Below are 56,224 nucleotides of genomic sequence, written 5' to 3' on the forward strand. Positions count from 1 at the left end.
ACTACGACTTTTACCTGTGCGGACCGTCGGGCTTCATGCAAGCGGTCTATGACGCGCTCCGCGACCTGAACGTGGCGGACCATCGAATCCACGCGGAGTCGTTCGGCCCTTCCGGGCTCAAGCGTCGAGCCGATTCGGACGCGAGTGCCCCACTGCGTGCGCCGGCGGATACGCCGACACCCGTCGCGTTCGTCAAGTCGGGCAAGGAAGCGCGCTGGCAGCCGGGCAGCGGCTCGCTGCTGGACCTGGCCGAGGCGCGCGGCCTGACGCCGGAATACGGGTGTCGCGGAGGCAGTTGCGGCACCTGCCGCACGCGGATCGTCGAAGGCGCGGTGACGTATCCGGTCGCGCCGGAATTCAAGGTACCGGACGACGAAGCGCTGATCTGCTGCGCGGTGCCCGCGCATCGCGAATCGGGCGGCGGCGATCGTCTGCTGCTCGACGTGTGATTCAGAACCCTCGTCGCACGGTGACGATTCCCGACGAAAGGAGTTTGGCCATGAAAGACGTCAACGTTGCCCGCCCGCCGGTTCCACCGTTCTCGCTGGACACGGCGATCGAGAAAGTGCGGCTTGCGGAAGACGGGTGGAACACGCGCAATCCGGAGCAGGTTTCGCTCGCGTACAGCGTCGACAGCGTGTGGCGCAACCGCGCCGAATTCGTGACGGGCCGTCCGGCGATCGTTGCGCTGCTCACACGCAAATGGCAGCGCGAACTCGACTACCGGCTCATGAAGGAGCTGTGGGCGTACGGCGGCAACCGGATCGCCGTGCGCTTCGCCTACGAGTGGCATGACGACGCGCAGAACGGGTATCGCTCGTCCGGCAACGAGAACTGGGAATTCGGCGACGATGGCCTCATGCACCACCGCCATGCGTGCATCAACGATCTGCCGATCGCCGAGGCCGATCGCAAGTTCTTCTGGCCGCTCGGGCGCAGGCCCGACGATCATCCGGGCCTCAGCGATCTCGGTCTGTAAGGCCTGCTTGCCTACGGCGCGCGATGCTCGCTACGCGTGCCGACTCGCCGGTGCCTGCTAGGCAGACCACATCGGCGCTTGGGCCCTCAGCCTTTCGACGCAGAGATCGATGAACGCGCGCGCTTTCCGGTTCGCGTGCCGGCCCTCCCGATGCACGACGTGAACCGGGAGCGGCGCAAGTTCGTGCTCGGCCAGCAGCACGCACAGCGTGCCTTGCGCGAGTTCGTCGACCACCTGATAGGACAGCAGGCGCACGATGCCGAGGCCGGCCGTTGCCGCTGCGATCGCGGAATCGTTCGTCGTGGTCAGCAGGCGCGGCTGGATGGGGACGGTGAGCGTCTTGTCCCGCGCGCGGAAGCGCCATTCGGGCGCCGGCGTGATGCCCGTCGCCTGAATCGTGACGTGAGCCGCGAGATCGTCCGGACGCTGCGGCGTGCCGTGCGCATCCAGATAAGCGGGAGACGCGCACAGCACGCGGCGTACCTTGCCGACCGAGATCGCCTGCAGCGACGAGTTCGGCAACTCGCCGATGCGCACGGCCACGTCGGCGCCTTCATCGACGAGATTGACGACGCGGTCCAGAAACCAGCAGTTGAGATTGACGGAAGGATGCTGCTGCAGATACTCGAGCGCGATCGGCGTCACGTAGCTCTTGCCGAACAGTACAGGCGCCGTGACGGTGAGCTGGCCGCGTGGCGTATTGCCGGTGCCGGTGGCGGAAAGCTCGGCCGCGTCGATGTCCGCCAGAATGCGCCGGCAGTCCTCGTAAAACGACGCGCCCGCATCGGTGATGCGGACCACGCGCGTCGTCCGCGTCAACAGCCGCACGCCGAGATATTCCTCGAGTTCCGTCATCACGCGGCTGATCACCGACGGCGAGACGTTCAGCTTGCGCGCCGCCGATGCGAACCCTTCCGTCTCGACCACCGTGACGAAGGTGGTCATGGCCTGGAGCCTGTCCATGTATGAAAGATATCCGGGTGAAGTGAACGTGGCCTCACGCGCATCGCGTGTCAGGATGAACGCGTGTCCGGCTCCGCGATGCTCGACGATCGGATGCGCCACTTCGCCGGCGTCATGCCCACCTGCCGTTTGAACACCCGTTGGAACGCGGCCTCGGATCGATAGCCGACCGATTCGCCGATTTCGGCGACGGACATCGTCGTTTGCGCGAGCTTGCGCCCGGCAAGCGCCATGCGGATTTCAGTCAGGACATCGGTTGCCGAGCGGCTGATCGCCTCGTCGAAGTGGCGTGCGAACGTCGCGCGCGACATGTGGCAGCGCTCGGCCAGCTGGGCCAGCGTCCAGGGCTTTTCGGGCTCGTCGAACATCGCTGCGAGCGCCGGCTGCAGCCGATGACGTTGTGCCAGTGCAAGCAGCCCGCGCGGCGCGTGGCCTGCCTCGGACGCACTGCGCAGGGTCAACGCGAACAGCGCGCCGGACAGATGATCCACGACCGCGGTACTGCCGGCGCGTTGCTCCAGCGCTTCCTCGCGCATCAAGTCGATGAGCCGCGCGAGCCGCGTGGCTGCAAACGCGGCGTCGCGCGTCTGTTCGTCGCCCGCGGTTACGCTGCTCACGATCAGACGTCGCGGCAGATGGTCGCGCAGCAACTGCTGCGGGACGGCAGGCAGCACGAAGCGCCCGCACAGCACATCGGTGTTCGCATTGGTGCTGCCGTTCGTCGCAACGGTCAGGCCGTTTCGGTGCCGCTCGCGCGCCGCGCGCGGCGCCTCGCCGCTGCCGTCGTGCAGCCGATGGGCGCTGCCGGACGGAAACACGACGATGTCGCCGGCCTTCATCCGCAGCGTCGGTTCGTCTTCTCCGTCCGTCTCGCATTCGACGACGGCCTCGCCGCGCAACAGGATGTGATAGGGGAGTTCCCACTCGCTCGACTCGGGATGGTCGATGCGCCACGGCGACCCGAAGTGGCACCGCACGTCAAGCCGCCCGGTGACCGGCATCATCGACAGCAATCGGTCGAGCATTTCCATATGAGACGTTTGAGCATGGAGTTGCGGCAGTATGGCATTAAAGAAAACGTCACGCATCCCTACACTGACTCCCATGCCATACGACATGGCTAACCGTTCAACCACGAAGCAAGGAGTCGATCATGTCCCGTCTCACCACCATTCGCCCTGAAGAGGCAACCGGCGCGGCCGCTGAAGTGTTCGCGAAGATCAAGAAGGCCGTCGGCAAGGTGCCCAACGCATACGCCACCATCGGCACGCAAAGCCCCGAAGCGCTCGGCGCGGCGCTGGCGTTCGATGCGGCGGTCGCGGCGAGCACGCTCGGCAAGGCCGATATCGAAGCGATCAAGCTGGCGGTCAGCGAATACGCGGGATGTGATTACTGCGTCGCCGCTCACACGCTGATGGGCAAGCTGGCAGGCCTGACCAGCGATCAGATGAAGCAGGTGCGCGCGGGCGCGGCAACCGGCGACGCCGCGCGGGACGCGCTGGTCGCGTATGTTCGTACGCTCGTCGGCACGCACGGCACGGTCCCCGTTGCGGTCGTCGATGCGGTGCGCGCAGCGGGCTATACGGAACGCCAGCTCATCGAGATCAATCTCGCCATCGCGTCGATCACGTTCACGAACCTCGTCAATCGCGTGAACGATACGACGCTCGATTTTCCGGCCGTGGCGTAACGGCGCGGCAATCGCGGGCAGGAAGCCCGCGTCCGCGCCGATACGCGGACGCACTACCGGCTGTCGGGATCGGCCCGGTACCCGAGCTCGCCGCTGATCAGCGCGGCCTCGTGGCGCAGTGCCGTCGCGACCGGCCCGTCGATCGATGCGTCGAAGCCGCCGGTCGCGCCCAACGCGGTGATCGCCGCACACATATGTCCGTTCGCATCGAATAGCGGCGCCGACACGGCGCTGATGCCCTTCAGGTTCGTGTCGCGGACGGTCGCGAGGCCGGCCGCGCGAATCTCGCGCTGCAATTGACCGACCGGATCGCGTCGATCGAGCTGCGCGCGCAGCTCGGCCGGCGCCGACGCGAGTTCGTCTTCCGCAAGCTGCCGCACACGCGGCTCGTCGAGCAGCGCGAGGAACAGCCGCCCGGTTGCGGACCATAGCAACGACATCACCGAGCCGGCGCGAACATTGACCGTGACCGGCAGGCCGGGCTCTTCGAAGCGCATGATCGTCGGCCCGCGGTTGCCCATGATCGCGACGAAGCACGTCACCTCCAGGCGCTCGCGCACGCGCACGAGCGACGGTTCGGCGAGCCGTATCGGGTCGGCCATCCGGATCGCCGCGAGCCCGATCGAGATGCACTGGGGCCCGAGCACGTATTGCTGGGTCGCGCGCTCCTGCGTGACGAACGCTTCCTCCATCAGGCTCGCCAGATAGCGGTGAACCTTCGCGGGATTCTCGTCGAGCCGCGCGGCGAGCGCGGTCAGCGTGGCGCGGCCGCCGCACGCGGCAAGTTCCTTCAGCACGAGCAGGCCGGTCGACGCGGACTGGACGCGTTGCCTGCGGTCGCGCTCGGGCGGCGCGGTCTTCTTCGTTCTGGCGATCTTTTCCATAAGCCGGATTCTAGCCGGACGGCCGGCGGCGCCCGGCCGCCAAGGTTTACCCCAGTCGTTTGATTACGCATTGCGTATTAGATTTACGCAAAATCATAGCACGGGAGCGAATCATGTCCGTCACGGACCGCCATGCGTCATCGTCGAAATGTCCGTTTCATCCTGCGCCGGCCGCGGCGAGCGCACCGAACGGCTGTCCGGTGAGCGCCGCCGCAGCCGCGTTCGATCCGTTCGACGACGGCTACCAGCAGGACCCGCCCGAGTACGTGCGCTGGGCGCGCGAGCAGGAGCCGGTGTTCTACAGCCCCAAACTCGGCTACTGGGTCGTCACGCGCTACGACGACATCAAGGCGATCTTTCGCGACAACCTCACGTTCAGCCCGTCGATCGCGTTGGAGAAGATCACGCCCACCGGCCCCGAGGCGAACGCGGTGCTCGCGTCGTACGGCTTTGCGCTGAACCGCACGCTCGTCAACGAGGACGAGCCCGCGCACATGCCGCGCCGCCGCGCGCTGCTCGACCCGTTCACGCCCGACGCGCTGAGGCATCACGAACCGATGGTGCGCCGGCTCGCACGCGAATACGTGGACCGCTTCATCGACGACGGTCGAGCGGATCTGGTCGACCAGATGCTGTGGGAAGTGCCGCTCACCGTCGCGCTGCACTTTCTCGGCGTGCCCGAGGAGGACATGGACACGCTGCGCGAATACTCGATCGCGCACACGATCAACACGTGGGGGCGCCCGAAACCGGAGGAGCAGGTCGCGGTCGCGCATGCGGTCGGCAAGTTCTGGCAGTTCGCGGGCAAGGTGCTCGACAAGATGCGCGAGAATCCGTCCGGGCCCGGCTGGATGCAGTACGGGATCCGCAAGCAGAAGGAACTGCCGGACGTGATCACCGATTCGTATCTGCATTCGATGATGATGGCGGGCATCGTCGCGGCGCACGAGACGACCGCGAACGCGACGGCGAACGCGATGAAACTGCTGCTGCAGCATCCGGACGCGTGGCGCGACATCTGCGAGGATCCGTCGCTGATTCCGAACGCGGTCGAGGAGTGCCTGCGCCACAACGGCTCGGTCGCCGCATGGCGACGGCTCGCGACGAAGGACGTGACGATCGGCGGCGTCGACATTCCGGCGGGCTCGAAGCTGCTGATCGTCACGTCGTCCGCGAATCACGACGAAGCGCGCTTCGCGGACGCCGACCTGTTCGACATCCGCCGCGAGAACGCGAACGATCAGCTGACGTTCGGCTATGGATCGCATCAGTGCATGGGCAAGAATCTCGCGCGCATGGAGATGCAGGTCTTCCTCGACGAGTTCACGCGCCGTCTGCCGCACATGAAGCTCGCCGAGCAGCGCTTCACGTATGTGCCGAACACGTCGTTCCGAGGCCCCGAGCATCTGTACGTCGAATGGGATCCTGCGCTGAATCCCGAGCGCCGCGACCCGTCGGTGCTGCGCCCGCGCGCGGCGGTGCGCATCGGCGAGCCGTCGTCGCACGCGGTGAGCCGCGCGGTCACGGTCGAACGCGTGTCGATGTGCGCGGATCGCATCGCCCACATCCGGCTCGTGTCCGCCGACGGCCGCCCGCTGCCGCGCTGGACGCCCGGTGCGCACATCGACGTGATCTGCGGCGATACCGGCATCACGCGCCAGTATTCGCTGTGCGGCGACCCGGACGAGCGCGACGCGTACGAGATCGCGGTACTGCACGAAGCGCAGAGCCGCGGCGGATCGGCGTGGGTGCATGCGAATCTGCGCGCCGGCGATGGGCTGAAGATTCGCGGCGCGCGCAATCACTTCCGCTTCGCAGCCGACGTCGACAAGGCCATCTTCGTCGCGGGCGGCATCGGCATCACGCCGATCAGTGCGATGGCGCGCGAAGCGAAGGCGCGCGGCATCGATTACGAAATCCACTACAGCGGCTCGCGACGCGCGTCGATGGCGATGCTCGATACGCTCGCCGCGCTGCATGGGGAGCGTCTGCACGTGTACGTGTCGGAAGAAGGCTCGCGTAACGACTTTCGCGCGCTGTTCGCGCCGCCGGCCGACGACACGCACATCTACGCGTGCGGCCCCGCGCGGATGCTCGACGCACTCGAAGCGAGCTGCGCGCACTGGCCGCGCGATGCGCTGCGAGTCGAGCATTTCGTGTCGACGAAGGCGGCGCTGGATCCGTCGAAGGAGCGGCCGTTCGAAGTCGAACTGAAGGATTCGGGCATCACGCTGACGGTCTCGGCGAACCAGACCGTGCTCGACGCGTTGCAGCACGCGAACATCGACGTGCAGAGCGACTGCCGCGAAGGGCTGTGCGGCTCGTGCGAAGTCCGCGTGCTGGCCGGTCGAGTCGATCATCGCGACAGCGTGCTCACGCGCGCGGAGCGCGACGCGCACGACCGCATGATGACCTGCTGTTCGCGCGCGTGCGGTGGCGAGCGGCTCGTTCTCGAACTTTGAACGCGCGGTGGCGCCGCGAGCGCCGCTCGCCCCCCATAAACCACAAAAAAGACCGGAGACATGCGCGATGAAAAAGCGTGCCAACCTGATGTTCGCCTGCACCGTCGGCACCACGCTCGAGTGGTACGACTTCTTCGCGTTCGCCGCGTGCGCGGTGCTCGTGTTCGACAAGCAGTTCTTCGTCGTCGGCAATCCGCTCGCGGCCACGCTGCTCGCGCTCGCGACGTTCGCGGTCGGCTTCGTCGCGCGGCCGCTCGGCGGCATCGTGTTCGGGATGATCGGCGACCGCATCGGCCGCCGCAAGACGCTCGTCGTCAGTCTGCTGATGATGGGCATCAGCACGTTCTGCGTCGGCCTGTTGCCGACCTATGCGTCGATTGGCATCGCGGCGCCGCTGCTGCTCGTGCTGCTGCGGATCGTGCAGGGGATCGCGGTCGGCGGCGAAGCGACCGGGGCGATCCTGATGATCGCCGAATCGATGCCCGCCGCACAGCGCGGCTTCTGGACCAGCTTCACGATGTTCGCCGGCCCGCTCGCGAACGTGCTGACCGCGTTCGTGATCGGGCTGGTGCAGCGGTTCTACGGCGATGCCGCATTCGTCGACTGGGCGTGGCGGATTCCGTTCTTCATCTCCGCGCTGCTCGTGATCGTCGGTTTCTGGACGCGCCGGCGCGTCGAGGAATCGGCGGCATTCGCCGAGCTGGCCGCCGCGCATCGGACGGTCGAGCGCGCGTCGCTGCGCGAAACGTGTGCGGGCAACTGGCGGCAGATGGCGCGTGCGTTCTTCGTGAAGGCCGCGGAAAACACGTTCCTGTATCTGTTCTCGACGTTCGCGCTCGGACTCGCGACCGGCTATCTGCACTTCAGCCGGCCGCAGGCGCTGTCCGCGCTGATGTGGGCGTCGGCGATCGAGGTCGTCGTCATCCTGATCGCCGCGCACGTGTCGGACCGGGTCGGACGGCGCCCGGTGCTGATCGCCGGCTTGCTCGGCGCGGCGGTCGCCGGTTGTTCGTTGTTCACGTTGTCGCCGGGCAGCGATTATGCGCATCTGCAACTCGCGTTGATCGCGTGCCTGGCCTGCCACGGCATCATTCTCGGACCGATGGCCGCGTACATGGCCGAACTGTTTCCGACGCGGGTGCGCTTTACCGCACTGTCGACCAGCTATCAGCTCGCATCGGTGCTCGGCGGGTCGATCGCCCCGATCGTCGGCACGCTGCTCGTCAGCTACACGGGCTCGGCGATCTTCGTCGCGGGTTACGCGATGCTGATGGCGCTTCCCGCGTTCGTCGCGGCGATCGCGTCGCGCGAATCGCGCGGTGAGGACATCGATTCACAGTCGATGTTCGCCGGACATGCGATGCGGACGAACGACCGGCCGCGTTCGACGCATGCGTAAAGAACGGCGGCCGCGTCATGCGGGCGAAGAAGCGGGTTGCGCGGCTGCGGGTCCGATCCGTCCGTATTAACCCTGATTAAAAACCCTTATCACGGTGAAAAATTCCGCATCTTATTGAACCGATATCGGCTGGATATAGTGGCTCGCTTTCCCGCACGCGCCACCGGCGTGCGCAGATAAACGCAGGAGCCCCTTGATGACCACCGATACCCGATTCACCGAAGTCGAGGATCTGATGCCCGCCGCCGGCGGGCTTCGCGAGATCCGTCACCACATCCATCACCACCCCGAACTCGCGTACGAAGAGCACGACACGGCCGCGCTCGTCGCCGACAAGCTCGAGCAATGGGGCTGGCAGGTGACGCGCGGGGTCGGCAAGACGGGCGTGGTCGGCACGCTGCGGGTGGGCGACGGCGCGCGCAGCATCGGCATTCGTGCGGACATGGATGCGCTGCCGATCGTCGAGGCAACCGGCCTGCCGTATGCGAGCGGCACGCACGGCAAGATGCACGCATGCGGCCATGACGGCCACACGACGATGCTGCTCGGCGCCGCACAGCATCTCGCGAAAACGCGTCATTTCTCGGGCACCGTGCACCTGTATTTCCAGCCGGCGGAAGAGCACGGCGTCGACAGCGGCGCGAAGAAGATGATCGACGACGGCCTGTTCGAGCGCTTCCCGTGCGATGCGGTGTTCGGCATGCACAACCATCCGGGCGCGGCGCCCGGTGTGTTCCTCACGCGGCGCGGCCCGTTCATGTCGGCGGGCGACAAGGCGATCATCACGATCGAAGGCGTCGGCGGCCACGCGGCGCGGCCGCACCTGACGGTCGATCCGGTCGTCGTCGCCGCGAGCATCGTGATGGCGCTGCAGACGATCGTCGCGCGCAACGTCGACCCGTCGCAGCCGGCGGTCGTCACGGTCGGCTCGATGCACGCCGGCACCGCGAACAACGTGATCCCGAACGGCGCGCGCCTCGAACTCAGCGTGCGTTCGTTCAGCCCCGAAGTCCGCGCGCTGCTCAAGCGCCGCATCACCGAGCTGGCGCAAACGCAGGCCGCGAGCTACGGCGCGAGCGCGAACGTCGAGTACATCGAAGGTTATCCGGTCGTCGTCAATACGGATGCCGAAACGGATTTCGCCGCGCAGGTCGCGCGCGAACTCGTCGGCGATGCGCACGTGGTCGAGCAGACCGACCTGCTGATGGGCAGCGAGGATTTCGCGTTCATGCTGCAGCAGCGGCCGGGCTCGTTCGTGCGGCTCGGCAACGGCGAAGGCGAGGACGGCTGCATGGTGCACAACCCGAAATACGACTTCAACGATCGCAACCTGCCGATCGGCGCGGCGTTCTGGACGCGCCTCGTCGAGCGTTACCTCGGGCAGTGATCGCGGCGGCGGCGCGCGGTCGGCGCTTCCGGCCGCATTGACAGGAGAGGATAGCGATGCAGAAAGACCATCTCGCGCTGCACCCGGCGTCGGCGGGCGTGGCCGAAGCCGACACGCCTGCCGTCACGAAGCGCGGCGCGATCGCAGCGGCCGTGATCGGCAACTGGCTGGAATTCTTCGATTTCACCGTGTACGGCTTCTTCGCGGTGCTGATCGGCAAGCTGTTCTTCCCGTCGAGCGACCCGACCACGTCGCTGCTGCTGTCGGTCGCGACGTTCGCCGCCGGCTTCTTCACGCGGCCGCTCGGCAGCGTCGTGCTCGGCGTGTACGCGGACCGCAAGGGGCGCAAGGCCGCGCTGAACCTGACGATCATGCTGATGGCGCTCGGCACCGGCCTGATCGCGATCGCGCCGACCTATGCGCAGGTCGGCGTGGCCGCGCCGTTGCTCGTCGTGTTCGCGCGGTTGCTGCAGGGCTTCTCGCAGGGCGGCGAATTCGGCGCGGCGACGTCGACGCTGCTCGAACAGGGCGGCACGTCGCGCCGCGGATTCCGCGCGAGCTGGCAGCTCGCGACGCAGGGCGGCGCCGCGCTGATGGGCTCGGGCTTCGCGGCGCTGCTGTCGAACACGATGACGAAGGACGCGCTCGAAGGCTGGGGCTGGCGGCTGCCGTTCCTCGTCGGCGTGCTGATCGCGCCGGTCGGAATGGTTCTGCGTCGCCGGCTCGCGGACGACGCGCCCGGCGACCGCCATCACGGGATCGAGCGCGGCGTGCTGCACGAGCTGTTCTCGAAGCACACGCGCACGGTGGTGCTGCTGATGCTCACGGTGATGGGCGGCACCGTGTCGACCTACATCCTGACGTTCTACATGCCGACCTACGCGATCCATACGCTCGGCCTGCCGATGAAGCTGTCGATGTTCGTCGGCGTCGCGTCGGGCTGCGTGATGCTGGTCACGTGCCCGCTGTTCGGCTGGCTGTCGGACAAACTCGGCAGCCGCCGCCTGCCGATCTTCGTCGGCCGCGGCGTGCTGGTCGCGCTGCTGTTCCCGGCGTTCTGGCTGATGAACCATCATCCGACGCTGTCGGTGATCCTGCCGCTGACCGCGCTGATGCTGCTGTTCTATTCGCTCGGCTCGGCATCGGAAATGGCGTTGATGTGCGAGTCGCTGCCGCGCCACGTGCGCGCGACGGGCATCTCGATCGCGTATGCGCTCGCGGTGACGATCTTCGGCGGCACCGCGCAGTTGATCGCGACCTGGCTCGTGAAGACGACCGGCAGCAAGCTCGCGCCGGCCGGCTACGTGGCCGCATGCGTGGTGCTGTCGCTGATCGCGGTCGCGATGCTGCGCGAGACGGCGCGGGAATCGCTGGACTGACCCGCGAGGCGCGCGACTCACGGCGCGGGCGGCGACGCGGCCGTGTGTGCTTACCGCCCGCGCACCACCCTCAGATACGACGCGAGCATCGTCGCAAGTTCCTGCGCGGCCGGCGTCAGCGGCACGGCCGCGCGTTGCAGCAGGCAGACGTCCTGCGCGTCGGCCCGTTCGCATACGGGTACTTTCGCAAGCGCGCCGGCGAACGGCCCGTGCCGCGTGATCGCCTCGGTTTCGAGCGCGAGGGAATCGGTCTGCGTGACGATCTGCAGCGTCTCGAACATCCCTTCGACGGTCGCGAGAATCCTCGGCGGCGGCTGGCCGTGCGCGTCGAAGTACGCGAGCAGCCGGTTGACGACCGGATCGGCGCTCAGGTTCGGCGAGCGCGTCGACACCCATCCATAGTCGGCCAGCTCGGCGAGCGATTGCGCGTGCATCGCCGGGTGCCCGTTGCGGCACACGACCACCGGCGCCGACGTGCGCAGCGGCGTGACCGCGAGATCGGTCGTGTCGGTCTGCTTCGCGACCAGCGCGATCGCGAAATCGACCGCGCTTTCGCGCAGCCAGCCGATCATCATCCGCGACGTGCCGGTGCGCAGGTGCACGTCCACCTTGTCGAAGCGCGCGCGGAACGCGGTCAGCACGGGCGCGAACGCGTCGATCAGCGGCTCGGTCACGAGGCCGAGCGTGACGGTGCCTTCGTAGGCGCCGCTCAACTGACGGATTTCCCGCTCGACCTGCTCGCATTCGCCGAGGATCGAACCGGAGCGCGCGAGCAGCCGCTGGCCGACGGCCGTCGGCACGATCCCGCGATTGGTCCGCGTGAACAGCGTCGCGCCGAGCGTCTCCTCGAGGCCCTGCAGTTGCTGCGTGACGCCGCTTTGCGCGAGGTCGAGCGCGCGGGCGGCCGCGCGCAGGCTGCCGTGCTCGACGACGGCCTGGAAGATGCGGAGCTGGGACAGCGTGAACGCCATGGGAAGCAGAGAAGCCGGTGATCGGAAATACCGATCATGATAAGTCAGCCGATGGTTCCGGCGTGGGCCCCGCGCTTCTACGATCGCAGGCAGTCCTGCTCATGCCGTTTGCCTCGCTTCCTGCCCATCGTCGACCATGAAACGTTTCCTCGTCCCGCTCGTTTCCCTGTGCCTTGGCCTGGCCGCCACGTCCGCGTACGCGCTCGACGCGCACGTGGTGCGGCTCGGCATCGATCCGACCTATCCGCCGATGGATGCGAAAGCGCCCGACGGCAGCCTGAAGGGCTTCGACGTCGATCTCGGCAACGAAATCTGCCGCCGCGCGCAGTTGCGCTGCCAGTGGGTCGAGCTCGAATTCTCCGGGATGATTCCCGCGCTGCAGGCGCGCAAGATCGACGCGATCCTGTCGTCGATGGCGATCACCGCGAAGCGCGAGAAGCAGATCCTGTTCTCGTCGAAGCTGTTCCGTTTCAAGTCGCGGCTCGTCGCGCGGCCCGGCAGCGGGCTCGACGGCACGGCGGCGTCGCTGGCCGGCAAGCGCGTCGGCGTGCAGTCGGGCACGCAGTTCGAATCGTGGGCGCTCGCGCACTGGGCGCCGGCCGGCGTCGGCGTGATGCCGTACAAGAGCCAGGACGACGTGTTCGCCGATCTCGTCAACGGCCGCCTCGACGCGGCGCTGCTCGGTACCGTGGAAGCCGACTACGGGTTCCTGCGCCAGCCGCGCGGCAAGGGTTTCGCGTTCGTCGGCGCGCCGCTCGACATGGGCGATCGCGGTGTCGGCATCGGCATGCGGCAGTCGGATACCGCGCTGAAGGCGTCGATCGACGGCGCGATCGCGTCGATGCTGAAGGACGGTACGTACGAGCGGATCGCGAAGCAGTATTTCGATTTCAACCCGTACGGCGACTGAACGCCGGGCGACCTCGACGTGTCACCCGCTTCTTCGTTTTCATTTCGTTCGAGACCATCGATGCAGATTCGCACTACGCCGCTCCTGTCGCCGTCGATCGACACGCAGCGCACGCTGACGAGCTTTCATTTCGGGCCCGCCGACAGCGGCCGCAAGATCTATCTGCAGGCCGCGCTGCACGCGGACGAGACGCCCGCGATGCTCGCGGCGTTCGTGCTCAAGCAGCGCCTCGCGCAGCTCGACGCCGAAGGCCGGCTCGCGGCCGAAATCGTGCTCGTGCCGGTATCGAACCCGATCGGCCTCAATCATCATCTGCTCGGGCAGTTCATCGGCCGTTTCGACCTCGCGAGCGGCCGCAACTTCAATCGCGGCTTCCTGCCGCTCGCGGAGATCGCCGCGAGCGCGCGTGACCGGCTCGGCGACGACGGCGCGCACAATCGCGCGATCGTGCGCGAATGCGTCGGGGCGGCGCTCGCGGAAATCGCGCCGCGCACCGAATTCGATGCGCTGCAGCTTGCGCTGCTGAAGCTGTCGCACGACGCCGACGTCGTGATCGACCTGCATTGCTCGCTTGAAGCGGTGATGCACGTGTACACGAGCGATAGCGCGTGGCCGGACGTCGAGCCGCTCGCGCGTTATCTCGGTGCACAGGTGTCGCTGCTCGCCGAGGACTCGGGCGGGCACGCGTTCGACGATGCGCATCACCTGCTGTGGTCGCGGTTGAGCGCGCATTTGCCGAACGGCACGCCGATGGCGGCCGGCACCGTGGCCGTGACGGTCGAGTGCCGCGGCCAGCGCGACGTGACGTACGAATACGCGCAACGCGACGCCGACGCGCTCGTCGACTATCTGGTGTGGCGCGGCGCGGTGCGCGGCGAACCCGCGCCGCTGCCGCCGCTGGCCGCGCCGGCCACGCCGCTCGCGGGCAGCGAGCAGTTCTACGCGCCGGTGAGCGGGATCCTCGTGCACCGTGCGGCGATCGGCGCGACGATCCGTGCGGGCGATCCGCTGTTCGACATCGTCGATCCGCTGACGGATGCGGTCACGACGATCTCGAGCGCGACCGACGGCGTGTTCTACATGCGCCGCGCGATCCGCTTCGTGACGGCCGGCGCGCCGCTCGGCCGCGTGACGGGCACGGTGCCGGTGCGCAAGGGGATGCTGCTGGGCGCGTGAGCGGCGGGACGGGCGCGTGTCCGAGTGGCGCCCCGCAATTTCGTTCTCGTCAAATTGACCGGGCGTGGCCGCATCCCTAAATTGGTTGATGCGGAGCGCGCTCCGTGTTCCGTGAGAAGGACGTTGCAAGCAGAGTCAGAGAGTTGAGCGGGCGGCCCATGCCGCCCGTCTTTTTATCCGCGCGATCCGCGAATGACCGTCGTGCCGGTCCCGCGAGCGAAGTAACCGCTCACCCGCGCCGCGCGACCAGTTCCGACACCGTCTGCGCGGCCTGCTGCAGCGGCCCGAGAAACTCCTTCACCATCTGCTTCGCGGTATGCCGCTGCGCGTTGCCGCTGATGTTCATCGCGGCGATGATCTGCCCGCGCCGGTTGCGGATCGGCGCGGACAGCGACATCAGCCCCACTTCGAGTTCCTGGTCGACCACGGCCCAGCCCTGCTGGCGCGCCTGAGCGATCGCCGCCTTCAGCTCGCCGAGGTCGGTGATCGTGCGCGGCGTGTGCGCGCGGATGCCGCTCTGCGCGAGCGTTTCGTCGAGCGCCGCGTCGTCGAGCGCGGACAGCAGCACGCGGCCCATCGACGTGCAGTACGCGGGCAGCCGGCTGCCGATCGACAGGTTGATCGTCATGATCTTGCGGGTCGGCACGCGCAGCACGTAGACGATCTCGGTGCGATCGAGCACCGCGGCCGAGCAGCTTTCGTGGATCTGCGCGGACAACTGCTCCATTACCGGATCGGCGAGATTCCAGAACGGCATCGACGTGAGATACGCGAAGCCGAGCTCGAGGATCTTCGGCGTGAGCCGGAACAGCCGGCCGTCGGCCTCGACGTAGCCGAGCGTCTGCAGCGTGAGCAGGATCCGGCGTGCGCCCGCGCGCGTGAGGCCGGTGGCCGACGCGACCTCGGTGAGCGTCTGCTCCGGGCGCGTCGCGTCGAACGCGCGGATCACCGCGAGGCCGCGCGCGAACGACTGCACATAGGAGTCGCCGGGTTTCTGGATGTCTTCGGTTGTCATGAACGGTTGGTTTGTCGTGCAGCCGAGAAGATAGCGCATGGGGCCTGACACGCCAACCGCCCGGCGGACCGCGCGCTTGACAGGTCGTCCCCGCACTCCCTATGATGCGTTGAACGTTCGATACACGATCTTATGTTCGTATATAGAACATTTAAGCGCATCCCGGCGGGCAATGCAAGGGGCGCGCCCTGTTCATTTCCCAGCCTTCCGTGGGACCGGAGACACTGATGACCGAAGCTTTTCTGTGTGATGCGATCCGTACGCCGATCGGGCGTTACGGCGGTGCACTGTCCGGCGTGCGCGCCGACGATCTGGGCGCGGTGCCGCTCAAGGCGCTCGTCGAGCGCAACCGCGACGTCGACTGGACGTCGATCGACGACGTGATCTACGGCTGCGCGAACCAGGCCGGCGAGGACAATCGCAACGTCGCGCGCATGTCGGCGCTGCTCGCGGGCTTGCCGGAAGGCGTGCCGGGTTCGACGATCAACCGCCTGTGCGGGTCGGGGATGGATGCGGTCGGCGTGGCCGCGCGCGCGATCAAGTCGGGCGAAGCCGCGCTGATGGTCGCGGGCGGCGTCGAGAGCATGACGCGCGCGCCGTTCGTGATGGGCAAGGCCGCGAGCGCGTTCGCGCGCCAGGCCGACATCTACGACACGACGATCGGCTGGCGCTTCGTCAATCCGCTGATGAAACAGTTGCATGGCGTCGATTCGATGCCGGAGACCGCCGAGAACGTCGCGGTCGACTACAACGTCAGCCGCGCGGATCAGGACCTGTTCGCGCTGCGCAGCCAGCAGAAGGCCGCACGCGCGCAGCAGGACGGCACGCTCGCCGAAGAAATCGTGTCGGTCACGATTGCGCAGAAGAAGGGCGATCCGCTGGTCGTGTCGCGCGACGAGCATCCGCGCGAAACGTCGCTCGAGACGCTCGCGAAGCTGAAGGGCGTCGTGCGCCCGGACGGCTCGGTCACGGCCGGCAACGCGTCGGGCGTGAACGACGGCGCCGCCGCGCTGCTGCTCGCGAACGAGGCAACCGCGAAGCGCTTCGGCCTGACGCCGCGCGCCCGCGTGCTGGGGATCGCGACGGCCGGCGTCGCGCCGCGCGTGATGGGTATCGGCCCCGCGCCGGCCACGCAGAAGCTGCTCGCCCGACTCGGGATGACGATCGACCAGTTCGACGTGATCGAGCTGAACGAGGCATTTGCGTCGCAAGGTCTTGCGGTGCTGCGCATGCTCGGCGTCGCCGACGACGATCCGCGCGTGAACCCGAACGGCGGCGCGATCGCGCTCGGCCACCCGCTCGGCGCATCGGGTGCGCGCCTCGTGACGACCGCGATGTACCAGTTGCATCGTACGAACGGCCGCTTTGCGCTGTGCACGATGTGCATCGGCGTCGGCCAGGGCATCGCGATCGCGATCGAACGCGTGTGAGCGGCGTGATGCGGTGAAGCGGCCGGATACGCGCCGCTTTGCTGCTGCGCTGTTTCCCCTACGAAGGGCGGCACGAGACATCTCGCGCCGCCCTTCGTCGTTAACCACCGGCCCGCGACAGTTGCTTGAAGCGCGCGCCGCCATCCGCGTGCCAGCCGTCAGGCCATCGGCCCTTCCAGATGAATGTCGTCGGGCTCGAGCGCGTAAAGCTCGGGATCGGGCGACGCGCTGACCGTGAAGCCGAGCCGCAGGTAGAAGTCGATCGTGCGCTGCGACGGCGTGGCCGATACGTACAGCCGCTCGGCGCCCATTGCACGCGCCTGCTCGCGGGCCGTGCGGTAGAGCTGTTCGCCGAGCCCGCAGCCGCGCCAGTCGTGGCTCACGTGCAGGAACTTCAGCTGCAGCATGTCGCGTTGCGGGCCGAGCCGCCGGCTGTCGACGACCGCCGCCGCGACCAGCCGCGCGCCGTCGAACCTGCCGAGAAACCAGCCGCCGCGGTCGTGGCAGTCGAGCAGGATCGGCGTGTAGTGATCGGCTTCGCCGTCGGGCCAGCCGGCCACGTCGTAGAACTCGGGCACGAGATGCAGCGTGCCGTCGCGCAGCACGTACAGGTATTCGATGATTTCGCGCCGGTCGATGGTCCATACGAGCGGTACGTCGTCGCGCGCAAGCGGGCGGGCCGACAGCGCGTCGCGTTCGGCGGCGGTGCGGCGCGTCATGCGGCCCTCCGGTGCGCGGCGATCGTACCCGTCGGCGGCAGGCGCGGCATGCGGTCGGGCAGCGCCATCCGATAGCCGTCCGGTTCGCGTTGTCCCGGAAACCGCGTGGCGCCGCCATTCCGGAAAAACGCGGCCTGATCGCGTTGATGGCGCTCATGCGCGGCCGTCGCGGTATTCCAGGACAGCCGATTCAGCTCATGCAATGCCTTTTTCATCGAATTCGAATTCCAGTGGAATGGAGCAGGATAGGCCAATCGTTTCGCTGCACGCAACAGCGGCCGGCATTGCCAATGTCGTTCGGCGCGTCGTGACCGACAGATAAACGTGCGCGGGGATTATCGGCGGATTATTTGATCTGAATCATGGTAATGGCCGGATTGCCCGTTTTATTCGCATCGAAATTAAGGTTTGCCGGTGAATTGCCGACAGTAAGGACGAGAGTGTCGTAAAGCGAACAACCGTTTTTCGGCTACTGAGCGCGATTTCAGCGCGGCGCGGACGACAGATCCGCCTTTCGGAGCCTTGCATGCGCAACAACCAGCCCGTTACCCAACAGGAATTCGATTTTCCCGACGACGTCACGCTGATGTCGACGACCGATGCCGACAGCATCATCACCTACGCCAACACGACGTTCGCGCAAGTGAGCGGCTTCTCGACCGAGGAGCTCGTCGGCCAGCCGCACAACGTGGTCCGTCACCCGGACATGCCGAAGGAGGCGTTCGCCGACATGTGGGCGACGCTGCGGCGCGGCGAGCCGTGGACCGCGCTCGTGAAGAACCGCCGCAAGAACGGCGACCACTACTGGGTGCGCGCGAACGCGATTCCGGTGATGCGCAACGGCGCGCCGCAGGGCTATATGTCGGTGCGCACGAAGGCGCCGCACGACGAGAGCACGGCCGCGGACGCGCTGTATCGCGCGTTTCGCGACGGCAAGGCCGGCCGGCGCCGGTTCCACAAGGGGCTCGTGATCCGCACCGGGCTGCTGCGAGTCGCGTCGCTGCCGCAGACGATGTCGGTGCGTGCGCGCGTTCATGCGGCACTGTGCGTGCTGGCGCCGGCCGTCGTCGGCGCGGGGTGGGCCTGCGGGCTCACCGGCGGCGGGCTCGCGGCGTTTGCCGGCGTGACGGCCGGCGTGGCGGTCGCGGCAGGCTGGTGGCTCGACGCGCAGATCGTGCAACCGCTGAAGCGGCTGCACGAGCAGGCGCTGAACGTCGCGACCGGCGAGAGCCGGCGCGGCGTACGGATGAACCGCGTCGACGAGATCGGCATGACGCTGCGCACGATCAACCAGCTCGGGCTGATGTTCCGCTGGCTCGTCGACGACGTCAGCGAGCAGGTGCACAACGTGCAGCGCGCGAGCAACGAGATCGCGCAAGGCAACAGCGACCTGAGCGCGCGCACCGAACAGGCCGCGTCGAGCGTGCAGCAGACGGCCGCGTCGATGGCCGAGATGACGGCGACCGTATCGAGCAACGCGGAGACGGCGCTGCAGGCGAATCAGCTGTCCGTTTCCGCGAGCGGCGCGGCCGAGCGCGGCGGGCAGGCGGTGAGCGAGGTCGTCGCGACGATGAGCGAGATCACCGACAGCTCGCGCAGGATCGCGGACATCATCGGCGTGATCGACGGCATCGCGTTCCAGACCAACATCCTCGCGCTGAACGCGGCGGTCGAGGCCGCGCGTGCGGGCGAACAGGGGCGCGGTTTCGCGGTGGTGGCCGGCGAAGTGCGCGCGCTCGCGCAGCGCAGCGCGAACGCGGCGAAGGAAATCAAGACGCTGATCGGCGCGAGCGTCGAGCGCGTCGAGTCGGGTGCGCGGATCGTCGACGGCGCGGGCAAGACGATGGAGGACATCGTCACGCAGGTGAAGCGCGTGTCGGACCTCATTGCGGAGATCAGCTCGTCGACGGCCGAGCAGAGCACCGGCGTCGCGCAGGTCGACCAGGCGGTCGTCCACCTGGACAACATCACGCAGCAGAACGCGGCGCTCGTCGAGCAGAGCACGGCGGCGTCGGAAAGCCTGAAGCAGCAGGCGACGCGGCTCGTCGATGCGGTGAACGTGTTCAGGTGAGGGTTGCAAGCGTGCGCGACGTGCGGATTCGATCAATGAATCCGGCATGTCGCGCACGATACATGTTCGGATTGGCGAATTCAATCGAATGACGCCAAACGCGAAATATTCGTATTTGCGACTTTATCGTTACGCGCTAAATCGGGCCGAACGCATTACGTCGAACGATCGGGCGAATGGCCGTCAGGCCGTTGTCCGGCCACGCATTCTGGTTTATCCATAAACAAATCATTCGGCAAAAACACGATCATGCATCTTTAATGCATATTTACCCGAGTACGGCATCATGTTTTGGCGGAATTTGCCGAAAGCGCAGGAGTCGACTCACACGCAGGCGAATCGATCGCCATGCGTGGAGTCTCGAATCAATCGACGAACGGACGCAAGATCCGTCACCCGGAGCTCCACACCATGCGCAACAACCAGCCTGTCACGCAACGCGAATTCGAATTTGCCGATGATGCGACGCTGATGTCGACGACCGACGTCGACAGCCACATCACGTACGCGAACGCGGCGTTCATCCAGGTCAGCGGTTTTTCTCCCGAGGAGATCGAGGGCCAGCCGCACAACGTGGTACGGCATCCGGACATGCCGAAGGAAGCGTTCGCCGACATGTGGGCGACGCTCAAGGGCGGCGAGCCGTGGACCGCGCTCGTGAAGAACCGCCGCAAGAACGGCGATCACTACTGGGTGCGCGCGAACGCGATTCCGGTGATGCGCAACGGGCAGCCGAAGGGCTACATGTCGGTGCGCACGAAGGCGACACGCGATGAGATCGCGGCCGCCGAGGCGCTGTATCGCGATTTCCGCGAAGGCAAGGCCGGCAGCCGCCGGTTCCACAAGGGATTGATCGTGCGCACGGGCGCGATGCGCGTCGCGTCGCTGTTCCAGACGATGTCGGTGCGGGCCCGGCTAGTGTCGACGCTGTGCGTCCTCGCGCCGGCTGTCGTCGGCGCCGGCTGGGCGGCCGGGTTGACCGGCGGCGCGTTCGCGGCGTTTGCCGGTGCGGCGGTCGGCGTGACGGCGGCAGCCGGGCTGTGGCTCGATGCGCAGATCGTGCGGCCGCTGGGGCAACTGCGCGACGAGGCGTTGCGCGTGGCGACCGGCGAGAGCCGCAGCGGCGTGCGGATGAACCGGGTCGACGAGATCGGCATGACGCTGCGCACGATCAACCAGCTCGGGTTGATGTTCCGCTGGCTCGTCGACGACGTCAGCGAACAGGTGTTGAACGTGCAGCGCGCGAGCAACGAGATCGCGCAAGGCAACAACGATCTGAGCGCGCGCACCGAGCAGGCGTCGACGAGCGTGCAGCAGACGGCCGCGTCGATGGCCGAGATGACGGCCACCGTGTCGAGCAATGCGGAGACGGCGCTGCAGGCGAATCAGTTGTCCGTTTCCGCGAGCGAGGCGGCCGGGCGCGGCGGGCAGGCGGTGAACGAAGTCGTCGCGACGATGAACGACATCACCGACAGCTCGCGCAAGATCGCGGACATCATCGGCGTGATCGACGGCATCGCGTTCCAGACCAACATTCTCGCGTTGAACGCGGCCGTCGAGGCGGCGCGCGCGGGCGATCAGGGGCGAGGCTTCGCGGTGGTGGCCGGCGAAGTGCGCGCGCTCGCGCAGCGCAGCGCGAACGCGGCGAAGGAGATCAAGACGCTGATCGGCGCGAGCGTCGAGCGGGTCGAGTCGGGCGCGCGGATCGTCGATGGCGCGGGCAAGACGATGGAGGACATCGTCACGCAGGTGAAGCGCGTGTCGGACCTCATTGCGGAGATCAGCTCGTCGACGGCCGAGCAGAGCACCGGCGTCGCGCAGGTCGACCAGGCGGTCGTCCACCTGGACAACATCACGCAGCAGAACGCGGCGCTCGTCGAGCAGAGCACGGCGGCGTCGGAAAGCCTGAAGCAGCAGGCGACGCGGTTGGTCGAGGCGGTGAACGTGTTCCGCTGATCGCGGGAGGGGAAGGTGACGCGGGCACGGCGGAGAGGGATACCGGCCCGCGTCGGGCCGCCCGGTTCCGGCCGGGCGGCCAGGGCCTGTCGCCGAGGCGGCAGGCCCCGAACCGTCAGACGGCGAGGCAGAGGTACTTGATCACGACGTAGTCGTCGATGCCGTAGTGCGAGCCTTCGCGGCCGAGGCCCGACTGCTTGACGCCGCCGAACGGCGCGACTTCGTTCGAGATCAGGCCCGTGTTCACGCCGACCATCCCGTATTCGAGCGCTTCGGCCACCTTCCACACGCGGCCGATGTCGCGGCTGTAGAAGTACGCGGCCAAGCCGAACTCGGTGTCGTTCGCGAGGCGGATCACCTCGTCGTCGCTGCCGAACTTGAACAGCGGCGCGAGCGGCCCGAACGTCTCTTCCTTCGCGACCTTCATCGCCGGCGTGACGCCCGTCAGCACGGTCGGCTCGAAGAAGCCGTGGCCGAGCGCATGGCGCTTGCCGCCCGTCACGACGGTCGCGCCCTTCGCGAGCGCGTCCTCGATGTGCGCCTCGACCTTCAGCACGGCCGCTTCGTTGATCAGCGGGCCCTGCGTGACGCCCGGCTCCGTGCCGCGGCCGACCTTCAACTGGCCGACGGCCGCCGCGAGCTTCTGCGCGAACTGGTCGTACACGGCTTCATGCACGTAGAAGCGGTTCGTGCACACGCACGTCTGGCCGCTGTTGCGGTACTTCGACGCGATCGCGCCCTGCACGGCCGCATCGAGATCGGCGTCGTCGAACACGATGAACGGCGCGTTGCCGCCGAGTTCCAGCGACACCTTCTTGACCGTCGCCGCGCATTGCGACATCAGCAGGCGGCCGACCGGCGTCGAGCCGGTGAACGACAGCTTGCGCACGATCGGGTTCGACGTCAGTTCGCCGCCGATCGCCTTCGGGTCGCCCGTGACGACGCTGAACACGCCGGCCGGCACGCCCGCGCGCTCGGCCAGCACGGCCATCGCGAGCGCCGAGAACGGCGTCGCTTCGGCCGGCTTCACGACGATCGGGCAGCCTGCGGCGAGCGCCGGGCCGACCTTGCGCGTGATCATCGCCGCCGGGAAATTCCACGGCGTGATCGCCGCGCACACGCCGATCGCTTCCTTCGTCACGACGATGCGCTTGTCGCTCGCCGGCGTCGGGATCGTGTCGCCGTACACGCGCTTGCCTTCTTCCGCGAACCACTCGAGGAACGACGCCGCATAGCCGATCTCGCCCTTCGCTTCGGCGAGCGACTTGCCTTGCTCGGTCGTCAGGATCAGCGCGAGGTCGTCGGCGTTTTCTATCATCAGGTCGTGCCACTTGCGCAGGATCGTCGCGCGCTCCTTCGCGGTCTTCTTGCGCCACGCGGGCCAGGCGGCGTTCGCGGCTTCGATCGCGTGACGCGTCTCGGCCGTGCCCATCGCCGGCACGGTGCCGAGCAGGCCGCCGGTCGCCGGGTTGCGGACCTCGAACGACTCGCCGTTCGTTGCGCCTTGCCATTCGCCGTTGATGTACGCCTGCTGGCGGAACAGCGACGGATCTTTCAGTGCCAGGGTTTCCTGAACAGTGCTCATATGAATCGCCTGCTATGAAAAGGACGGATGAAAACGGCCGCCGCCGTCTTCACGACGGCGGCGGCGCATTCAGTGGAAGCGGACGGGCACTCAGGCCGGCACGCCGACCGTTTCCTTCAGCACTTCCTCGAGGATCACGAGCGCTTCGTCGAACACGGCTTGCGGGATCGTCAGCGGGAACAGGAAGCGCACGACGTTCGAGTACACGCCGCACACGAGCAGCAGCAGGCCGCGCTCGAGCGCACGCGTCTGCACGCGCTTCGTGAATTCGGCATCCGGCTCGCCCGAACCCGGCTTCAGGAATTCGACCGCGATCATCGCGCCCGGGCCGCGCACGTCGGCGATCTGCGGCACGTCGGCCTGCAGCGCGTTCAGCTTCGCCTTCAGCACGTCGCCGAACTGCGTCGCGCGCTCGCACAGCTTCTCTTCGTCGATGATCTCGAGCACCGCGTGCGCCGATGCGACGGCCAGCGGGTTGCCCGCGTAGGTGCCGCCGAGGCCGCCGGGAGCCGCTGCGTCCATCACGTCCGCACGGCCGACGACGCCCGACAGCGGCATGCCGCCCGCGAGGCTCTTCGCCATCGTGATCAGGTCGGCCAGCACGTCGTAGTGCTGCATCGCGAACAGCTTGCCGGTACGCGCGAAGCCCGTCTGCACTTCGTCGGCGATCAGCAGGATGCCGTGTTCGTTACAGATCTTGCGCAGCGCGCGCACGAATTCGGCCGGCGCCGGGTTGAAGCCGCCTTCGCCCTGGACCGGTTCGAAGATGATCGCGGCGACGCGCTTCGGATCGATGTCGGCCTTGAACAGCATCTCGATCGCCTTGATCGAGTCGGCCGTCGTCACGCCGTGCACGGCGTTCGGGTACGGCGCGTGGAACACGTCGCCCGGGAACGGGCCGAAGTTCAGCTTGTACGGCGCGACCTTGCCGGTCAGCGCCATGCCCATCATCGTGCGGCCGTGGAAGCCGCCCGAGAACGCGATCACGCCCGGACGGCCGGTGGCCGCACGCGCGATCTTGATCGCGTTCTCGACGGCTTCGGCGCCGGTCGTGAAGAACGCGGTCTTCTTCGGGAAGTCGCCCGGCGCGCGCTCGTTGATCTTCTCGGCCAGCTCGACGTACGACGCGTACGGGACGATCTGGTAGGCGGTGTGCGTGAAGTGGTTCAGCTGATCGGCGATCGCCTTGACGATCTTCGGGTGGCGGTGGCCCGTGTTCAGCACCGCGATGCCGGCGGCGAAATCGATGAAGCGGCGGCCTTCGACGTCCCACAGCTCCGCGTTCTCGGCGCGGGCTGCGTAGAAATCGCACATCACGCCGACGCCGCGCGGGGTGGCGGCGTTCTTGCGGGCCTGCAGGTCGGCATTCTTCACGGTCATCTCCTTGATGTTCTGTCCGGTGGGTAGGAAATCGGGCGCCTGGGCAGCCCATGGAGGCGACTATAATCACATTTGGCTCTGGCAATCAGAGCCATTTCAATAAATATTCAGGAGCCAATCATGCGCGCAAGCGTGTTGTCGGACTGGCTGGCGCAGCGCCTCGTGCGCGGCGGCGAACAGCCGATCTACCGGCAGCTGCATCGCCTGCTGCAACAGGCGATCCTGTCGCGCGAACTGCCGGCCGGCACGCGCGTGCCGTCGTCGCGGCTGCTGGCCGCCGAGCTCGGGATCGCGCGCAACACGGTCACGCAGGTTTACGAACAGCTTGCGCTTGAAGGCTATGTGAACTCGGCGACGGGCCGCGGCACCTTCGTCGCCGACAGCGCGCCGGACGAGATCGTCGGCGCGCCGTCCGACGCGGCGGCCGGCCCGGCCGTCGCGACGCCGTCCGCGCGGCGGCTGTCCGCGCGCGGCACGCGGCTCGTCGAAGGCGCCGGCGTGTCGAAGCGCCAGGGCGGCGCGTTCATGCCGGGCGTGCCCGATGTGTCGCGCTTTCCGGCGCGCGTGTGGACGCGGCTGCACAACAAGTACTGGCGCCGTCTGCGTCCGGACCTGCTGACCTACGCGCCCGGCGGCGGGCTCGCGCTGCTGCGCGAGGCGCTGGCCGACTACCTGCGCACGTCGCGCTCGGTGCGCTGCATGCCCGAGCAGATCGTGATCACGACCGGCATCCACCAGTCGATCGACCTCGCGGTGCGCCTGCTGACCGACCCGGGCGACGCGATCTGGACCGAAGATCCGTGCTACTGGGGCGTGCGCAGCGTGCTCAACGTGTCGGGGCTGACCACGCGGCCGATTCCGGTCGACGACGAAGGCATCGCGCCGTCGGCGGCCGATCTGGCCGAGCCGCCGAAGCTGATGCTCGTCACGCCGTCGCACCAGTATCCGCTCGGGATGGTGATGAGCCTTGCGCGGCGGCGGATGCTGCTCGAATACGCGCGCCAGCACGGCTGCTGGATCATCGAGGACGACTACGACAGCGAATTCCGCTATGGGAGCCGGCCGCTCGCGTCGCTGCAGGGCCTCGACACGGCCGGGCAGGTGATCTACGTCGGCAGTTTCGGCAAGACGCTGTTTCCGGGGCTGCGGGTCGGTTATCTGGTCGCGCCGGAGCCGCTCGCGGAGAGTTTCGCGACCGCGAGCGCCGAGCTGTATCGCGAAGGGCAGTTGCTGCAGCAGGCGGTGCTCGCCGAATTCATCGCGGAAGGGCATTTCGTGTCGCATATCCGCAAGATGCGCACGCTGTACGGGCAACGCCGTGAGGTGCTGCTCGACGCGGTCGCGCGTCGCTACGGCGATACGCTGCACGCGCTCGGCAGCGACGCGGGGCTGCATCTGGTCACGCAATTGCCCGATGGCGTCGACGATCGCGCGGTCGCGCAGGCGGCGCTCGAGCGCAACATCGTCGTGCGGCCGCTGTCCGGGTATTACGCGGATCGCTCGCGCGCTGCATCGGGATTGCTGCTCGGCTATGCGTGCGTGCCGGAAGACGAGATCGCGACCGCGTTCGCGACGCTTGCCGCGGCGATCGACGAGCGGGCGTTCGGCGGGGCCGTTGCGCTGGCTTGACGGGTGAGCACAAGCGATATCGACGCGTTGCGATTCCGTCAAAGGCCGGTCGAAGCGCGATTCTCTCCGCAACGTGGAGTGCGTATCGGGCGCGCTCGCGCCGAATTGTCGATAATAGAACGTTGTTATTCACCGGATGCCGACGATGACCGAAGCCACCCAAGCCCAGCCTGCCGTTCCGCGCCTCACGAGCCTGTCGCACGGGGGCGGCTGCGGCTGCAAGATCGCGCCGGGCGTGCTGTCCGAGCTGCTCAAGCGCGCGACGCCGCCCGCGCTGTTCCCCGATCTGTTGGTCGGCACCGAGACGTCCGACGACGCGGCCGTCTACCGGCTCAACGACGAGCAGGCGATCGTCGCCACCACCGATTTCTTCATGCCGATCGTCGACGATCCGTTCGACTTCGGCCGTATCGCGGCCACCAATGCGCTGTCCGACGTCTATGCGATGGGCGGCAAGCCAATTCTCGCGCTCGCGCTGGTCGGCATGCCGATCAACGTACTGCCGCACGAGACGATCGCGGCCGTGCTGCGCGGCGGCGAATCGGTGTGCGCGGAGGCCGGCATTCCGGTCGCCGGCGGCCATTCGATCGATTCGGTCGAGCCGATCTATGGGCTCGCGGCGATCGGCGTCGTGCATCCGTCGCGCGTGAAGCGCAACGCGGCCGCGCGCGCGGGCGACGTGCTCGTGCTCGGCAAGCCGCTCGGCGTCGGCGTGCTGTCGGCCGCGCTGAAGAAGAACCAGCTCGACGCCGACGGTTACGCGCAAATGGTCGCGACTACAACGAAGCTCAACCGGCCGGGCGCCGAACTCGCCGCGTTGCCGGGCGTGCATGCGCTGACCGACGTCACCGGCTTCGGGCTGCTCGGCCATACGCTCGAACTGGCGCGCGGCGCGCAGCTCACCGCCCGCGTGCACTACGCGTCGCTGCCGTGGCTCGCGGGCGTCGAGACGTTCGTTGCCGACGGCGTGTTCACCGGCGCGTCGGGCCGCAACTGGGCCGCGTATGGCACGGACGTGCGGCTCGCCGACGGGCTGCCGCCCGTCGCGCAGGCGCTGTTGACCGATCCGCAGACGTCGGGCGGGCTGCTGGTCGCGTGTGCACCCCAGGCCGTCGACGACGTGCTCGCCTGCTTCCGCGCCGACGGTTTCGACCGCGCGGCCGTGATCGGCGAGATGGTGGACGGGCCGTCGCGCGTCGACGTCGCTTGACGCGGTTTTTCTCACGCTGGCGTGCCGTCGGTCGATAGAATCGATGCCTTCCGTTGAAGGTATCGACGACCGATGAACGACTTCCTGTTCGGGCTGATGATCGCGCTGTCGGTCGGGCCCGTCGCACTGATGATCGCGAACTACGGCATGCGCGCCGGCACCGCGACCGGCGTGCGCGCGGCAATCGGCGTGGCCGCTGCCGACGGCTGCTATGCGGTCGTCGCGTTCACGGTCGGCGCGATGCTCGCGGGCACGCTGGCGTCGCATCTGTCGCTGTTCCGCATCATCGGTGCGCTCGTGCTGCTCGCGATGGGCGCACGGATGCTGTGGCGGGGGCTGCGTGACCGGCGCCGCGCGCTCGACGGCGACGTACCGACGCCGCCGGGCGATCGCCCGTTCCTGTCGATGTTCTTCGTCACGCTCGCGAACCCACTGACCATCCTGCTGTTCTACGGCTATGCGACCGCTGCCGCCGGTGCGCACCGGCACTGGCTGCTCGGCGCCGCGTGCGTGTTTGCGGGCAGCCTCGCGGGGCAGCTCGTGTTCGCGGTCGGCGGCAGTGCGATCGGGCGCTTCGTGAAATCGCCGGGGTGGCTCGCGGCGAGCCACGTGGTCGCCGCACTCGTCGTGCTCGGTTACGGCGTCGCGGGGTTGATGCGCGTGTAGTGCGGCGAGAAACGGCCGACGTCGCGCGTGGCGAAGAACCCGATAGCATTCCTGATGTTTGAAAGGCCGCGGCGAACGTACGATTTTCGATCACGCAACATGCGTTCGTTCGCACGAAACACCACCCGTCGTTTCGTAGTCGGGTTCCGCATCGCGCACGCCCGTTCTATACTCCCTCGCGCAGTCTCCGACAGCCGTTCTCACCCAACACCATCGAAACAAGGAACGCCGATGCTGACTCGCTCCATTCTTTCCGCCGCTGCATTCTCGCTCGCCGCCTGTGCGACCGCGCCATCGATCGCGCAGGACAATCAGGGCAACGACGCAGGCAACGCCGCATTCGCCGAGACCGGCTCGCATGGCCGCCCGGTCAAGGTCATGATCATCACGATGTTCGGCCCGGAAGGCCAGGCATGGCTCGACCGGCTCGGCCCGTGGCGCGACATCGCCGTGCCCGGCCTGTCGCCCGACTATCCGGCCGTCCACTGCAACAAGCAGGACGTATGCGTGGTGACGACCGGCATGGGCTATGCGAATGCGTCGGCGACGATCATGGCGCTCACGTTCTCGCAACGCTTCGATCTGCGCCGCACGTATTTCCTGGTCTCGGGCATCGCGGGCGTCGACCCTGCACAGGGCACGGTCGGATCGGCCGCGTGGTCGAAATACCTCGTCGATTTCAGTCTGCAGTGGGAGCTCGATGCGCGCGAGATTCCGGCCGGGTGGAACACCGGCTTCCTCGGCATCAACACGAAGAGCCCGAGCGACAAGCCGCCGCTCGACTATCGCACCGAAGTGTTCCAGCTCAACCCGCAGTTGACCGATGCCGCGTATGCGTTGTCGCGCAACGTCGTGCTCGCCGACAGCGCACAGGCGCAGGCCGCGCGCGCGAAGTTCACGTATGCGCCGGCGAACCGGCCGCCGACAGTGATCCAGTGCGACACGTCATCGGGCAACACGTGGTTCTCGGGCACGCTGATCGGCGAGCGCGCGCGCCAGTGGACCAAGATCCTGACGGACGGCAAGGGCACCTACTGCATGACCGCGCAGGAAGACAACGCGACGTTCGAAGCGCTCAAGCGCGCGGCGAGCGTGAAGCGGGTCGACCTGTCGCGCGTCGCCGTGCTGCGTACCGGGTCCGACTTCGACCGGCCGTATGCGGGGCAGACGAGCGCCGACAACTTGCTGAACTACGCGGACCAGGGCGGCTTCGCGCCGGCGACCGAAAACCTGTACCGCGCGGGCAATCCGCTGGTGCAGGACATCGTCACGCACTGGGGCGAATGGCGTGATGGGGTGCCGCGTCGTTGAGCTGATTTGATCCGATGGGACGGTGCAGACTGATGCACTGTCCCGTCGGCCAAATGGGCCGGATGGTCTCCGGCGGCGCGGGATGCGACTGCGCCGCCGGCGATGAGCAAAGGTCGGTGGCTGCTACGGAGTGGACCTGTCCGGTCTCTCGATCCTGATTTCGATTTTCGTGTATTCGGGACCCAATAATTGCGCGCGCCCGGTTTGACCGCGTTCGTCGGTCATGCCCGAATATCGGGCGGCGCTCGTGCTGATCCGATAGCAGGTCCGTGCCAGCGGCCGCTTTTGATCATCCAGAAGCGTCAGCGGATTATCGTTCGTCCGTTCGGTCCAGCGCGTGGTGGTCACGACGCGGGTGCGCGCAGGGGCAGGATCGTCGCTGCACGTCAGACGGTCGGCATCTGGAGGCGGTCCGGGCGTGGCAGGTGTTATCGCGTGGCTGGCGACTCCTTCCAGCCCTGGCGTGTTGCAAAGTTGCTGACATCCGGCCGGCGGACATTTCGGAACGAATTGCACCCAGATTTGCTTCGCGCTGTCGGCGTCGAGCTCGCCGTCCTTGCGAGTGAAGATGCGTTCTTGTACGTAGACATCGTCCGGTGCCATGCCGAGTCCGACGAGAAAGGATTTCATTTGTTCGCCACGTTGCTTGGCCAATTGAGCCGGCCTGTGCTCCCATTCGTATGCAAGCGCATCGATCGTGGCCGTCGCGCCTTCCTGTGTCCACTCTCGCGCCGTCAGATAGTGCCTGACGAGGCTGAGCCTCGCGCTGTTGCTTATCTCGGTCGAGTTCAACGGCAACTGCATGCTGTCGGTGAGCAGGACTTTGCACGCGTTTGCTTGCACCGGGCCAAGCAAAAGGGCAATCAGCAACGAGAAGAAGGTACGCTTCATGGATTCGGCCTGGTTAGCGAGCAAGAATGAACCACGCAATGCTGTCCGCATTGCCTAATGCATCGTTGGGGCGGTGTTTGGCGAAATGCAGGCATGCGGTCCGCCCATACGCACCCGAATGGTCGACCGCGTTGAACGTGTCCTCGAAGTGTGTGCACTCGTGCACGATCGTCAGTTGCTGTGAGGACAGGTTTCCCGCCGATCGCTCCGGGAGTGAACAGAACGGGAGACTGATGGCGATGGTATGGGTCGACGTATCGGGGCGGCATACATGAGCGACTTCCGCATCGAGATTTTTCATATTGGGTAGACAGCCGGTGGCGCGGTCGGCGTCTGATCCTGTACGGACGAAGTTGCTGGCGTCCAGCCTTGCCATGACGTCAGCCAGGGCGTTGAGTCCGTTTATCAGCGTGCGTTGGGTTTCGATGTCGGATATGCCGAACCAGTCGATGACGCGTGCTTCGGTGGCGGGGCTCCATCGAGCCAGTTCCCGGATTCGTTGCCGCGTGATGGCGACAGCCTCGTCTCGCAATTCGAGCATCCGCTTTCTGAACATCGAATCCGTCATGTTCGGGCATATCGGTGGGCCGTCGAGCGATAGCGGTATTGAAACGACGGAATCGCGGATCGTGTTGGCCGATACGGTCGCGATCCGGATCCATTCTTCATCGTTCGTTGCGTCGGGATCATTCAAAGGCATGGGCTCTCCTGACAGGGAAAGAACGTACATCGCGGCGTTGCGCGCCGGAATGCAAGCGTATTCATCCGGCAACAATATCGAGATGGAGTTGTCCGTGGCTGGCGAGGCTGACACGCCGCGTGCGGCCGTCCATATCGGTCGTCCCCGTGATGATGGAGTCGGGGTCGACATCGGATGTGATCCGATAGCGGACGTGCTCCAACGGATGCCCGGTTGACTGGTCGATCAGCTGAAACTGCTCGTCGTACGTTGCGCGGGTTGCCGGCGCTTCGTGCGGCGGGAGGGGAGTCGAGTTGCGGCCGGAGTGTCGCTCGAGGAAGATACCCGAGTCGCTTCCGGCCATCACTCGGTTGTTGCCGCAAGGACACGACACGGAATCGCCATCGACGACGGCGTTGCGACCGCCCTCGGATATTCCCTTTCCCGTTCCGACAATGCTGAAATGACCTTCGCAAATGCCGCATGACGCGCGGTCTTCGCTGAGCGCGATATGTTTGCCGTGGTCGAACATCGTCGACGAGTGTGCGATGACGAGCCATCGCGTCGTGGTCGGGTCGCCGTCGCGCACGACGGCCTTGCGTTGCGTTGTGCTGTCCGTTTCACGGGTACGAGTCGACGTAGTCATATGAGTCTCCATTCGGGTATGGCCAGAGCGCTCATGCTAAGGACTCGGCGCCAGCGAATAATTCGCGGAAATGCGAACGACGCGGCTCTGATTATTGGAAAGTGTGAACGAGAAGGATGGCGATTAGGCGTGGTTTCGACGCAGAGGCGAACCTGCGCGTGCAGCGCGACATGACGTGAAGGCGATCAGCACCGCTGTGGGCGACGGCCGACATGGTATGCAGCAATGGAGCCTGTTCGCGAGATTCGCTGGTCAGGTAAACCTGCGTTCGTCAAGCGTTTGGCCAAATGGCGGCGCATCTGGATTTCCGGATCGTGGCTGTCCAATGTTATCGATTGTGTCGACGCGGCACCTTTTTGCGCTGCGATGGCAGCGCGCTCGCCCGGTATCGACAATAGCCGTCCCGTGTATCCGTCGAATGCGCGAGCGACTCCAGATGCACCTTCTTCGCACCGGCGACCGAAAACCTGTACCGCGCGGGCAATCCGCTGGTGCAGGACATCGTCACGCACTGGGGAGAATGGCGCGACGGCGTGCCGCGCCGTTGACAGCCGGACGACGGCTCAGCGGCCCGTCAATGCGATTGCGGGGCCGAGCGGAACGGCGTCCACACCGGCGTGGTGTCGTCCCAGTGATCGAGCGGCGAAGGAAGTTGATCGTTCATCATGTGCTCCTGTAACTCACTGATTCAGCAAAGTCGTCGATAAGGTCGTTCGAGACGCCGCGCACGGGGCAACCCGCTGCGCGGCGTCGCGCGTTTACCGGCCCCCGCCGGCGAGCTGGTTGCCTTCCGGCATCGGGCGATACGGGCCTTGGGCGAGTTCGAGCCCTTGCGGATACGAGGTCGCCTTGCGCAGGTACGCGAGCGTGCCGTCCTTGCGTGCCTGCTCGACTTCCGCGCTGACTTCGGCGCGCGTACGCGGGCCGTTGTGTTGCGAGTACCACGACGTGTTGGCGTAGTCGCCGGCGTGCGGGGTGCCCGAGTCGGCAAAGGCCGGTGCGGACACGGCAAGTGTGAGAGCGAGGGCCGAGAGAAGATGGCGGCGGTTCATGGCGTAACTCCTAGAGATGTCGGAGCTGGCGCCCGAGCGCTGACTCCGGTCCCGCCAGGCGGGATCTGTTCGATGCGCAACGAGGTGCGCGACAGGGTTTACTCTAGGTGTCCGTTCCGTCGCGATAAATGCGGCAGACGCGAATTGAATTGTCGCTGTACAGAAACAATTGGAATCCGCACACGCAGTGAGGACATGCGCGCAGCCTTGCCCGGCGGCGCCGACAGCGAGATACGGCAGGTCCGCCGGAACGCGCCGCGACGATCGGCGCGTGTTCAGCAACAGTCCATTGCGTACGGTGTCAGGATGCCGCGGCGCGCGCCGTTCATCGCGCATCGTGTCGACGGGAACGGCCGGCTGCGGTACGCGATGATGGGACGGCGAATCAGATCGCTTCGAGCCGGTAGCCCAGCGTATAGACCGCGCTGAGGCGCACGCCGTTCGACGGCTGCAGCGCGAGCTTCATCCGCAGCCGATAGATGTGCGTGTCGAGGCTGCGCGACACGCCAGCCATGTCGCGGCCCCAGAGCGAGCGAATCAGCGCGTCGCGCGGCATGATCCGCCCGGGATTGCGAAACAGCAGCACGGCGAGATCGAATTCCCGCGGCGTCAGCTTGACCGGCGCGCCATGCAGCAGCACGGTTCGCGTTCGCGTGTCGATCAGATAGCCGCCGAGCCTGAGCGTGTCGTGCCGGCCGGCGCCGCCGTGATACGCGCGCCTGAGCAGCGCGTTGGCGCGCGCCAGCAGCTCGAACTGATTGATCGGCTTGACCATGTAGTCGTCGGCGCCCGCGTTGATCGCGGAGAAGACTTCATCGTCGCGCGCGCGTTGTGTCAGGAACAGGATCGGCAGACGGCCCCCAATGCGCTCGCGTGTCCATTGGAGCACTTCGAATCCGGACATGCCGGGCACCCGCCAGTCGAGAATCAGTAGATCGACCACCGAACTCTCCAGATGGCGAATCGCCTGATTTCCGTTGCTGACTGCATGCACGCGATAGCCTGCCGTTTCCAGTATCGACGTGATCAACTCCACATAGGCGGGATCGTCCTCGAGATAGAGAACGTTCATGTTACGTACTCCTTCGATGTTGATCGTAACGATCGGGCCGTGTCGAGCGTCCGGGCGGGAAAGGGAGATCCGGCTCACGCACGCGACGATCGACAGCACGTAATTTGCCGCGATGTTCGTCTCGATGTGTCGGAAAAATTGTCAACGATTTTGAACGTGTGGAATTCATTAAGTTAGTGGTATTAATCATTTTTTTTGGTTTGTGAAAGGGGCGCGAGGTTGGGTCTCTTTGTTGACAAAGGTTGTCAATGTCCGTGAATGGCTCGATTACGCTTGGTCGTGCCGGTAGCAGGCCGGCGCACGACAGGAATGAGCGATCCAGGGGGCACGCATGTTGATTTACAAGTCGTTTGTGGAAAAGAAGGCGCTGCTCGAGGCCCAGCTGGAGCGGGAGCGTCTTGCCATTGCAGCGACGGTATTGACCGAAGTGCGACGTTGCGTCGAAGAGTTCGGTTTCACGCCGCAGGAGATTTTTTCGGGCGACGGCGGTACGCCCGGAAGAAAGCGTCGCGCGAAATACTTCAATCCGGAGACCGGACAGACGTGGTCCGGCGTCGGCCGTGAACCGGCATGGATACGCGGTCAGGATCGAAGCCGGTTCGCGATCGATGCGCCGCCTGTCGATTCGAATCAACCTGAGTACTCCTGATCTCGTATGAACGATGAATCGGCATGTGGGTTCCGGCGGTGCGGTAACGCTGATGTTTCCCCGTGCGTCCCGCCCGCCTCGCAGGCCGGTCACCGACAGCGCGATCGCCGGTCGGTGGGTTGACTTGCTATGGCCCGATTACCATCATGAATGGGACCGGTTTCCAATACAAATATATTACATCCGTAGTGTGACATTTCGTGGAACTGACCAAGGTCCTGCCGGCAAGCGGGCGGGATACGGGTCGGTAGCGAGGGGAAATGCGTATGAACAATGGAACGGCCGGTCGGCATCAACCGGGGCTGGCACCCGCACCCGTGTGCGTGGGTATCGGCGTGGCGCACGAGACGCTCGAGATATGTATTTCGTCGCTGAGCGTGATTTTCGGCTACCGGAACGAGACGTTCGGCATCGAGTCGCTGGCCGATGGGATCCTCGCGTGGGCGCCGGCGCTCATCGTGCTGGAGTCGGCCGGCGGGGCCGAGCATGAAGTGGCGTGTGCGCTTCAGGCGCTGCGATTGCCGCTCGCCATCGTCAAGCCGCATCAGGCGCGGGACTGGCTCCCGGATTCGGTGACGCTACCGCTCGACGGAAAAGGGGCGCGGGCACGCCTGCTGGCGGCGCTCGCCGATGCGCTGAACCGGCATCCGTCGGGCGGGCGCCTCGTCGAGCCGCTGTCCGATCCGCAACTGGGGCACGTGCAGGCGCTGGTTCAGCGCCGACGTCAACTGGCGCGCATGCAGATCGCGGAATATCAACTGCTGACGTTGTGTCATGGGAGCGTGCGCAACGGCATCGTGCAGACGATCGCGTTCCTGAAACACCAGATCGCGGTGGTCGATCGCCATTGCGCGCGGCATGTGAACACGCAGCGCGACGCGTTCGCGCGGTTGCTGGCGCACGAGGTGCGACCCGGCCGCGTCGCGCGTCACGTGCAGGTGGGCGCGTTCATCCGCAACCGGCGGGCGAAGTGACGCGGCGGTGCGCCGCGTTCAGGCAACCCACTCGTTGATGACCGGCGTATCGAGCACCGGCGCGCGTTCGGCTTCCTCGAACGTCCGCTTGCTGCACGTCGCGTCGAGGCTGCCCTTGCCGCTCAGCAGCGGGCAGCGGTCGAACACTTCGGCAATCCAGTCGACGAACACGCGCACCTTCGGCGACAGATGGCGGCTGTGCGGATACACGACCGAGATCGGCATCGGCAGCGGCTTGACGCCGGGCAGCACTTCCTTGAGCCGGCCTTCGCGCAGGTGCGGCAGCACCATGAACAGCGGCGGCTGGATCAGCCCGAAGCCCTCGATTCCGCACGTCACGTACGCGTCGGCGTCGTTCACCGACACGATGCCCTCCATCTTCATCTCGACTTCCTTGCCGTCGATCAGGAACGTCCAGTCGATCGTGCGGCCCGTGCGGCTCGAGAAGTAGTTGACGGCCTTGTGCTGGCTGAGGTCGTCGATCGTCTGCGGCTCGCCGTGGTGCTCGAGATAGTCGGGCGACGCGACCGTCACGCATTCGAACAGGCCGACGCGGCGCGCAACGAGCGACGAGTCCTGCAGCGCGCCGACGCGGATCACGCAGTCGACGCCTTCCTGCAGCAGGTCGACCGGCCGGTCGGACAGGCCGAGTTGCAGGTCGATGTCCGGATAGCGCGTATGGAATTCGCACAGCGACGGAATCACGAGCAGCCGCCCGATCGAGCCCGGCATGTCGATACGCAACTTTCCGTGCGGCTTCCGGTTGTTGGCCTGGAAGCTTGCTTCGGTTTCCTCGACGTCCGCGAGGATTCGCACGCATCGTTCGTAGTACGCGGCGCCGTCCGGCGTGAGCGACAGCCGGCGCGTGGTCCGGTGCATCAGCCGCACGCCGAGGAAGGCTTCGAGATTCTGGATGATCGTCGTGACGGACGCCCGCGGCAAGCCGAGCGTTTCTGCTGCCTTGGTGAAGCTGCTTGTATCGACGACGCGAGTAAACACCTGCATGGCCTGAAGCCGGTCCATCACAACCTCCGCAATTTAATTTGCCGCCGGAACAAGAAGGCTGCGCTACCTCGTGGGTAAACGCAGCCTCGGATTGTTCGGGGGCGTTGAATTGTGTTGCCGGATTATAGGCATTTATCCCAATGTCTGCCGGACTCAGAATTCGTTCCATCTCGAAATGGACGCTGCATCGTCATGGACGCTTCTGAATTCAGCAAATTCCTGAAAGCCGCGCTGCCCGCTCAAGCCATAGCGGGCGCGGCGCTGACGGTTGCCGAAGTGGAAATTCCCGGCTACGCGCAGGACATCGTGCTGCGCCTCTACCGCCGTCCGGACAAGACCGGGCTGCCGGTAGTGCTTTATTTCCACGGCGGCGGCTTCGTCCGCGGTTCGCTCGAAGACGCGGATTTCGCCGCGCGCTTTTTAGCAGAACGCTTACCAGCTCTCGTAGTGTCGGTCGATTATTCGCTCGCGCCGGCCTTTCCTTTTCCGGCCGCGCCGGAGGATGCGTATCGCGCCGCCGTGTGGGCCGCGACGCGCGCCCGCGCGTTCGGCGGCAACCCGAAAAAGATCGGCGTGGCCGGGCACGACGCGGGCGGCCAGCTCGCGAACTGCCTGGCCTTCATCGCCCGCGACCGCGGCGAAGTGTCGATCGCTGCGCAGGCGCTGTTCGGGCCGATGCTCGATCCGAGCATGACGCGCATCGGCGACGCCGAGCGCCTCGCGTCCGACATCACCGCGCGCGAATGCGCGGCCTGTTATCGCGCATATCTGCCGCAGGCGGCGCAGCGCATGCACCCGTACGCGGCGCCGATCGAGTCGGTGCGCCTCGCGGGGCTGCCGCCGACGCTCGTCGTCACCGCGCAGAACGACGTGCTGCACGTCGAGGCGGAGAAATATGCGGGCTGCCTGATCTCGTCGGGCGTGCTCACGCAGGTGATCCGCTATCCGGACATCACGCACGCCGCGCTCGCCACGCACGAAGCCGCATTCGAGGAAGCCGTGCGCTTCTTTCAGTGCCGCTTCCAGGCGCGCCAGCCGAACCGTTCCGAATAACCAGAACCAATCCACGCTTACCGGAGATCCACATGGCCATCCTACGCACCTCCCGCTCCCGAATCGCGACCGCGGCGATCGTCACGCTCGCCGTCGTCGGCCTCGGCACGTTCGGCGCGATGCGCGTGAACGCGAACGCCCCCGAGAAAGCGGCGGCGCCGCTGCCCGAAGTCGACGTCGCGACCGTCGTGCCGCAGACCGTCACCGACTGGCAAAGCTATTCGGGCCGCCTCGAGGCGGTCGAGAAAGTCGACGTGCGCCCGCAGGTATCGGGCACGATCGTCGCGGTGAACTTCAAGGACGGCGCGCTCGTGAAGAAGGGCGACGTGCTGTTCGTGATCGACCCGCGCCCGTACCAGGCGGAAGTCGACCGCGCCGCCGCGCAGCTCGCGGCCGCGCAGGCGCGCAACGGCTATGCGCAGACCGACTGGCAGCGCGCGCAGCGGCTGATCGGCGACAACGCGATCGCGAAGCGCGACTACGACGAGAAGCAGAACGCGGCGCGCGAAGCGAACGCGAACCTGAAGGCCGCCGAAGCCGCGCTGGAAACGGCGCGCATCAACCTCGGCTATACGCGCATCACGGCGCCGGTATCGGGCCGCGTGTCGCGCGCGGAAATCACGCTCGGCAACGTCGTATCGGCCGGCGCATCGGCCGCGCCGCTGACGACGCTGGTGTCGGTGTCGCCGATCTACGCGTCGTTCGACGCGGACGAGCAGACCTATCTGCAATACATCAACGGCGCGCGCAGCGGCCGCAAGGTGCCGGTCGAGCTCGGCCTCGCGAACGAAACCGGCTACTCGCGCAGCGGCGAGATCGATTCGGTCGACAACCGGCTCGACACGTCGTCCGGCACGATCCGCGTGCGCGCACGCTTCGACAACGCGGACGGCACGCTCGTCCCGGGCCTCTACGCACGCGTGAAGGTGGGCGGCAGCGCGCCGCACGAGGCGCTGCTCGTCGACGACGCGGCGATCAACACCGACCAGGACAAGAAGTTCGTGTTCGTCGTCGATCAGCAGGGCCGCGTGTCGTACCGCGAAGTGCAGCCGGGGATGCAGCACGGCAACCGGCGCGTGATCGTGAGCGGCCTTGCCGCCGGCGATCGCGTGGTCGTGAACGGCACGCAGCGCGTGCGCCCCGGCGCGCAGGTGAAGCCGCACATGGTCCCGATGACGGGCGGCGACGAGCCGTCCGCGCCGCTCGCGGATAACGCGAAGCCGGCCGCACCGGCGAAGGCGGATTCGTAAGCGGCGCGCCGCTTCGCATCCGCGTTCAACCAGACAGAGCAACCCATGAACATTTCCAAATTCTTTATCGACCGGCCGATCTTCGCAGGAGTCCTATCGGTGATCATCCTGCTCGGCGGGGTGATCGCGATGTTCCTGCTGCCGATTTCGGAATATCCGGAAGTCGTGCCGCCTTCCGTGATCGTGAAGGCGCAGTACCCGGGCGCGAACCCGAAAGTGATCGCCGAGACGGTCGCGTCGCCGCTGGAAGAACAGATCAACGGCGTCGAGGACATGCTCTACATGCAGTCGCAGGCGAACAGCGACGGCAACATGACGATCACCGTCACGTTCAAGCTCGGCACCGATCCGGACAAGGCCACGCAGCTCGTGCAGAACCGCGTGAACCAGGCGCTGCCGCGTTTGCCGGAAGACGTGCAGCGGCTCGGCATCACGACGGTGAAGAGCTCGCCGACGCTGACGATGGTGGTCCACCTGATCTCGCCGGACAACCGCTACGACATGACCTACCTGCGCAACTACGCGCTGATCAACGTGAAGGATCGCCTGTCGCGGATCCAGGGCGTCGGCCAGGTGCAGCTGTGGGGGTCGGGCGACTACGCGATGCGCGTGTGGCTCGATCCGCAGAAGGTCGCGCAGCGCGGGCTGTCGGCCGAGGACGTCGTGCAGTCGATCCGCGAGCAGAACGTGCAGGTCGCGGCCGGCGTGATCGGCGCATCGCCGTCGCTGCCCGGCACGCCGCTGCAGCTGTCGGTGAACGCGCGCGGCCGTCTGCAGACGGAAGACGAATTCGGCGACATCGTCGTGAAGACGACGCCGGACGGCGGCGTCACGCACCTGCGCGACATCGCGCGGATCGGGCTCGACGCATCCGAATACGGATTGCGCTCGCTGCTCGACAACAAGCCGGCCGTCGCGATGGCGATCAACCAGTCGCCGGGCGCGAACTCGCTGCAGATTTCGGACGAAGTACGCAAGACGATGGCCGAGCTGAAGCAGGACATGCCGGCGGGCGTCGACTACAAGATCGTCTATGACCCGACGCAGTTCGTGCGCTCGTCGATCAAAGCCGTCGTGCACACGCTGCTCGAAGCGATCGCGCTGGTCGTGATCGTCGTGATCGTGTTCCTGCAGACCTGGCGCGCGTCGCTGATCCCGCTGATCGCGGTGCCGGTGTCGATCATCGGCACGTTCTCGCTGCTGCTCGCGTTCGGGTATTCGATCAACGCGTTGTCGCTGTTCGGGATGGTGCTCGCGATCGGGATCGTGGTCGACGATGCGATCGTCGTCGTCGAGAACGTCGAGCGCAACATCGAAGGCGGGATGAACGCGCGGCAGGCGACCTACAAGGCGATGCAGGAAGTGAGCGGGCCGATCATCGCGATCGCGCTGACGTTGGTCGCCGTGTTCGTGCCGCTCGCGTTCATGTCGGGCCTGACCGGCCAGTTCTACAAGCAGTTCGCGATGACCATCGCGATCTCGACGGTGATCTCGGCGTTCAACTCGCTGACGCTGTCGCCGGCGCTGTCCGCGATCCTGCTGAAGGGGCACGGCGACAAGGAGGACTGGCTCACGCGCGTGATGAACCGCGTGCTCGGCGGCTTCTTCCGCGGCTTCAACAAGGTGTTCCATCGCGGCGCGGAGAACTACGGCCGCGGCGTGCGCGGCGTGCTGTCGCGCAAGACGCTGATGCTCGGCGTGTACCTCGTGCTGGTGGGCGCGACCGTGCTCGTGTCGAAGGTCGTGCCGGGCGGCTTCGTGCCCGCGCAGGACAAGGAATACCTGATCGCGTTCGCGCAGCTGCCGAACGGTGCATCGCTCGACCGCACCGAGAAGGTGATCCGCGACATGGGCTCGATCGCGCTGAAGCAGCCGGGCGTCGAGAGCGCGGTCGCGTTCCCGGGATTGTCGGTGAACGGCTTCACGAACAGCTCGAGCGCGGGCATCGTGTTCGTCACGCTGAAGCCGTTCTCGGAACGGCACGGCAAGGCGCTGTCGGCCGGCGCGATCGCCGGGGCGCTGAACCAGAAGTACAGCGCGATGAAGGATTCGTTCGTCGCGGTGTTCCCGCCGCCGCCGGTGCTCGGCCTCGGTACGCTCGGCGGGTTCAAGATGCAGATCGAGGATCGCGGCGCGGTCGGTTACGCGAAGCTGTCGGATGCGACCAACGACTTCATCAAGCGCGCGCAGCAGGCGCCCGAACTTGGCCCGCTGTTCACGAGCTACCAGATCAACGTGCCGCAGCTCAACGTCGATCTCGACCGCGTGAAGGCGAAGCAGCTCGGCGTGCCGGTGACCGACGTGTTCAACACGATGCAGGTGTATCTCGGTTCGCTGTACGTGAACGACTTCAATCGCTTCGGTCGCGTGTACCAGGTGCGTGTGCAGGCCGATGCGCCGTTCCGCCAGCGCGCGGACGACATCCTGCAACTGAAGACGCGCAACGACAAGGGCGAGATGGTGCCGCTGTCGTCGCTCGTCACGGTGACGCCGACGTTCGGCCCGGAAATGGTCGTGCGCTACAACGGCTACACGGCGGCCGACATCAACGGCGGCCCGGCGCCCGGCTTCTCGTCGGGGCAGGCACAGGCCGCGGTCGAGCGCATCGCGCACGAGACGCTGCCGCGCGGCGTGCGGTTCGAATGGACCGACCTCACGTACCAGCAGATCCTCGCGGGCGATTCGGCGATGTATGTGTTCCCGATCAGCGTGCTGCTCGTGTTCCTCGTGCTCGCCGCGCTGTATGAAAGCCTGACGCTGCCGCTCGCGGTGATCCTGATCGTGCCGATGAGCATTCTGTCGGCGCTGACGGGCGTGTGGCTCACGCAGGGCGACAACAACATCTTCACGCAGATCGGCCTGATGGTGCTGGTGGGGCTGTCCGCGAAGAACGCGATCCTGATCGTCGAATTCGCGCGCGAGCTCGAACACGACGGCAGGACGCCGCTCGAGGCCGCGATCGAGGCGAGCCGGCTGCGGCTGCGCCCGATCCTGATGACGTCGATCGCCTTCATCATGGGCGTGGTGCCGCTCGTCACGTCGACCGGCGCCGGTTCGGAAATGCGCCATGCGATGGGTGTCGCGGTGTTCTTCGGGATGCTCGGCGTGACGCTGTTCGGGCTGATGCTGACGCCGGTGTTCTACGTCGTGCTGCGTACGCTCGCGGGCGGCAAGATCCACGTCGCCGGCAAGGATTCGACGGGATACGGCGTGCCGGCGCCCGATGCTTGAGGACCAGAAAATGAATAACTTGCACAACACGAACGGCCTGATGCGCTTCGCGAAGGTGGCGGCCGCGAGCACCCTGCTCGCGACGCTGCTCGCCGCGTGCGCGGTGGGCCCCGACTACAAGCGTCCGGACGCGGCGGCGCCGGCCGCGTTCAAGGAAGCGCCGACCCTCGCCGCGGGCGAACAGGCCGGCACGTGGAAGACGGCCGAGCCGTCGGACAACGAACATCGCGGCGAATGGTGGAAGGTGTTCGGCGACCCGGTGCTCGATTCGCTCGAGACGCAGGCGCTCGCCGCGAACCAGAACCTGAAGGCCGCGGCTGCGCGGGTCGAGGAAGCGCGTGCGGCGACCCGTTCGGCGCGCTCGCAATGGTTCCCGCAGATCGGCGCCGGGTTCGGGCCGACGCGCGAAGGGCTGTCGTCGGCGTCGCAGTTCCAGCCGCAGGGCACCGGCCCGACCAACGCGACGCTGTGGCGCGCGCAGGGCACGGTGTCGTACGAAGCCGACCTGTTCGGCCGCGTCGGCCGCAACGTCGAGGCGTCGCGCGCCGACCAGGCGCAGAGCGAAGCACTGTTCCGCTCGGTGCAGCTCGCGCTGCAGGCCGACGTCGCGCAGAACTACTTCGAACTGCGCCAGCTCGATTCCGATCAGGATCTGTACCGCCGCACGGTGGAGTTGCGCGAGCAGGCGCTGAAGCTCGTGCAGCGTCGCTTCAACGAAGGCGACATCAGCGAGCTCGACGTGTCGCGCGCGAAGAACGAGTTGGCGAGTGCGCAGGCCGATGCGGTCGGCGTCGCGCGTCGGCGTGCCGCGTCCGAGCATGCGCTGGCCATTCTGCTCGGCAAGGCGCCGGCGGATTTCGCGTTCAAGGAAACGCCGATCGTGCCGGTCGCGGTGAAGATTCCGCCGGGCCTGCCGTCCGCGCTGCTCGAACGGCGTCCGGACGTGTCGGCGGCCGAGCGCGCGATGGCGGCCGCGAACGCGCGGATCGGGCTCGCGAAGTCGGCGTACTTCCCGAAGCTCGATATCACCGGGGCGTTCGGGTATGAAGCATCGACGCTCGGCAACCTGTTCCTGTGGTCGAGCCGCACGTTCCTGCTCGGGCCGTTCGCCGGCACCGCGCTGACGTTGCCGCTGTTCGACGGCGGACGGCGGGCTGCCGGCGTGCAGCAGGCGCGCGCGCAGTACGACGAGCAGGTCGCGAACTACCGGCAGCAGGTGCTCGTCGCGTTCCGCGAGGTCGAGGACAATCTTGCGGACCTGCGTCTGCTCGACGACCAGATTCGCGCGCAGGATGCGGCCGTCAACGCGTCGCGTCGGGCGGCGACGTTGTCGCGGACGCAGTATCAGGAAGGCGAGGTCGCGTATCTCGACGTGATCGACAGCGAGCGGTCGGTGTTGCAGTCGCAGTTGCAGGCGAACCAGTTGACGGGGGCGCAGGCCGTATCGACGGTCAACCTGATCCGGGCGCTGGGCGGCGGGTGGGGGCCGGCGCCGGCGCCGGCTGCGGTTGGCGACGCGGCGACCGGCAAGGCGGAGGTGGCTGCGCGCTGAGCGTGAGCGGCGGGCGATTCGGGCAATTCGTTGCCCGGCCGTCGGCCGCGAATCGAAGAACCCCGGCATGCAGGCTCAGGCCTGCGTGACCGGGGTTTTTTCATGGTGCGTCGAGCTGATATCGCAACTAACGGTCAAACTCGCCCGGCACCGGCGGGCGGAGCGTGCGGCCGTGTCCCGCCGCACGCCCGATCAAGCTAGGTGGCCTTCAGCCCGCAGCGCCCGCACCAGTTCGCCGGCCGCCTTGCCGAGCCCCGAGTGCTTCGGCCGGCGCAGATACACGGGCAGCGGCAGCCCGTTGCGGATGTTCGCGAACACGAGCGGTGCGAGCTCGCCGGCGGCGACATGCCGGCCGATCAGCGATTCCGGAAAATTCGCCCAGCCATGCCCGGCCTTCACGAGCGCGATCGCGGTCGCCATGTCGGTCACCTTCCACGTGCGGTTGCCGATCACCGGGCGCACGTCGGTGAGCGGTCGCCCGGGATCGGCGATCACGATCTGCCGGAACCCCGACAGTCGCTCGATCGCCTCCGGATGCGCGGCTTCGGCAATCGCCGGATGATCGGGCGCGGCGACCGCGATCAGCGTCTCGGTCCACAGCGCGTGAATCTGTTCCTGCGGATGAAGATCGAGCCCGCCGTACGCGACGCAAAGATCGACGGCGCCGCGATGCAGCGCATCGACGATCGCATCCTGCGGCGCGATGACGACGCTGACCGCGAGCGCCGGATATTTCGCGGCGACGGCGGTCAGCGCGCGCGCAATCGGCGCGCCGTCGATTTCGGCCGCGAGCCCGAGCCGAAGCGTGTCCTCGACACCGTCCGACAAGTGCTGCGCATGCGCACGCAGCGCATGCAGCCGTTCGGCGATCGCGCGCGCGTCGGGCAGCAGCGCGGCCATCGCGGCGGTCGGCGTCGGCTCGCGCGAGCCGCGATCGAACAGCACGAGGTCGAGTTCGGCCTCGAGGTTCGCGATCGCCATGCTGACCGCCGACGGCGTGCGGCCGAGCGCACGCGCGGCCGCCGAGAACGAGCCTTTGTCGATGACGGCCAGCAGCATGTCGATGTGATCGCTGGTCAGCATGGTCCGCCGCCTCCTGTCAGAAAAATTGAAAGGACCTGACTTTTGCGGACGCAGTGCCCGCTGTAGTCTCGCCACCTTGTTCGATATGAAGGTGGCCGGTCATGCAAGGATGGAAGAGACGCATAGTCTACGTCGTGATGTTCGAGGTGCTCGGCATCCTCGTCGCATCGTCGGTGCTCGGCATGCTGAGCGGCGCGAGTGCGGCGACGAGCGGGCTGCTCGGCGTGATGATCTCGACGACGGGCGTCACCGTCAATTTTCTGTACAACCTCGGGTTCGAGGCGTGGGAGCGGCGGCGCACCGAAACGACGCGCACTGTCGGGCGACGTGTCGTGCATGCGATCGGGTTTCAGGTCGCGCTCGTGACGTTCCTGATTCCGTTGATCGCGTGGTGGCTCGACGTGTCGTTATGGCAGGCGTTCCTGTACGACGCGGTGCTGATCGTGTTCTTCCCGATCTTCACGTTCACGTACAACTGGGCGTTCGACAGCGTGTTCGGGTTGCCGGATGCGGTGACGCGCAAGGCAGCGTCGGCTGCGTGATGCAGACGGATGCGAAACGATGCGGACTGCCCACGCCGTTTCGCTTCTGCAAGAGGGAGGAAGACGGGGCGGAACGAATGCCGCCCGCGAGCGTTACGCGGCGACGAACTCGTGCACGTAACGGTTGAACACCGCCGGACTCGCCGCGTTCATCCCGTGCGATGCGCCGGCGACGGTCTGCCGGTGCGCATTGCCGATCCACTGCGACAGCGTGTCGACGTTGTGGCGGAACATCTTCGGGCTGCGCTGGCCGTCGATCAGCAGCGTGCGGCATGCGATGTCGCCGGCCGTGTGCTGCGAATATGCGGGCAGCGGGTCGCGCAATTGCTTCGGCAGCGTGCTCGCATTGTCGATCGCCATCGTGCGAAAGCGCGACGTGCTCTTCTTCCATGCGCCGGGCAGGCTCACGGAATCGACGAACATCTCGAGGCCGGCTTCGACTTCGCCTTGATCGATCAGATCCACGGCCTTCGTGCGCAGCGCGATCGCGGTGGCCGGCATCGCGGCTTCGCGCACGCCCGGCTGCTGGAGCGGGCCGCCCGGATCGGCGAGCGTCAGCGATTCGACGAGGTGCGGATGCTGGCGCGCAACGTTGAACGCGACGCTGCCGCCGCGCGAATGGCCGACCAGATGCACGGGGCCGAGATCGAGCGCGTCGATGAATTCGGCGAGTTCGTCGACGTGGTTCTGCCAGCTGAACTCGTCCTGGATGCCCGCTTCGACGGCCGGCCAGTAGTGGCTCAGGCTCGGCGCGATGCAGCGGTAGTGCGCCGACAGCGCCGCCAGTTGCGGATCCCAGTAGCGGTAGTCGCACAGCGAGCCGTGCACGAACACCATCGGCGCACCGCTGCCCCGCTCGACATACGGCAGGCTGATGCCTGACGAAAGCGTCGCAAATTGCAGGTCGGGGTTCGCGAGCACGGACGGCTCGATTCGCATGTTCATGACTGAAAGACTCAAAGGTGCGTCAACACGACGCAACTATGCATCACGGCGACCTGCAAGGAAAACGCATAATTTTCATCGTCACGATCAATTTTATTGATGACTGCGCCGGAAACCCCTGTCGCAGCGTGGTCATGCATCGAAACCTTCAATCATCTGACGATTGATTACTGCGCCGAAAGGGGCGTGCGGCGGCCTGCGCGCACGCGCCTTTGCATTGAGAAAGGGAGGGTGGCGCGTCAGCGCACCGTCAACGCCGGCACGCGCTGAAGCTCGACCGGCAAATCATTATCGGCCGCGAACTGCATCGCGAACTCGAACGCATCCGCACACACGGCGCGCAATTCGTCGGACACGAACAGGCATTTGACGCCGCCGTCGACGACCGGCATCGCGAGCCGCGACAGCGCGCACGGATAGCCGGGCCGCCGTTCGCCGACGAACAGGGTGATGACGCCTGCGAGGCGCTCGGGCCAGTCGCTCGGGCGGAAGGTTTTCTGCGCGCGCGTGACGCCGCTAATCAGGTGGCCGGCGAGTCGGCCGTGGTCGGTGATGTCGATGCGATCCATGCTGTTGTGTGTGTGCTCGTGCGCGTCATTCGCCGCCGTCGGCCGCCGCGTCGCCGCGCGCGGGAATCCGCAGGTTGCGCAGCTTGTGATAGAGCGTTTTCTTCGGCATGCCGAGCGCCTCGCTCGCGTCCGCGACGTTGCCGTTGTGACGCCGCAGCATGTCCTCGATCAGCATCCGCTCGAAATACGCGAGCTGCTCCGCGAGCGTGCTGCCGGCCGTCGGCGTGCCGCCGGACGACAGCAGGCTGTCGCCGGTCAGCCCGAGCACGAAGCGGTCGGCCACGTTCTGCAGCTCGCGCACGTTGCCGGGCCACGCGTGCGTCATCAGTTCGGACACCTGCGCGGCGGTGACGACCGGCGCCGGCTGCCCGAAGCGCCGCGCGGCCGCGAGCACGAAATGCTCGAACAGCAGCGGCACGTCCTCGCGCCGCTCGCGCAGCGGCGGCAGCTCGATCTGCGCGACGTTGAGGCGATACAGCAAGTCCGCACGGAAACGCCCGTCGGCCGCGAGTTCGGCGAGATCGGCCTTCGACGCGGCCACCACGCGGCAGTCGACCGGAATCAGGTCGTTCGCGCCGAGCCGCTCGACCACGCGCTCCTGCAGCACGCGCAGCATCTTGATCTGCAGCGCGATCGGCATCGTCTCGATCTCGTCGAGGAACAGCGTGCCGCCATCGGCCCATTCGATCTTGCCGATGCGCTTCTTGATCGCGCCGGTAAACGCGCCGGCCTCGTGGCCGAACAGCTCGCTCTCGAAGATCTGCTCGGGCAGGCCGCCGCAATTCAGCGCGACGAAGTGCGCGTCGCGCCGGCCGCCGAAGTCGTGCAGGCTGCGCGCGATCAGCTCCTTGCCGGTGCCCGTCTCGCCGGTGATCAGCACCGACACCGACGTATCGGCGAGGCGCAGGATCTTCTTGCGCACGTCGGCCATCGCGGGCGACTTGCCGAGCACGAACGCCTCGATGCCCTGCCAGTTGTTCAACGCGGCGCGCAGCCCTTGCACCTCGAGCGTCAGGCGGCGTTTCTCGACCGCGCGCGCGACGCGCCCCGCGATCACGTCCGACGAAAACGGTTTCTCGATGAAGTCGTACGCGCCGACCTGCATCGCGCCGACGGCCGTCGAGATGTCCGCATGGCCGCTGATCAGCACGACCGGAATCTGCGCATCGATGGCCATCACGCGGTCGAGCAGCTGCAGCCCGTCGATGCCCGGCATTCGCACGTCCGACACGATCACCACCGGCGCGCCGGGCGCGACGTGCGCGAGTGCGTCGGCGGCCGACGCGAACGCGTCGACCGGGAACCCGGCGAGCGCGACGGCCTGCTCGACGCCGATCCGGACGTTCTCGTCGTCCTCGACGACCAGCACGCGAATCTCATCTTCCATGCTCTGTCCTTTGTTGCGGCGTCGCCGCCGCGAATTCGATGGTGAACTGCGCGCCGCCTTCGTCGCGGTTCGTCGCGGCGATCTTCGCGCCGAACGCCTCGACGATGCGCGACGTGATCGCGAGGCCCAGCCCGAGGCCCTGGCCGCGCGGTTTGGTCGTGACGAATGGCTCGAACAGGTGCGGCAGCACGTCGGGCGCGATGCCGGCGCCGCTGTCGGCCACCGTGAAGCGCACGCGGCCATCCTCGTCCGGGCCGGCCGCGTCGATGACGATGCGGCGCACCGGCGCGTCGTGCACCGCGTCGAGCGCGTTGCCGAGCAGGTTCACGATCACCTGCTGCAACTGGCTCGATTCGGCCGAGACCGTCGTACCGGGCGCGATGTTCACGTCGAGCCGCACGCCTTCGTCGCGAATCCGCGCATCGTAGATGAGCCGCGCATGCGCGACGGCCTCGTTCAGCGACACCGCGACGCGCTCGACGTCGGGCTTGCGCGCGAAGGTCTTCAGTTCGCCGGTGAGCACGGCCATGCCGTCGACCAGCTTGCCGACCCGTTCGAGATTCGCGAGCGCCGGCGCCGGCTGGCCGCGTTCGAAGAACGTGCGCGCGTTGTCGCACAGCGTGCGGATCGCGACGAGCGGCTGGTTCAGCTCGTGCGTGAGGCCGGCGGCCATCTGCCCGAGCACCGCGAGCTTGCCCGCGTGCACGACTTCCTGCTGCGAATCGCGCAGCCGCTGCTCGGTGCGCTCGCGTTCGTCGATCTCGCGCTGCATCCGCTCGTTCGCGGCCGTCAGCGCGGCCGTGCGCTGCGCGACGGTCAGTTCGAGCCGGTCGTTCGCGCGGCGCAGCGCGTCCTGCGCGCTCAGCCGCGCGAGGATCGCCCGGCGGCGCTGGATCGCATAGCCGACCAGCAGCGCGACGATCAGGAACGCGCCGGTGACGAACACGAAAGCCGTCTGCTGCTGGCGCCGCGCGCCCGCGATGTCGAGCAGCACCATCAACGAATCGCCGCCCTGCGGCGCGGGGCGCGACATCACGAGATAGCGCGTGGTGCGGCCGGCGTGGCGCGGATCGGGGAAGGTGCCGAACCACGCGGCCGAGCTGCGGTCGCCGATGCGGCGATAGGGCAGCGCGTCGACGGTGCGGCCCGCGTACTGGCGCGACGCCTGGATGTCGCGCTGCTGCTGCGCGGTGATCGGGCGCAGCGCGGTGAATTTCCACGCGGGCTCGGTCGAGATCACGACCACACCGTTGCTGTCGACGACCAGCGCGGCGACACCCGGCGCACGCCACGCCGATTCGAGCGGGTCGACGCTGATCTTCACGGCGGCCACGCCGATCGGCGCGCCGTCGCTGCGCACCGCGCTCGCGAAGTAGACGCCCGGTACGCCGGTGTTGGTGCCGATGCCGAAGAAGCGGCCGCTGCCGCGCGCGAGCGCGTCCTTGAAGTACGGCCGGTACGACACGTTGGTGCCGACGAAGCTGATCGTCTCGTTCCAGTTGCTCGCGGCGATCACGTCGCCTTGCAGATCGATCACGTCGACCGCGCCGCTGCCCGCGTCGCGATTCACGGCTTCGAGGTAGGTGTTCACCGCATGCACGAGCGCGGGTGCGTCGTTCGGCGCGGCTTTCAGCATCGCGCGCACGCCGTCCTGCCGCGCGACCAGGCCGGGCAGGATCTCGAAGCGGCCGAGCTCGCTTTTCAGGCTCGACGCGTACAGGTCGAGCCGGTGCGCGCCGGCTTCCTCGAGCGCGTCGATCGCGCGTTCCCATGCGAAATCGACGGCCGCGCCGGCCACGCCGACGTACAGCACCGCGGCCGATGCCCAGCCCCACCACGGGATTCCCTTGAAGCTTTTCTGCACGTTCGCCCTCATCGAAGCCGCCACCGGCCGTCCGCAACCGGCCGTCCGCCACCGGCCGTCCGCTACCGGCCGTCCGCTACCGGCCGTCCGCAACCGGCCGTCCCAATCGCCCGCCCGGAACGACGCGCGCCGCGCGCCGGCTCAAGGCCGGCGGCGGCGCGTGCGAGGCAGCCGGCGCGACGGTGCGCGCGGCCGCGCGTTATCCGAAGTGCGCGACCAGGATCAGCGTCACCGTGACGACGATCGCGCCGCCGATGCGGGTGGCGATCTGCGCGAACGGCATCAACTGCATCCGGTTCGCGGCGGTCAGGATCGCGACGTCTCCGGTGCCGCCTTGCCCGCTGTGGCAGGCGTTCACGATTGCGGTGTCGATAGGGTACATCTTCAGCAGGCGGCCGACCACGAAACCGGTGCCCATCAGCGTCGCGACGGTCGACACGATCGTGACCACGTTGACGATCGTGAACGCGGCGGTCAGCTTGTCCCACGGCGTCATCGCGACGCCGATCGCGAACAGCAGCGGATACGTGACGGCGGTCGAGAAGAACTTGTAGACGACGAACGCGCCTTCCTGCAGCGGCGGCGACACCGCGCGCGCGAGCTTCACCAGCACCGCGAGGAACAGCATCGCGACCGGCGCGGGCAGGCCGAACAGCTTGTGCGCCATCAGGCCGACGAGGTACAGCGTGATCGCGGTGATGCCGGCGCCCGCGATGTGCGTGACGTCGACGTGGCCGCGGATCTCTTCGCTTTGCGGCGCCATGTCGCCGCTTTCGCCGACTTGCAGGCGGCCGTTGCCGGTCAGATGCGGCAGGCGCTTGCCGAGCATGTCGAGCGCACCCGACAGGATGATCGCGGTCAGGCTGCCGAGCATCACCGGCGGCAGCACCATCGCGAACATCTCGCCCTGCGGCAGGTGCATCAGTTCCGAATAGCCGATCGACAGCGGAATCGCGCCTTCGCCGACGCCGCCCGCCATGATCGGCACGACGATGTACAGCAGCGTGTGGCGCGCGCCGAGGCCGAGCGCGGTGCCGACCGCCGTGCCGACGATCGCGGCCGCGACCGAGCCGGCCGCGAGCGGAATGAAGATCTTCACGAAGCCCTGGATCAGCACGCGGCGATCCATGCTCAGGATGCTGCCGACGATGATCGACGCGATGAACAGGTACAGGAAGTTGGTCGATTTCGTGAATTCGACCGTCAGGTTCAGCACCGGCTTCGGCAGCACGTGGTAGTACGTGAGCGCCGACGGCACGAAGGTCGCGAAGATCGCGGCCGCGCCGATGTTGCGCAAGAGCGGCAGGCGCTTGCCGAGTTCCGCGCAGGTGAAGCCGAAGAACGCGAGCACGGCGATCGCCATCGAGATTTCGCCGGGCACCTTGCCCGTCACCGCGAAGCCGACGATCAGCCCGAACAGGATCACGTAGACCGGCAGCGGAATGATGCCGATGCGAATCTCCATCAGCTTCCACCAGCCTTCCGGCCAGAAGCGTTCGCGCGTGGCGGGACCGGCTGCCGCAATCGGCTCGGGATGGGACGGGGTATGGATAGAGGTCTGCAAGACGTGTCTCCTGATGTTTGGAATGCCTGCATTGCTTCGCGGCATCGTGTGCCGTCTATTACGCAACCCCCATGCCAGAATTCCGAAGCGCCGGAATATTTTTAGTCCATTGATTCATAAGGGATTTATTTCATCTGCGGAAAGAGTTTTCCGTGAGGGCTGGCCGAGATTTCGGAATTCCCGCGGCGGCGAGGCCGAGATTTCGGCCTGACGGCGGCTCGGGCGCCCGGCCCTGCCAGTCGCCCGCCGTACCGCCCGCCATATCGCCGCGCGCGATTTTCTTCGCACAATCGCTTCGTAGACCGCCTTCCCGCCGCTCTCTATCATCGGCTGATCTTTTTCCGACGTGACGACGACTGTCCGGAGAACGCCCGCGCGTTCGCCGCGGCTTCGCTCATCCGTCGATACCGTCTTTGGACAGGAGAGTGGTTCCCATGCTGCATCCCGTGTTTCCCGCCCGCTTTTCCGCCGGCCGTGTGGCCCGCCTCGCCCGCCTGCTGACGGCCGCGCTGCTCGGCGTCGTGCTGCTGAACGGCGCGCGCGCCGACACCGCGCCGCTGAAGGTCGGCATCTCGACCAGCCCGCAGATCGAGGCGCTGAAGATCGCCGCGAAGGAGGCGAAGGAGCAGGGCCTCGACGTGAAGATCGTCGAATTCACCGACTGGAATACGCCGAACGCGGCGCTCGCGAACAAGGACATCGACGTCAACTACTTCCAGCACATCCCGTTTCTCGAGAACGCGAAGAAGCAGGGCGGCTACAACTTCATCTCGATCGCGCCCGGCACGATCATGAAGATCGGCCTCTATTCGAAGAAGGTGAAAAGCTTTGCCGAGCTGAAGGATGGCGCGCGCGTCGCGATCGCGAACGATCCGGTCAACGGCGGGCGCGGGCTGTTGCTGCTGCAGCGCGCGGGGCTCATCACGCTGAAGCCGGGCGCCGACTACCGCGCGACGACGCACGACATCGTCGCCAATCCGAAGCACCTGAAGATCATCCCGCTCGAAGCGTCGCAACTCGCGCGTTCGCTCGACGACGTCGACCTCGCGCAGGGCTACCCGAGCTTCATCAAGCTCGCCGGCACGACCGACCCGAACAGCGCGCTGCTGTTCGACGGCACCGAGAACAAGAACTTCGCGATCCAGTGGGTCGTGCGGCCCGAGAGCGCGAACGATCCGCGCATCCGCAAGTTCATCTCGATCTACCAGCACTCGCCGGCGGTGCGCAAAGCGCTCGACAACGCGTTCGGCTCGCTGTACGCGATCGCGTGGTGACGGAGGCGGCATGACGACGGCGAACCGCAAGAAGATCCTGCTCAACGCGTTCAACATGAACTGCGTCGGGCACATCAACCACGGGCTGTGGACGCATCCGCGCGACCGCTCCGCGCACTACACCGATCTCGACTACTGGGCCGATCTCGCGAAGACGCTCGAACGCGGCAAGTTCGACGGGATCTTTCTCGCGGACATCGTCGGCGTGTACGACGTGTTCGGCGGCGGGCCCGACGCCGCGCTGCGCGAATCGGTGCAGGTGCCCGTCAACGATCCGCTGCTGCTCGTGCCCGCGATGGCGCAGGTCACGCGGCATCTCGGCTTCGGCGTGACCGCGAACCTGACCTACGAGCCGCCGTACCTGTTCGCGCGCCGCATGTCGACGCTCGATCATCTGACGAAAGGGCGCGTGGGCTGGAACATCGTCACCGGCTACCTCGACAGCGCCGCGCGCGGGATGGGCCTCGCGCAGCAGATCGGCCACGACGATCGCTACGAGCGCGCCGACGACTACATGGACGTCGTCTACAAGCTGTGGGAACAGAGCTGGGACGACGACGCGGTGATCCGCGACGCACAGGCGCGCGTGTTCGCGCAGCCGGGCAAGGTGCGGCGCGTGAAGCACGACGGGCCGTTCTATTCGATCGATGCGATCCATCTGAGCGAACCGTCGCTGCAACGCACGCCGGTGCTGTACCAGGCCGGCTCGTCCGCGCGCGGCGTCGAGTTCGCGGGCCGTCACGCGGAATGCGTGTTCGTGAACGGGCAGAGCAAGTCCGCGGCGCGCGCGGCGGCGCTCGACATCCGCGCGGCGGCCGCGCGGCAGGGGCGCGACCCGGCGTCGATCAAGATCTTCGCCGGCGTGAGCGTCGTGACGGCCGAGACCGAATTGCTCGCCCGCGAGAAGTTCGACGAGTACCGGCGCTACGCAAGCCCTGAAGCCGGCCTCGCGCATTTCGCGAGCTCGACCGGCATCGATTTCGCGAAGTACGGCCTCGACGAGCCGATCTCGTACGTGAAGACCGATTCGATCCAGTCGGCCGTCGATGCGATCTCGAAGAAGAGCACGACCGGCACGTGGACCGTGCGCCGGATGCTCGAACAGATGTCGCTCGGCGGCCGCTATGCGCCGATCGTCGGTTCGCCGTCGCAGGTCGCGGACGAACTGCAGGCGTGGATCGACGAGACCGGCATCGACGGCTTCAACCTGACGCGCACCGTGATGCCCGAGTCGTTCGAGGATTTCGTCGACTGGGTCGTGCCCGAGCTGCAGAACCGCGGCGTCTACAAGGAAGACTACGATCCCGCGTCGACGCTGCGCGAGAAGCTGTTCGGCGCCGGCCCGCGCCTGCCCGCCTGGCACACCGGCGCGCAGCACCGGCCGGCGGCCGCAGCCGAACCCGAACCCGAACCCGAACCCGCGCATCCCGCGCATGCCTGAACGTGACGGAGCGAAGCGATGACGCAATTGTTCGATACGCTGGGTTTCATCGAGGCATCGGCCGTGCGCGCCGGCGCGGGCGTCGGTGCGACCGCGCATGACGAAACGGCCGTGCCGGCCGACGGCGCGGCCGTGTCGCTGGAGCACGTCGGCAAGGTGTTCGCGACGCCGCGCGGCCAGGCCGCCGCGCTGCGCGACGTGACGCTCGACGTGCGGCGCGGCGAGGTGTTCGGCATCATCGGCCGCAGCGGCGCCGGCAAGTCGACGCTGCTGCGCCTCCTGAACGGCCTCGAACGGCCGAGCTCGGGCCGCGTGCGCGTGCAGGGCGTCGACGTCGGCGCGCTCGACGAGGAGGGCCTCGTCGCGTTGCGGCGCCGCACCGGCATGGTGTTCCAGCATTTCAACCTGCTGTCCGCGAAGACGGTGTTCGAGAACGTCGCGCTGCCGCTGAAGATCGCCGGCGTGCCGAAGGCCGAGCGCGTGCGCAAGGTCGACGCGCTGCTCGACCTCGTCGGGCTCGCCGCGAAGCGCGACGCGTACCCGGCGAGCCTGTCGGGCGGGCAGAAGCAGCGCGTCGGCATCGCGCGGGCGCTCGTGCACGATCCGGAGGTGCTGCTGTGCGACGAAGCGACGTCGGCGCTCGATCCGGAAACCACGCAATCGATCCTCGCGCTGCTCGCGGACATCAACCGTCGTCTCGGGCTGACGATCGTGCTGATCACGCACGAGATGGAGGTGATCCGCGCGGTATGCGACACGGTCGCGGTGATCGAACAGGGCGAAGTCGTCGAAACGGGCCCGGTGTGGCGCGTGTTCGGCGATCCGCGCCATGGCGCGACGCGCGCGCTGCTGAGCACGTTGCAGCACGACCTGCCGGCCGAACTGGCCGCGCGCGTGCGGCCGCTGCCCGAGCAGGCCGCGCTGCCCGACGGCGCGCAGATCGTGCTCGACGTCCGCTATACGGGCGAGAGCGGCGGCGAGCCGGACGTCGGCGCGCTCGCGGCGGCGCTCGGCGGCTCCGTGCGGTTCCTGCACGGCGGCATCGAAAGCATCCAGGGACACGCGCAGGGGCGGCTCGTGATCGCCGCGACACCGCGTGCGGATGACGCCGGCCCGTCGGCCGCGCGCGGCGGCGCGGTCGCCGCGCTGCTCGAACGTGCGCGCCGTCATGCGAATCATGCGGAGGTGCTCGGCTATGTTTGAGCTCTGGTGGCCCGAACTGCTCGACGCGATTCGCGACACGCTGTCGATGGTCGCCGCGTCGGCCGCGATCGCCGCGCTGATCGGCATCCCGCTCGCGGTGATCCTCGTGACCACCGCGCCCGGCGGCATCTACGCGCGGCGCGGCGTGAACGCGGTGCTCGGCGCGCTCGTCAACGTGTTCCGCTCGACGCCGTTCATCATCCTGCTGGTCGCGCTGCTGCCATTCACGCGCATCCTGATCGGCACGACGATCGGCGTGTGGGCGGCCGTCGTGCCGCTGTCGATCGCCGCGATCCCGTTCTTCGCGCGGATCGCCGAAGTGAGCCTGCGCGAAGTCGATCGCGGGCTGATCGAGGCCGCGCTCGCGATGGGCGCGAAGCGCCGCCACATCGTGTGGTACGTGCTGCTGCCCGAAGCGCTGCCCGGCATGCTCGGCGGCTTCACGATCACCGTCGTCGCGCTGATCGGCTCGACCGCGATGGCGGGCGCCGTCGGCGCGGGCGGCCTTGGCGATCTCGCGATCCGCTACGGCTATCAACGTTTCGACACCACCGTCATGGCGACCGTGATCGTGATCCTGATCGCGCTCGTCTCGGCCGTGCAAATCACGGGCGACCGCCTGGTTCGACGCGTGACCCGGCGAACCTGAGCGACGCCACAAGCGTCCGCTCGCTTCATTCCTGATCCTGAGAGAAAAACCATGACCTTGCCCATCGGCGCGCCGCGCGAATGGAACGGACAATTCGAGGAAGCGCTGTTTCTGCAGGTGGCGCGACGCCATCGCCCGGACTTCCCCGACAAGGTGGCGACGCCGCCGCGCGAGCCGCGCAACGGCGACGAGCTGGCTGCCGTCGCGGACTACTACACGAAGATGGCGTCGCACGACCTGTTCATCGTGCAGGTCGTCGCGAAGGCGATCGACACGCTGTTCCGCGACGATCCGCATTTCCAGTTGATCTTGTCGCGCCAATTGGGCGACGACGGCGCGCACGCGGTGATTGGCCGTGAGCGCGTGACCGAACTCACGGGGCGCGACCCGCTGCCGGAAGTCGACCGCCTCGTCGCCGCGCACTGGGCGCGCATCGGCGATATCGCGGTGCGCGACGTCGCGGGCTTTCTCGCGTTC

Annotated in this window: 48 protein-coding genes and 1 pseudogene (2 of these 49 only partly in view); 28 read left to right on the forward strand and 21 right to left on the reverse strand. The window is 67.0% G+C overall.

What is annotated here, in order from left to right; genetic code table 11:
• Together J8I33_RS08265 and J8I33_RS08270 are read left to right on the forward strand one after the other, a co-directional pair.
• A protein-coding gene (locus tag J8I33_RS08265; protein WP_209934545.1) for a pyridoxamine 5'-phosphate oxidase family protein crosses the window boundary here: on the forward strand, positions 1–449 show its 3' portion. 1,621 nt of this gene lie to the left of the window's left edge; only the last 449 of its 2,070 coding nucleotides appear in the window; its start codon lies beyond the left edge, outside the window; it ends in the stop codon at positions 447–449.
• 50 nt (positions 450–499) lie between these two features.
• Positions 500–979, forward strand: a complete 480-nt coding sequence (locus J8I33_RS08270; protein WP_209934547.1) for a nuclear transport factor 2 family protein — start codon at positions 500–502, stop codon at positions 977–979.
• Positions 980–1,036: 57 nt separating this feature from the next.
• On the opposite strand, the gene J8I33_RS08275 is transcribed toward J8I33_RS08270, so the two are convergent.
• Both J8I33_RS08275 and J8I33_RS08280 read right to left on the reverse strand, forming a co-directional pair.
• Positions 1,037–1,942, reverse strand: a complete 906-nt coding sequence (locus tag J8I33_RS08275; RefSeq protein WP_050012121.1) for a LysR family transcriptional regulator — start codon at positions 1,940–1,942, stop codon at positions 1,037–1,039.
• 50 nt (positions 1,943–1,992) lie between these two features.
• Positions 1,993–3,030 (reverse strand): AraC family transcriptional regulator, encoded by a 1,038-nt coding sequence (locus tag J8I33_RS08280; protein WP_209934644.1) that lies wholly within the window; start codon positions 3,028–3,030, stop codon positions 1,993–1,995.
• A 65-nt stretch (positions 3,031–3,095) separates the two neighbouring features.
• Between J8I33_RS08280 and J8I33_RS08285 the strand changes: the two genes are divergently transcribed.
• A complete protein-coding gene (locus J8I33_RS08285; protein ID WP_050012119.1) occupies positions 3,096–3,632 on the forward strand; it encodes a carboxymuconolactone decarboxylase family protein in 537 nt (178 codons plus the stop codon).
• Positions 3,633–3,685: 53 nt separating this feature from the next.
• Here the strand turns inward: J8I33_RS08285 and J8I33_RS08290 are convergent, their stop codons facing one another.
• A complete protein-coding gene (locus tag J8I33_RS08290) occupies positions 3,686–4,516 on the reverse strand; it encodes an IclR family transcriptional regulator (RefSeq protein WP_209925071.1) in 831 nt (276 codons plus the stop codon).
• Between the two features lie 113 nt (positions 4,517–4,629).
• On the opposite strand from J8I33_RS08290, the gene J8I33_RS08295 reads away from it, so the two are divergent.
• From J8I33_RS08295 to J8I33_RS08310, 4 genes are all read left to right on the forward strand, one after another.
• Positions 4,630–6,978: a cytochrome P450/oxidoreductase gene (locus J8I33_RS08295; RefSeq protein ID WP_209934552.1), complete on the forward strand. Its 2,349-nt coding sequence runs from the start codon at positions 4,630–4,632 to the stop codon at positions 6,976–6,978.
• A gap of 67 nt (positions 6,979–7,045) precedes the next feature.
• Complete coding sequence (locus J8I33_RS08300) at positions 7,046–8,377, forward strand: MFS transporter (protein WP_209934553.1); 1,332 nt, start codon at positions 7,046–7,048, stop codon at positions 8,375–8,377.
• 196 nt (positions 8,378–8,573) lie between these two features.
• Positions 8,574–9,764: a M20 aminoacylase family protein gene (locus J8I33_RS08305; RefSeq protein WP_124594374.1), complete on the forward strand. Its 1,191-nt coding sequence runs from the start codon at positions 8,574–8,576 to the stop codon at positions 9,762–9,764.
• 56 nt (positions 9,765–9,820) lie between these two features.
• Positions 9,821–11,143, forward strand: coding sequence for an MFS transporter (locus J8I33_RS08310; RefSeq protein WP_124653900.1), 1,323 nt, complete (start codon positions 9,821–9,823; stop codon positions 11,141–11,143).
• 50 nt (positions 11,144–11,193) lie between these two features.
• Here J8I33_RS08310 and J8I33_RS08315 read toward each other — a convergent pair whose 3' ends face one another.
• A complete protein-coding gene (locus J8I33_RS08315) occupies positions 11,194–12,114 on the reverse strand; it encodes a LysR family transcriptional regulator (protein ID WP_209934557.1) in 921 nt (306 codons plus the stop codon).
• A 136-nt stretch (positions 12,115–12,250) separates the two neighbouring features.
• On the opposite strand from J8I33_RS08315, the gene J8I33_RS08320 reads away from it, so the two are divergent.
• Positions 12,251–13,024, forward strand: coding sequence for a transporter substrate-binding domain-containing protein (locus tag J8I33_RS08320; RefSeq protein ID WP_050012111.1), 774 nt, complete (start codon positions 12,251–12,253; stop codon positions 13,022–13,024).
• Positions 13,025–13,084: 60 nt separating this feature from the next.
• Positions 13,085–14,200: a succinylglutamate desuccinylase/aspartoacylase family protein gene (locus J8I33_RS08325; protein WP_209934558.1), complete on the forward strand. Its 1,116-nt coding sequence runs from the start codon at positions 13,085–13,087 to the stop codon at positions 14,198–14,200.
• A 229-nt stretch (positions 14,201–14,429) separates the two neighbouring features.
• Here the strand turns inward: J8I33_RS08325 and J8I33_RS08330 are convergent, their stop codons facing one another.
• Positions 14,430–15,215 carry an IclR family transcriptional regulator gene (locus J8I33_RS08330; protein WP_050012439.1) on the reverse strand — a complete coding sequence of 262 codons (786 nt, stop codon included), beginning with the start codon at positions 15,213–15,215 and terminating at the stop codon, positions 14,430–14,432.
• Positions 15,216–15,442: 227 nt separating this feature from the next.
• Between J8I33_RS08330 and pcaF the strand changes: the two genes are divergently transcribed.
• Positions 15,443–16,645: a 3-oxoadipyl-CoA thiolase gene (gene pcaF, locus J8I33_RS08335; RefSeq protein ID WP_209934564.1), complete on the forward strand. Its 1,203-nt coding sequence runs from the start codon at positions 15,443–15,445 to the stop codon at positions 16,643–16,645.
• 158 nt (positions 16,646–16,803) lie between these two features.
• Here pcaF and J8I33_RS08340 read toward each other — a convergent pair whose 3' ends face one another.
• Together J8I33_RS08340 and J8I33_RS34430 are read right to left on the reverse strand one after the other, a co-directional pair.
• Complete coding sequence (locus tag J8I33_RS08340) at positions 16,804–17,364, reverse strand: N-acetyltransferase (RefSeq protein ID WP_209934566.1); 561 nt, start codon at positions 17,362–17,364, stop codon at positions 16,804–16,806.
• An 83-nt stretch (positions 17,365–17,447) separates the two neighbouring features.
• Positions 17,448–17,579 (reverse strand): annotated as a pseudogene (locus J8I33_RS34430) (SAM-dependent methyltransferase); the annotation flags it as partial.
• Positions 17,580–17,890: 311 nt separating this feature from the next.
• On the opposite strand from J8I33_RS34430, the gene J8I33_RS08345 reads away from it, so the two are divergent.
• Entirely contained in the window at positions 17,891–19,435 is a 1,545-nt protein-coding gene (locus J8I33_RS08345; protein ID WP_060733345.1) for a PAS domain-containing methyl-accepting chemotaxis protein, read from the forward strand.
• A gap of 411 nt (positions 19,436–19,846) precedes the next feature.
• Positions 19,847–21,391 carry a PAS domain-containing methyl-accepting chemotaxis protein gene (locus J8I33_RS08350; RefSeq protein WP_089489812.1) on the forward strand — a complete coding sequence of 515 codons (1,545 nt, stop codon included), beginning with the start codon at positions 19,847–19,849 and terminating at the stop codon, positions 21,389–21,391.
• Positions 21,392–21,506: 115 nt separating this feature from the next.
• Here J8I33_RS08350 and gabD read toward each other — a convergent pair whose 3' ends face one another.
• Both gabD and J8I33_RS08360 read right to left on the reverse strand, forming a co-directional pair.
• Positions 21,507–22,976, reverse strand: coding sequence for an NADP-dependent succinate-semialdehyde dehydrogenase (gene gabD, locus J8I33_RS08355; RefSeq protein ID WP_209934568.1), 1,470 nt, complete (start codon positions 22,974–22,976; stop codon positions 21,507–21,509).
• A gap of 90 nt (positions 22,977–23,066) precedes the next feature.
• Positions 23,067–24,350, reverse strand: coding sequence for a 4-aminobutyrate--2-oxoglutarate transaminase (locus J8I33_RS08360; RefSeq protein WP_209925102.1), 1,284 nt, complete (start codon positions 24,348–24,350; stop codon positions 23,067–23,069).
• A 126-nt stretch (positions 24,351–24,476) separates the two neighbouring features.
• On the opposite strand from J8I33_RS08360, the gene J8I33_RS08365 reads away from it, so the two are divergent.
• The 4 genes from J8I33_RS08365 to J8I33_RS08380 all read left to right on the forward strand — a co-directional run bounded on the left by J8I33_RS08365 (position 24,477) and on the right by J8I33_RS08380 (position 29,172).
• Positions 24,477–25,985: a PLP-dependent aminotransferase family protein gene (locus tag J8I33_RS08365; RefSeq protein ID WP_209925104.1), complete on the forward strand. Its 1,509-nt coding sequence runs from the start codon at positions 24,477–24,479 to the stop codon at positions 25,983–25,985.
• A 145-nt stretch (positions 25,986–26,130) separates the two neighbouring features.
• Positions 26,131–27,195, forward strand: coding sequence for a selenide, water dikinase SelD (gene selD / locus J8I33_RS08370; protein WP_124555310.1), 1,065 nt, complete (start codon positions 26,131–26,133; stop codon positions 27,193–27,195).
• 72 nt (positions 27,196–27,267) lie between these two features.
• Positions 27,268–27,861: a LysE family transporter gene (locus J8I33_RS08375; protein ID WP_209925105.1), complete on the forward strand. Its 594-nt coding sequence runs from the start codon at positions 27,268–27,270 to the stop codon at positions 27,859–27,861.
• Between the two features lie 231 nt (positions 27,862–28,092).
• Positions 28,093–29,172 (forward strand): purine nucleoside permease, encoded by a 1,080-nt coding sequence (locus tag J8I33_RS08380; RefSeq protein ID WP_089489811.1) that lies wholly within the window; start codon positions 28,093–28,095, stop codon positions 29,170–29,172.
• Positions 29,173–29,295: 123 nt separating this feature from the next.
• Here the strand turns inward: J8I33_RS08380 and J8I33_RS08385 are convergent, their stop codons facing one another.
• From J8I33_RS08385 to J8I33_RS08410, 5 genes are all read right to left on the reverse strand, one after another.
• The gene (locus J8I33_RS08385) at positions 29,296–30,063 is read right to left on the reverse strand and encodes a hypothetical protein (protein WP_209934570.1); all 768 of its coding nucleotides are present in this window, start codon (positions 30,061–30,063) and stop codon (positions 29,296–29,298) included.
• Positions 30,064–30,076: 13 nt separating this feature from the next.
• Positions 30,077–30,763, reverse strand: a complete 687-nt coding sequence (locus tag J8I33_RS08390; protein WP_209925118.1) for a M35 family metallo-endopeptidase — start codon at positions 30,761–30,763, stop codon at positions 30,077–30,079.
• A gap of 61 nt (positions 30,764–30,824) precedes the next feature.
• A complete protein-coding gene (locus J8I33_RS08395) occupies positions 30,825–31,388 on the reverse strand; it encodes a PAAR domain-containing protein (protein ID WP_209934576.1) in 564 nt (187 codons plus the stop codon).
• Between the two features lie 758 nt (positions 31,389–32,146).
• A complete protein-coding gene (locus J8I33_RS08405) occupies positions 32,147–32,440 on the reverse strand; it encodes a DUF4148 domain-containing protein (protein ID WP_124595390.1) in 294 nt (97 codons plus the stop codon).
• A 385-nt stretch (positions 32,441–32,825) separates the two neighbouring features.
• Positions 32,826–33,512: a response regulator transcription factor gene (locus J8I33_RS08410; RefSeq protein WP_124555315.1), complete on the reverse strand. Its 687-nt coding sequence runs from the start codon at positions 33,510–33,512 to the stop codon at positions 32,826–32,828.
• Between the two features lie 331 nt (positions 33,513–33,843).
• On the opposite strand from J8I33_RS08410, the gene J8I33_RS08415 reads away from it, so the two are divergent.
• Both J8I33_RS08415 and J8I33_RS08420 read left to right on the forward strand, forming a co-directional pair.
• On the forward strand, positions 33,844–34,161 hold the full coding sequence (locus J8I33_RS08415) for an H-NS histone family protein (RefSeq protein ID WP_124595391.1): 318 nt from the start codon (positions 33,844–33,846) through the stop codon (positions 34,159–34,161).
• A 266-nt stretch (positions 34,162–34,427) separates the two neighbouring features.
• A complete protein-coding gene (locus J8I33_RS08420) occupies positions 34,428–35,135 on the forward strand; it encodes a hypothetical protein (RefSeq protein WP_209934582.1) in 708 nt (235 codons plus the stop codon).
• A gap of 18 nt (positions 35,136–35,153) precedes the next feature.
• Here the strand turns inward: J8I33_RS08420 and ceoR are convergent, their stop codons facing one another.
• Complete coding sequence (gene ceoR, locus J8I33_RS08425) at positions 35,154–36,158, reverse strand: putative multidrug efflux transcriptional regulator CeoR (protein WP_089489807.1); 1,005 nt, start codon at positions 36,156–36,158, stop codon at positions 35,154–35,156.
• A gap of 174 nt (positions 36,159–36,332) precedes the next feature.
• Between ceoR and J8I33_RS08430 the strand changes: the two genes are divergently transcribed.
• The 4 genes from J8I33_RS08430 to opcM are packed head-to-tail and all read left to right on the forward strand — an operon-like array spanning position 36,333 to position 43,226.
• A complete protein-coding gene (locus J8I33_RS08430) occupies positions 36,333–37,193 on the forward strand; it encodes an alpha/beta hydrolase (RefSeq protein ID WP_050017334.1) in 861 nt (286 codons plus the stop codon).
• A 32-nt stretch (positions 37,194–37,225) separates the two neighbouring features.
• Positions 37,226–38,443, forward strand: coding sequence for a multidrug efflux RND transporter periplasmic adaptor subunit CeoA (gene ceoA / locus J8I33_RS08435; protein WP_050017333.1), 1,218 nt, complete (start codon positions 37,226–37,228; stop codon positions 38,441–38,443).
• Between the two features lie 45 nt (positions 38,444–38,488).
• Positions 38,489–41,674, forward strand: coding sequence for a multidrug efflux RND transporter permease subunit CeoB (gene ceoB / locus J8I33_RS08440; protein WP_050017332.1), 3,186 nt, complete (start codon positions 38,489–38,491; stop codon positions 41,672–41,674).
• A 10-nt stretch (positions 41,675–41,684) separates the two neighbouring features.
• Positions 41,685–43,226: a multidrug efflux transporter outer membrane subunit OpcM gene (gene opcM, locus J8I33_RS08445; protein ID WP_124555320.1), complete on the forward strand. Its 1,542-nt coding sequence runs from the start codon at positions 41,685–41,687 to the stop codon at positions 43,224–43,226.
• Between the two features lie 192 nt (positions 43,227–43,418).
• Here the strand turns inward: opcM and J8I33_RS08450 are convergent, their stop codons facing one another.
• Positions 43,419–44,309, reverse strand: coding sequence for a LysR family transcriptional regulator (locus J8I33_RS08450; RefSeq protein WP_209925128.1), 891 nt, complete (start codon positions 44,307–44,309; stop codon positions 43,419–43,421).
• A 101-nt stretch (positions 44,310–44,410) separates the two neighbouring features.
• On the opposite strand from J8I33_RS08450, the gene J8I33_RS08455 reads away from it, so the two are divergent.
• The gene (locus tag J8I33_RS08455) at positions 44,411–44,851 is read left to right on the forward strand and encodes a PACE efflux transporter (protein ID WP_027790477.1); all 441 of its coding nucleotides are present in this window, start codon (positions 44,411–44,413) and stop codon (positions 44,849–44,851) included.
• A gap of 93 nt (positions 44,852–44,944) precedes the next feature.
• On the opposite strand, the gene J8I33_RS08460 is transcribed toward J8I33_RS08455, so the two are convergent.
• The 5 genes from J8I33_RS08460 to J8I33_RS08480 all read right to left on the reverse strand — a co-directional run bounded on the left by J8I33_RS08460 (position 44,945) and on the right by J8I33_RS08480 (position 51,180).
• On the reverse strand, positions 44,945–45,796 hold the full coding sequence (locus tag J8I33_RS08460; RefSeq protein WP_209934589.1) for an alpha/beta hydrolase: 852 nt from the start codon (positions 45,794–45,796) through the stop codon (positions 44,945–44,947).
• 239 nt (positions 45,797–46,035) lie between these two features.
• A complete protein-coding gene (locus tag J8I33_RS08465; protein ID WP_209934595.1) occupies positions 46,036–46,365 on the reverse strand; it encodes a DUF3579 domain-containing protein in 330 nt (109 codons plus the stop codon).
• A 25-nt stretch (positions 46,366–46,390) separates the two neighbouring features.
• Positions 46,391–47,752, reverse strand: coding sequence for a sigma-54 dependent transcriptional regulator (locus J8I33_RS08470; RefSeq protein ID WP_209925130.1), 1,362 nt, complete (start codon positions 47,750–47,752; stop codon positions 46,391–46,393).
• Entirely contained in the window at positions 47,742–49,628 is a 1,887-nt protein-coding gene (locus J8I33_RS08475; protein ID WP_124595395.1) for an ATP-binding protein, read from the reverse strand. The genes J8I33_RS08470 and J8I33_RS08475 overlap by 11 nt, the downstream gene beginning before the upstream one ends.
• 187 nt (positions 49,629–49,815) lie before the next feature.
• A complete protein-coding gene (locus J8I33_RS08480) occupies positions 49,816–51,180 on the reverse strand; it encodes a 2-hydroxycarboxylate transporter family protein (RefSeq protein WP_050017325.1) in 1,365 nt (454 codons plus the stop codon).
• Between the two features lie 434 nt (positions 51,181–51,614).
• Here J8I33_RS08480 and J8I33_RS08485 point away from each other — a divergent pair, with 434 nt between their 5' ends.
• The 5 genes in view from J8I33_RS08485 to J8I33_RS08505 are tightly spaced (at most 51 nt apart) and all read left to right on the forward strand, a layout consistent with a single transcriptional unit that may run on beyond the window.
• Positions 51,615–52,454, forward strand: coding sequence for a MetQ/NlpA family ABC transporter substrate-binding protein (locus J8I33_RS08485; RefSeq protein ID WP_209934602.1), 840 nt, complete (start codon positions 51,615–51,617; stop codon positions 52,452–52,454).
• A gap of 10 nt (positions 52,455–52,464) precedes the next feature.
• Positions 52,465–53,895 carry an LLM class flavin-dependent oxidoreductase gene (locus J8I33_RS08490; RefSeq protein WP_209934609.1) on the forward strand — a complete coding sequence of 477 codons (1,431 nt, stop codon included), beginning with the start codon at positions 52,465–52,467 and terminating at the stop codon, positions 53,893–53,895.
• 18 nt (positions 53,896–53,913) lie between these two features.
• Entirely contained in the window at positions 53,914–55,098 is a 1,185-nt protein-coding gene (locus tag J8I33_RS08495; protein ID WP_209934616.1) for an ATP-binding cassette domain-containing protein, read from the forward strand.
• Positions 55,091–55,747, forward strand: coding sequence for a methionine ABC transporter permease (locus J8I33_RS08500; protein ID WP_124555329.1), 657 nt, complete (start codon positions 55,091–55,093; stop codon positions 55,745–55,747). Before J8I33_RS08495 ends, J8I33_RS08500 begins: the two co-directional genes overlap by 8 nt.
• A 51-nt stretch (positions 55,748–55,798) precedes the next feature.
• Positions 55,799–56,224, forward strand: partial view of a hypothetical protein gene (locus tag J8I33_RS08505; protein WP_050017320.1) — the 5' portion only. Its footprint extends 417 nt past the window's final position; 426 of the gene's 843 nt are visible here — the first part of the coding sequence; its start codon is at positions 55,799–55,801; its stop codon lies off the right edge, out of view.

Origin of the sequence: Burkholderia sp. AcTa6-5 (genome assembly GCF_017815075.1) — a bacterium.
GTDB lineage: Bacteria > Pseudomonadota > Gammaproteobacteria > Burkholderiales > Burkholderiaceae > Burkholderia > Burkholderia sola.

What these genes read in the sequence shown, in the direction of transcription:
- J8I33_RS08270 (WP_209934547.1), top strand. Translation starts at nt 500, where the DNA reads ATGAAAGACGTCAACGTTGCCCGCCCGCCGGTTCCACCGTTCTCGCTG.
- J8I33_RS08275 (WP_050012121.1), bottom strand. Translation starts at nt 1,942, where the DNA reads ATGGACAGGCTCCAGGCCATGACCACCTTCGTCACGGTGGTCGAGACG.
- J8I33_RS08280 (WP_209934644.1), bottom strand. Translation starts at nt 3,030, where the DNA reads ATGCGTGACGTTTTCTTTAATGCCATACTGCCGCAACTCCATGCTCAA.
- J8I33_RS08285 (WP_050012119.1), top strand. Translation starts at nt 3,096, where the DNA reads ATGTCCCGTCTCACCACCATTCGCCCTGAAGAGGCAACCGGCGCGGCC.
- J8I33_RS08290 (WP_209925071.1), bottom strand. Translation starts at nt 4,516, where the DNA reads ATGGAAAAGATCGCCAGAACGAAGAAGACCGCGCCGCCCGAGCGCGAC.
- J8I33_RS08295 (WP_209934552.1), top strand. Translation starts at nt 4,630, where the DNA reads ATGTCCGTCACGGACCGCCATGCGTCATCGTCGAAATGTCCGTTTCAT.
- J8I33_RS08300 (WP_209934553.1), top strand. Translation starts at nt 7,046, where the DNA reads ATGAAAAAGCGTGCCAACCTGATGTTCGCCTGCACCGTCGGCACCACG.
- J8I33_RS08305 (WP_124594374.1), top strand. Translation starts at nt 8,574, where the DNA reads ATGACCACCGATACCCGATTCACCGAAGTCGAGGATCTGATGCCCGCC.
- J8I33_RS08310 (WP_124653900.1), top strand. Translation starts at nt 9,821, where the DNA reads ATGCAGAAAGACCATCTCGCGCTGCACCCGGCGTCGGCGGGCGTGGCC.
- J8I33_RS08315 (WP_209934557.1), bottom strand. Translation starts at nt 12,114, where the DNA reads ATGGCGTTCACGCTGTCCCAGCTCCGCATCTTCCAGGCCGTCGTCGAG.
- J8I33_RS08320 (WP_050012111.1), top strand. Translation starts at nt 12,251, where the DNA reads ATGAAACGTTTCCTCGTCCCGCTCGTTTCCCTGTGCCTTGGCCTGGCC.
- J8I33_RS08325 (WP_209934558.1), top strand. Translation starts at nt 13,085, where the DNA reads ATGCAGATTCGCACTACGCCGCTCCTGTCGCCGTCGATCGACACGCAG.
- J8I33_RS08330 (WP_050012439.1), bottom strand. Translation starts at nt 15,215, where the DNA reads ATGACAACCGAAGACATCCAGAAACCCGGCGACTCCTATGTGCAGTCG.
- pcaF (WP_209934564.1), top strand. Translation starts at nt 15,443, where the DNA reads ATGACCGAAGCTTTTCTGTGTGATGCGATCCGTACGCCGATCGGGCGT.
- J8I33_RS08340 (WP_209934566.1), bottom strand. Translation starts at nt 17,364, where the DNA reads ATGACGCGCCGCACCGCCGCCGAACGCGACGCGCTGTCGGCCCGCCCG.
- J8I33_RS08345 (WP_060733345.1), top strand. Translation starts at nt 17,891, where the DNA reads ATGCGCAACAACCAGCCCGTTACCCAACAGGAATTCGATTTTCCCGAC.
- J8I33_RS08350 (WP_089489812.1), top strand. Translation starts at nt 19,847, where the DNA reads ATGCGCAACAACCAGCCTGTCACGCAACGCGAATTCGAATTTGCCGAT.
- gabD (WP_209934568.1), bottom strand. Translation starts at nt 22,976, where the DNA reads ATGAGCACTGTTCAGGAAACCCTGGCACTGAAAGATCCGTCGCTGTTC.
- J8I33_RS08365 (WP_209925104.1), top strand. Translation starts at nt 24,477, where the DNA reads ATGCGCGCAAGCGTGTTGTCGGACTGGCTGGCGCAGCGCCTCGTGCGC.
- selD (WP_124555310.1), top strand. Translation starts at nt 26,131, where the DNA reads ATGACCGAAGCCACCCAAGCCCAGCCTGCCGTTCCGCGCCTCACGAGC.
- J8I33_RS08375 (WP_209925105.1), top strand. Translation starts at nt 27,268, where the DNA reads ATGAACGACTTCCTGTTCGGGCTGATGATCGCGCTGTCGGTCGGGCCC.
- J8I33_RS08380 (WP_089489811.1), top strand. Translation starts at nt 28,093, where the DNA reads ATGCTGACTCGCTCCATTCTTTCCGCCGCTGCATTCTCGCTCGCCGCC.
- J8I33_RS08385 (WP_209934570.1), bottom strand. Translation starts at nt 30,063, where the DNA reads ATGAAGCGTACCTTCTTCTCGTTGCTGATTGCCCTTTTGCTTGGCCCG.
- J8I33_RS08390 (WP_209925118.1), bottom strand. Translation starts at nt 30,763, where the DNA reads ATGCCTTTGAATGATCCCGACGCAACGAACGATGAAGAATGGATCCGG.
- J8I33_RS08395 (WP_209934576.1), bottom strand. Translation starts at nt 31,388, where the DNA reads ATGACTACGTCGACTCGTACCCGTGAAACGGACAGCACAACGCAACGC.
- J8I33_RS08405 (WP_124595390.1), bottom strand. Translation starts at nt 32,440, where the DNA reads ATGAACCGCCGCCATCTTCTCTCGGCCCTCGCTCTCACACTTGCCGTG.
- J8I33_RS08410 (WP_124555315.1), bottom strand. Translation starts at nt 33,512, where the DNA reads ATGAACGTTCTCTATCTCGAGGACGATCCCGCCTATGTGGAGTTGATC.
- J8I33_RS08415 (WP_124595391.1), top strand. Translation starts at nt 33,844, where the DNA reads ATGTTGATTTACAAGTCGTTTGTGGAAAAGAAGGCGCTGCTCGAGGCC.
- J8I33_RS08420 (WP_209934582.1), top strand. Translation starts at nt 34,428, where the DNA reads ATGAACAATGGAACGGCCGGTCGGCATCAACCGGGGCTGGCACCCGCA.
- ceoR (WP_089489807.1), bottom strand. Translation starts at nt 36,158, where the DNA reads ATGGACCGGCTTCAGGCCATGCAGGTGTTTACTCGCGTCGTCGATACA.
- J8I33_RS08430 (WP_050017334.1), top strand. Translation starts at nt 36,333, where the DNA reads ATGGACGCTTCTGAATTCAGCAAATTCCTGAAAGCCGCGCTGCCCGCT.
- ceoA (WP_050017333.1), top strand. Translation starts at nt 37,226, where the DNA reads ATGGCCATCCTACGCACCTCCCGCTCCCGAATCGCGACCGCGGCGATC.
- ceoB (WP_050017332.1), top strand. Translation starts at nt 38,489, where the DNA reads ATGAACATTTCCAAATTCTTTATCGACCGGCCGATCTTCGCAGGAGTC.
- opcM (WP_124555320.1), top strand. Translation starts at nt 41,685, where the DNA reads ATGAATAACTTGCACAACACGAACGGCCTGATGCGCTTCGCGAAGGTG.
- J8I33_RS08450 (WP_209925128.1), bottom strand. Translation starts at nt 44,309, where the DNA reads ATGCTGACCAGCGATCACATCGACATGCTGCTGGCCGTCATCGACAAA.
- J8I33_RS08455 (WP_027790477.1), top strand. Translation starts at nt 44,411, where the DNA reads ATGCAAGGATGGAAGAGACGCATAGTCTACGTCGTGATGTTCGAGGTG.
- J8I33_RS08460 (WP_209934589.1), bottom strand. Translation starts at nt 45,796, where the DNA reads ATGAACATGCGAATCGAGCCGTCCGTGCTCGCGAACCCCGACCTGCAA.
- J8I33_RS08465 (WP_209934595.1), bottom strand. Translation starts at nt 46,365, where the DNA reads ATGGATCGCATCGACATCACCGACCACGGCCGACTCGCCGGCCACCTG.
- J8I33_RS08470 (WP_209925130.1), bottom strand. Translation starts at nt 47,752, where the DNA reads ATGGAAGATGAGATTCGCGTGCTGGTCGTCGAGGACGACGAGAACGTC.
- J8I33_RS08475 (WP_124595395.1), bottom strand. Translation starts at nt 49,628, where the DNA reads ATGAGGGCGAACGTGCAGAAAAGCTTCAAGGGAATCCCGTGGTGGGGC.
- J8I33_RS08485 (WP_209934602.1), top strand. Translation starts at nt 51,615, where the DNA reads ATGCTGCATCCCGTGTTTCCCGCCCGCTTTTCCGCCGGCCGTGTGGCC.
- J8I33_RS08490 (WP_209934609.1), top strand. Translation starts at nt 52,465, where the DNA reads ATGACGACGGCGAACCGCAAGAAGATCCTGCTCAACGCGTTCAACATG.
- J8I33_RS08495 (WP_209934616.1), top strand. Translation starts at nt 53,914, where the DNA reads ATGACGCAATTGTTCGATACGCTGGGTTTCATCGAGGCATCGGCCGTG.
- J8I33_RS08500 (WP_124555329.1), top strand. Translation starts at nt 55,091, where the DNA reads ATGTTTGAGCTCTGGTGGCCCGAACTGCTCGACGCGATTCGCGACACG.